General features: G+C 63.5%; 47 protein-coding genes (2 of these 47 cut by a window edge). 27 read left to right on the top strand and 20 right to left on the bottom strand.

Annotation, left to right across the window (positions count from 1 at the left end; translation table 11 throughout):
- Window positions 1-949 carry the 3' portion of a long-chain fatty acid--CoA ligase gene (locus I4X03_RS12535; RefSeq protein WP_223468555.1) on the top strand. 731 nt of this gene lie to the left of the window's left edge, so only the last 949 of its 1,680 coding nucleotides appear in the window; its start codon lies beyond the left edge, outside the window; it ends in the stop codon at window positions 947-949.
- A gap of 241 nt (window positions 950-1,190) precedes the next feature.
- On the opposite strand, the gene I4X03_RS12530 is transcribed toward I4X03_RS12535, so the two are convergent.
- The gene (locus tag I4X03_RS12530; protein WP_223468554.1) at window positions 1,191-3,575 is read right to left on the bottom strand and encodes a glycoside hydrolase family 31 protein; all 2,385 of its coding nucleotides are present in this window, start codon (window positions 3,573-3,575) and stop codon (window positions 1,191-1,193) included.
- A gap of 140 nt (window positions 3,576-3,715) precedes the next feature.
- Here I4X03_RS12530 and I4X03_RS12525 point away from each other — a divergent pair, with 140 nt between their 5' ends.
- On the top strand, window positions 3,716-4,810 hold the full coding sequence (locus tag I4X03_RS12525) for a calcium:cation antiporter (RefSeq protein ID WP_223468553.1): 1,095 nt from the start codon (window positions 3,716-3,718) through the stop codon (window positions 4,808-4,810).
- Window positions 4,811-4,813: 3 nt separating this feature from the next.
- Here the strand turns inward: I4X03_RS12525 and I4X03_RS12520 are convergent, their stop codons facing one another.
- The 3 genes from I4X03_RS12520 to I4X03_RS12510 form a co-directional block, all read right to left on the bottom strand.
- A complete protein-coding gene (locus tag I4X03_RS12520) occupies window positions 4,814-5,515 on the bottom strand; it encodes a PEP-CTERM sorting domain-containing protein (protein WP_223468552.1) in 702 nt (233 codons plus the stop codon).
- Window positions 5,516-5,608: 93 nt separating this feature from the next.
- Window positions 5,609-7,186, bottom strand: coding sequence for an alkaline phosphatase D family protein (locus tag I4X03_RS12515; protein WP_223468551.1), 1,578 nt, complete (start codon window positions 7,184-7,186; stop codon window positions 5,609-5,611).
- 10 nt (window positions 7,187-7,196) lie between these two features.
- Window positions 7,197-7,637: an acyl-CoA thioesterase gene (locus tag I4X03_RS12510; RefSeq protein ID WP_223468550.1), complete on the bottom strand. Its 441-nt coding sequence runs from the start codon at window positions 7,635-7,637 to the stop codon at window positions 7,197-7,199.
- Window positions 7,638-7,699: 62 nt separating this feature from the next.
- Here I4X03_RS12510 and I4X03_RS12505 point away from each other — a divergent pair, with 62 nt between their 5' ends.
- Entirely contained in the window at window positions 7,700-9,550 is a 1,851-nt protein-coding gene (locus I4X03_RS12505; RefSeq protein WP_223468549.1) for an ABCB family ABC transporter ATP-binding protein/permease, read from the top strand.
- A 141-nt stretch (window positions 9,551-9,691) separates the two neighbouring features.
- Here the strand turns inward: I4X03_RS12505 and I4X03_RS12500 are convergent, their stop codons facing one another.
- The 3 genes from I4X03_RS12500 to I4X03_RS12490 all read right to left on the bottom strand — a co-directional run bounded on the left by I4X03_RS12500 (window position 9,692) and on the right by I4X03_RS12490 (window position 13,476).
- Complete coding sequence (locus I4X03_RS12500; RefSeq protein WP_223468548.1) at window positions 9,692-10,768, bottom strand: type II asparaginase; 1,077 nt, start codon at window positions 10,766-10,768, stop codon at window positions 9,692-9,694.
- A 17-nt stretch (window positions 10,769-10,785) separates the two neighbouring features.
- Entirely contained in the window at window positions 10,786-12,072 is a 1,287-nt protein-coding gene (locus I4X03_RS12495; RefSeq protein ID WP_223468547.1) for a metal-dependent hydrolase family protein, read from the bottom strand.
- Window positions 12,073-12,216: 144 nt separating this feature from the next.
- Window positions 12,217-13,476, bottom strand: a complete 1,260-nt coding sequence (locus tag I4X03_RS12490) for a dicarboxylate/amino acid:cation symporter (RefSeq protein WP_223468546.1) — start codon at window positions 13,474-13,476, stop codon at window positions 12,217-12,219.
- 225 nt (window positions 13,477-13,701) lie between these two features.
- Here I4X03_RS12490 and I4X03_RS12485 point away from each other — a divergent pair, with 225 nt between their 5' ends.
- From I4X03_RS12485 to I4X03_RS12465, 5 genes are all read left to right on the top strand, one after another.
- Window positions 13,702-14,427, top strand: coding sequence for an amino acid ABC transporter ATP-binding protein (locus I4X03_RS12485; protein ID WP_223468545.1), 726 nt, complete (start codon window positions 13,702-13,704; stop codon window positions 14,425-14,427).
- A 233-nt stretch (window positions 14,428-14,660) separates the two neighbouring features.
- Window positions 14,661-15,710, top strand: coding sequence for a dihydroorotase (pyrC, locus tag I4X03_RS12480; RefSeq protein ID WP_223468544.1), 1,050 nt, complete (start codon window positions 14,661-14,663; stop codon window positions 15,708-15,710).
- 5 nt (window positions 15,711-15,715) lie between these two features.
- On the top strand, window positions 15,716-16,516 hold the full coding sequence (locus I4X03_RS12475) for a DUF3025 domain-containing protein (RefSeq protein WP_223468543.1): 801 nt from the start codon (window positions 15,716-15,718) through the stop codon (window positions 16,514-16,516).
- Window positions 16,517-16,593: 77 nt separating this feature from the next.
- Entirely contained in the window at window positions 16,594-16,929 is a 336-nt protein-coding gene (locus I4X03_RS12470; protein ID WP_223468542.1) for a hypothetical protein, read from the top strand.
- Window positions 16,930-16,938: 9 nt separating this feature from the next.
- Window positions 16,939-17,958 (top strand): Gfo/Idh/MocA family protein, encoded by a 1,020-nt coding sequence (locus tag I4X03_RS12465; RefSeq protein ID WP_223468541.1) that lies wholly within the window; start codon window positions 16,939-16,941, stop codon window positions 17,956-17,958.
- A 102-nt stretch (window positions 17,959-18,060) separates the two neighbouring features.
- On the opposite strand, the gene recG is transcribed toward I4X03_RS12465, so the two are convergent.
- Window positions 18,061-20,112, bottom strand: coding sequence for an ATP-dependent DNA helicase RecG (gene recG / locus I4X03_RS12460; protein WP_223468540.1), 2,052 nt, complete (start codon window positions 20,110-20,112; stop codon window positions 18,061-18,063).
- An 82-nt stretch (window positions 20,113-20,194) separates the two neighbouring features.
- On the opposite strand from recG, the gene queA reads away from it, so the two are divergent.
- The 5 genes from queA to secF all read left to right on the top strand — a co-directional run bounded on the left by queA (window position 20,195) and on the right by secF (window position 25,873).
- Entirely contained in the window at window positions 20,195-21,217 is a 1,023-nt protein-coding gene (gene queA / locus I4X03_RS12455; RefSeq protein WP_223468539.1) for a tRNA preQ1(34) S-adenosylmethionine ribosyltransferase-isomerase QueA, read from the top strand.
- Window positions 21,218-21,223: 6 nt separating this feature from the next.
- A complete protein-coding gene (gene tgt / locus I4X03_RS12450; protein ID WP_223468538.1) occupies window positions 21,224-22,363 on the top strand; it encodes a tRNA guanosine(34) transglycosylase Tgt in 1,140 nt (379 codons plus the stop codon).
- Between the two features lie 195 nt (window positions 22,364-22,558).
- Window positions 22,559-22,897: a preprotein translocase subunit YajC gene (gene yajC / locus I4X03_RS12445; RefSeq protein ID WP_223468537.1), complete on the top strand. Its 339-nt coding sequence runs from the start codon at window positions 22,559-22,561 to the stop codon at window positions 22,895-22,897.
- Window positions 22,898-22,953: 56 nt separating this feature from the next.
- Window positions 22,954-24,825, top strand: a complete 1,872-nt coding sequence (gene secD, locus I4X03_RS12440) for a protein translocase subunit SecD (RefSeq protein ID WP_223468536.1) — start codon at window positions 22,954-22,956, stop codon at window positions 24,823-24,825.
- Between the two features lie 25 nt (window positions 24,826-24,850).
- Window positions 24,851-25,873, top strand: a complete 1,023-nt coding sequence (gene secF / locus I4X03_RS12435; protein WP_223468535.1) for a protein translocase subunit SecF — start codon at window positions 24,851-24,853, stop codon at window positions 25,871-25,873.
- A gap of 246 nt (window positions 25,874-26,119) precedes the next feature.
- Here secF and I4X03_RS12430 read toward each other — a convergent pair whose 3' ends face one another.
- The 3 genes from I4X03_RS12430 to I4X03_RS12420 all read right to left on the bottom strand — a co-directional run bounded on the left by I4X03_RS12430 (window position 26,120) and on the right by I4X03_RS12420 (window position 27,783).
- On the bottom strand, window positions 26,120-26,953 hold the full coding sequence (locus tag I4X03_RS12430) for an HDOD domain-containing protein (protein ID WP_223468534.1): 834 nt from the start codon (window positions 26,951-26,953) through the stop codon (window positions 26,120-26,122).
- A 77-nt stretch (window positions 26,954-27,030) separates the two neighbouring features.
- Window positions 27,031-27,315 (bottom strand): hypothetical protein, encoded by a 285-nt coding sequence (locus I4X03_RS12425; RefSeq protein ID WP_223468533.1) that lies wholly within the window; start codon window positions 27,313-27,315, stop codon window positions 27,031-27,033.
- A gap of 15 nt (window positions 27,316-27,330) precedes the next feature.
- The gene (locus tag I4X03_RS12420; RefSeq protein WP_223468588.1) at window positions 27,331-27,783 is read right to left on the bottom strand and encodes a MarR family winged helix-turn-helix transcriptional regulator; all 453 of its coding nucleotides are present in this window, start codon (window positions 27,781-27,783) and stop codon (window positions 27,331-27,333) included.
- A 176-nt stretch (window positions 27,784-27,959) separates the two neighbouring features.
- On the opposite strand from I4X03_RS12420, the gene I4X03_RS12415 reads away from it, so the two are divergent.
- The 10 genes from I4X03_RS12415 to I4X03_RS12370 all read left to right on the top strand — a co-directional run bounded on the left by I4X03_RS12415 (window position 27,960) and on the right by I4X03_RS12370 (window position 43,811).
- Window positions 27,960-28,907 (top strand): GlxA family transcriptional regulator, encoded by a 948-nt coding sequence (locus I4X03_RS12415; RefSeq protein WP_223468532.1) that lies wholly within the window; start codon window positions 27,960-27,962, stop codon window positions 28,905-28,907.
- 273 nt (window positions 28,908-29,180) lie between these two features.
- Complete coding sequence (astC, locus tag I4X03_RS12410; RefSeq protein WP_223468531.1) at window positions 29,181-30,431, top strand: acetylornithine/succinylornithine family transaminase; 1,251 nt, start codon at window positions 29,181-29,183, stop codon at window positions 30,429-30,431.
- A 64-nt stretch (window positions 30,432-30,495) separates the two neighbouring features.
- Window positions 30,496-31,527, top strand: a complete 1,032-nt coding sequence (locus I4X03_RS12405) for an arginine N-succinyltransferase (protein ID WP_223468530.1) — start codon at window positions 30,496-30,498, stop codon at window positions 31,525-31,527.
- A gap of 15 nt (window positions 31,528-31,542) precedes the next feature.
- Entirely contained in the window at window positions 31,543-32,577 is a 1,035-nt protein-coding gene (astA, locus tag I4X03_RS12400) for an arginine N-succinyltransferase (protein WP_223468529.1), read from the top strand.
- Entirely contained in the window at window positions 32,570-34,036 is a 1,467-nt protein-coding gene (gene astD / locus I4X03_RS12395; RefSeq protein ID WP_223468528.1) for a succinylglutamate-semialdehyde dehydrogenase, read from the top strand. The genes astA and astD overlap by 8 nt, the downstream gene beginning before the upstream one ends.
- Window positions 34,037-34,044: 8 nt before the next feature.
- On the top strand, window positions 34,045-35,388 hold the full coding sequence (gene astB, locus I4X03_RS12390; RefSeq protein WP_223468527.1) for an N-succinylarginine dihydrolase: 1,344 nt from the start codon (window positions 34,045-34,047) through the stop codon (window positions 35,386-35,388).
- Window positions 35,389-35,514: 126 nt separating this feature from the next.
- Complete coding sequence (locus tag I4X03_RS12385) at window positions 35,515-40,218, top strand: NAD-glutamate dehydrogenase domain-containing protein (protein WP_223468526.1); 4,704 nt, start codon at window positions 35,515-35,517, stop codon at window positions 40,216-40,218.
- A gap of 5 nt (window positions 40,219-40,223) precedes the next feature.
- Window positions 40,224-41,201: a succinylglutamate desuccinylase gene (locus I4X03_RS12380; protein WP_223468525.1), complete on the top strand. Its 978-nt coding sequence runs from the start codon at window positions 40,224-40,226 to the stop codon at window positions 41,199-41,201.
- 187 nt (window positions 41,202-41,388) lie between these two features.
- A complete protein-coding gene (locus I4X03_RS12375) occupies window positions 41,389-42,246 on the top strand; it encodes a GIN domain-containing protein (RefSeq protein WP_223468524.1) in 858 nt (285 codons plus the stop codon).
- Between the two features lie 110 nt (window positions 42,247-42,356).
- Complete coding sequence (locus I4X03_RS12370) at window positions 42,357-43,811, top strand: APC family permease (protein WP_223468523.1); 1,455 nt, start codon at window positions 42,357-42,359, stop codon at window positions 43,809-43,811.
- Between the two features lie 88 nt (window positions 43,812-43,899).
- Here I4X03_RS12370 and I4X03_RS12365 read toward each other — a convergent pair whose 3' ends face one another.
- From I4X03_RS12365 to I4X03_RS12350, 4 genes are all read right to left on the bottom strand, one after another.
- Complete coding sequence (locus I4X03_RS12365) at window positions 43,900-44,649, bottom strand: CPBP family intramembrane glutamic endopeptidase (protein WP_223468522.1); 750 nt, start codon at window positions 44,647-44,649, stop codon at window positions 43,900-43,902.
- Window positions 44,650-45,021: 372 nt separating this feature from the next.
- Window positions 45,022-47,178, bottom strand: a complete 2,157-nt coding sequence (locus I4X03_RS12360) for a S46 family peptidase (protein WP_223468521.1) — start codon at window positions 47,176-47,178, stop codon at window positions 45,022-45,024.
- A gap of 153 nt (window positions 47,179-47,331) precedes the next feature.
- Window positions 47,332-48,609: a phospholipase D-like domain-containing protein gene (locus I4X03_RS12355; protein WP_223468520.1), complete on the bottom strand. Its 1,278-nt coding sequence runs from the start codon at window positions 48,607-48,609 to the stop codon at window positions 47,332-47,334.
- A gap of 63 nt (window positions 48,610-48,672) precedes the next feature.
- Window positions 48,673-48,942, bottom strand: a complete 270-nt coding sequence (locus I4X03_RS12350; protein WP_223468519.1) for a GlsB/YeaQ/YmgE family stress response membrane protein — start codon at window positions 48,940-48,942, stop codon at window positions 48,673-48,675.
- Window positions 48,943-49,219: 277 nt separating this feature from the next.
- Between I4X03_RS12350 and I4X03_RS12345 the strand changes: the two genes are divergently transcribed.
- A complete protein-coding gene (locus I4X03_RS12345; protein ID WP_223468518.1) occupies window positions 49,220-50,359 on the top strand; it encodes a hypothetical protein in 1,140 nt (379 codons plus the stop codon).
- Window positions 50,360-50,451: 92 nt separating this feature from the next.
- Here the strand turns inward: I4X03_RS12345 and I4X03_RS12340 are convergent, their stop codons facing one another.
- The 3 genes from I4X03_RS12340 to I4X03_RS12330 are packed head-to-tail and all read right to left on the bottom strand — an operon-like array spanning window position 50,452 to window position 52,176.
- Window positions 50,452-51,024, bottom strand: a complete 573-nt coding sequence (locus I4X03_RS12340) for a YceI family protein (protein ID WP_223468517.1) — start codon at window positions 51,022-51,024, stop codon at window positions 50,452-50,454.
- Between the two features lie 25 nt (window positions 51,025-51,049).
- Entirely contained in the window at window positions 51,050-51,604 is a 555-nt protein-coding gene (locus I4X03_RS12335) for a YceI family protein (protein WP_223468516.1), read from the bottom strand.
- Window positions 51,604-52,176: a cytochrome b gene (locus I4X03_RS12330; RefSeq protein ID WP_223468515.1), complete on the bottom strand. Its 573-nt coding sequence runs from the start codon at window positions 52,174-52,176 to the stop codon at window positions 51,604-51,606. Before I4X03_RS12330 ends, I4X03_RS12335 begins: the two co-directional genes overlap by 1 nt.
- Window positions 52,177-52,432: 256 nt before the next feature.
- Here I4X03_RS12330 and I4X03_RS12325 point away from each other — a divergent pair, with 256 nt between their 5' ends.
- Window positions 52,433-54,346 carry a TOL_0244 family TonB-dependent receptor gene (locus I4X03_RS12325; RefSeq protein WP_223468514.1) on the top strand — a complete coding sequence of 638 codons (1,914 nt, stop codon included), beginning with the start codon at window positions 52,433-52,435 and terminating at the stop codon, window positions 54,344-54,346.
- A gap of 49 nt (window positions 54,347-54,395) precedes the next feature.
- On the opposite strand, the gene purB is transcribed toward I4X03_RS12325, so the two are convergent.
- Window positions 54,396-55,775: an adenylosuccinate lyase gene (gene purB, locus I4X03_RS12320; RefSeq protein ID WP_223468513.1), complete on the bottom strand. Its 1,380-nt coding sequence runs from the start codon at window positions 55,773-55,775 to the stop codon at window positions 54,396-54,398.
- A gap of 124 nt (window positions 55,776-55,899) precedes the next feature.
- Here purB and I4X03_RS12315 point away from each other — a divergent pair, with 124 nt between their 5' ends.
- Complete coding sequence (locus I4X03_RS12315) at window positions 55,900-56,511, top strand: glutathione S-transferase N-terminal domain-containing protein (protein WP_223468512.1); 612 nt, start codon at window positions 55,900-55,902, stop codon at window positions 56,509-56,511.
- Window positions 56,512-56,526: 15 nt separating this feature from the next.
- Window positions 56,527-57,450: a PfkB family carbohydrate kinase gene (locus tag I4X03_RS12310; protein WP_223468511.1), complete on the top strand. Its 924-nt coding sequence runs from the start codon at window positions 56,527-56,529 to the stop codon at window positions 57,448-57,450.
- 13 nt (window positions 57,451-57,463) lie between these two features.
- Here the strand turns inward: I4X03_RS12310 and bfr are convergent, their stop codons facing one another.
- A protein-coding gene (gene bfr, locus I4X03_RS12305) for a bacterioferritin (protein WP_223468510.1) crosses the window boundary here: on the bottom strand, window positions 57,464-57,671 show its end. 263 nt of this gene lie beyond the right edge of the window; the window shows 208 of its 471 coding nt (coding positions 264-471); its start codon lies off the right edge, out of view; it ends in the stop codon at window positions 57,464-57,466.

Raw genomic sequence — 57,671 nt, 5'->3', positions numbered from 1 at the left:
CCTGAAGACCCTGCCCGAGGGGACCGAACCGCAGTTTGCATGCGCGCTGCCGCTGTATCACATCTATTCGCTGACTGTCTGCGCGCTGATGGGCATGCGGCTGGGCGGCATGAATGTGCTGATCCCGAACCCGCGCGACATTCCGGGTTTTGTAAAGGAACTGGGCAAGTACAAGATCAACATCTTCCCGGCCGTGAACACCTTGTACAACGCGCTGCTGAACAACGCCGAATTCGCCAAGCTCGACTTCTCGAGCTACAAGGTCTGCAACGGCGGCGGCATGGCCGTGCAGCGCCCGGTCGCCGACAAATGGCTGGCGCTGACCGGCACCGCGATCGTCGAAGGCTACGGCCTGTCGGAGACCTCGCCGGTGGTGACCGCCAACCGCTGCGACATCAAGGAATTCACCGGCACCATCGGCCTGCCGTATCCAAACACGGAAATCGTCATCCTCGACGACGACGGCAACCCGGTACCGCTTGGCACCGCGGGTGAAATCGCGGTGCGCGGCCCGCAGGTGATGGCCGGCTACTGGAAGCGCGACGACGAAACCGCCAGGGCGATGACCGCCGACGGCTTCTTCAAGACCGGCGACGTCGGCATCATGGACGAACGCGGATACACGCGCATCGTCGACCGCAAGAAGGACATGATTTTGGTGTCGGGCTTTAACGTGTATCCGAATGAAGTCGAAGAAGTCGTGGCGGGCCACCCAGGCGTGCTGGAAGTGGCCTGCATCGGCGTGCCAGACGCCTCGTCGGGCGAGGCAGTGAAGCTGTTCGTGGTCCGCAAGGACCCGAACCTGACCGCCGAGCAGATCAAGGACTACTGCAAGGAGCAGCTAACCGGGTACAAGAAGCCAAAGTACATCGAGTTCCGCACCGAGCTGCCGAAGACGAACGTCGGCAAGATCCTGCGCCGCGAGCTGCGCGACAGCAAAGCCAGCTAGTGTCGTTTTAGAAGCTACAGCCACAAGGAAATCGGCAATGCAGGCCAACGTCGCCCCTGCGCAGGCAGGGGCCCATACGAATCGTGCCGAGTATGGACCCCTGCCTTCGCAGGGGCGACGTTAAGTCTTGCATTCCAAGTCTCAATGTCGCGATTTCTGTGAGCGCCCCGAACCCGATTGATGCAACGGCACTGTCAACAAGATTATTCCGGACAGCAGTGCGCGTGCGCGGGAACGACGGCTATTTGATTGCAATGGTCCGGCGTGCCGCGTCGCTGGCAGGCGCCAGGAACGTCAGCGCCTTGCTGGCGGCCTGGTAGTCGTACTGCACCGCGCGGCCATCCACCTCGACCCGCTCAGGCCTGGCGCCGACATTGTGAACCACCATCGACAGCGCACGCTCGACGCGGCGCTGGTTTGCGCCGGTCTCGGTGGCGACGCTGATCTCAAGTAGCTTGCCGCTCGCGCGGCTGGCGAACTGCAGCAGTTCATACCTGCCTTTCTCGAAAGCCTCCGGCGTTTCGCCATCGTCCTCATACATCTTGCCGCTGCCCGCCGCGACCGAACTGTCATGGTAGTAGTGCAGCTCGATGGCCTTCCCCGTGTAGTCGCGCGTGCTCTGCATGGCAGGCGCCATCGGGATGAACGCGCCGGCGCGCACGAACACGGGAATACGGTCCGCCGACAGGGCTACTACCGCCGTGCTGCCGGCTTCATGGCGCTGGCCCGTGTAGAAGTCGAACCACGCCGCCGTGGCCGGGAAGTAGACCTCCTGCGCGGCCTTCTTCGCTTCCAGCACCGGGCTGACCAACATGTCGTTCCCCCACAGGTAAGTCGACGACAGCTCGCGCACCTTGGCGTTGTGCGGCTCCTCGAACATCAGTGGCCGCATCAGCGGCAAGCCCGCCTGGTTGTTGTCGAACGCCGCCGTGTAGTTGTACGGCAGCAGGCGGTAGCGCAGGCGGATCGCCTCGCGCGCCAGCGCCAGTGCAGCGGGCGAGCGGAATACCGGTTCGGATGCCACGTCTTCCTGCGCGTGCGGGCGGTAGATTGGCTGGAACACGCCGTACTGCAGCCAGCGCACGTAAAGCTCGTCGTCGAGGGTCGCACCGGCGAAGCCGCCGAGGTCCGAATGCATGTACGCCGCCCCCTGCATCCCCATCTGCAGCGAGATCTCCGGCTGCGGCTTGAGTCCATCCCAGCTGCGGCTGACATCGCCCGACCACGGGATCAGCCCGAAGCGCTGAGAGCCCGAATAACCGGAGCGCATCAGGATGAAGGGCCGCTGGTTCGGGAAGTCCTTGCGGTAGCCCTCGTAGACCAGACGTGCCCATTCGTGGCCGTAGATGTTGTGCACCTGCGCCGCGCTGCCGCCGACATGGCGGGTCGCATCCGGGTGCACTTCCGGCTCGCCCAGGTCGCCCCACCATCCTGCCACGCCCAGCGGCGTCAACTCTTTGTAGATATCCCAGAACCAGCTGCGCGCGAGCGGGCTGGTGATGTCGATCAGGCCGGTATTGCCGAAGTAGAAGTCATAGCGGAACGGCGCGCCCTTGTCGTCCGTCGCGAGAACCTTGCGGTCGACTGCTTCCTGCCAGCGGGTCGACGCGGTCAGCACGAAGGGCTCGGTGATCAGGATGGTCTTGACGCCCTTGGCGGAAAAGTCGGCCATCATCTCGCGCGGCTTCGGAAACTGCGCTTTGTTGAAGCTGAAGTTACCCATTGAGCCGCGCATGTCCGGACCAAACCAATACAGGTCGAACACGATGGCGTCGAGCGGCACCTTTTCGGCGATGAATTTGTCGACCGTGGCGCGCGCTTGCGCTTCGGAGCGATAGCCGAAGCGGCTGGCGAAGTTACCGAAGGCCCAGCGCGGCGGCAGCGGCTGGCGCCCGGTCAGGCTGGTGTATTCGTAGGTGAGCTGTTCCCAGCTGTCGCCGGCGATCACCTGGTATGCCTTGCGTCCGCTGGACGGCTCGAACGACAGCACATTGGCTTTCTTTGCGTCGAGGTCGAGGAAGCCGGTGGTCGGATTGTCGAAGTGGACCATGTACATCTTCGAGGACAGCACCAGCGGCATCCCGTAGCTCATTTGCTCGGACTTCTGGCCGTATCCGTAGTGCGCCTTGTTATACAGCGGCAGGCGGTGGCCGCGGCGGTTCATGCCAAGGGCGCGCGCGCCGCCGCCATACAGGGCTTCGTCGGGCGTCAGCGCGAAATCGATCGATTCGCTCTTGCCCTGGCGCGTGTAGCCGTTCTTCTCGGCGACCAGCGGCCGGCCCTTGTACGCATAGCTGATGCCGAACGGCGCGCGCGTGATTGTGGCGCTGATGCCGGCGGTAGCGAATTCTGCGGCGCTACCCGACGTAGTCAGACTACCTTTTGCCATCGGCGCCATCACCACCGCATGCGAGCGCGGATCGTGCTGCTCGCCTCTCGGCACGAACACGGTTTCCATGATCCGGTCGGAGTAGGGCGTGATCAGATACACCCCGTCGTTGGTGACTACCTCCAGCCGGTTCCCTTTCTGTTCAATGCGTTCTACTGTACGGCTGCTGTTTTGTGCGAAGGCAAGCGAGGGAAGCACCAGCAGCAAGGCTGCCGTGCTTAGCGTGGATCTGATCATGGGAAGTCGGGCCGGATTTAAGAGAATGTAGTAAATGTACAGCAAACGCGCCGTTTTTGTCATGGCAAGCTTCAGCGTTGTCAGCGTCGGAAGCTTGCTTTTTGCGCTACACTGCCTCTGCTTCCAATGTCTGATCCCCGATGAAAATTTCACACACACTTCCACGCTGGTCCATCGCCGCGCCGATTATCTGCTGGATATTACTGGCTGGATTGGCCGCTGGTGCCGGAGACGCTTTCGGCATCTACTACATGGCTGTCCTGGTGGCAGGCCTTTTTGGCGGCGTGCTGGCTGCTGTGTTCCACGCCGAGGTTGTCGCGCACAAGGTGGGCGAACCGTATGGCACGCTGGTCTTGGCGCTTGCGGTGACGGCGATCGAGGTGGCGCTGATCGTGTCGCTGATGATTGCAGGCGGTGAAGCGACGTCTGGCCTCGCGCGCGATACCGTGTTTGCCGCCGTCATGATCATCTTGAACGGCATGGTCGGCCTGTGCATCCTGGCCGGCGCGGGCCGGCACGGCGAACAGACGTTCGGCCTGTACGGCGTGTCCGCCGCGCTCGCGACGCTGGCGGCGATCTCGGTACTCACGATGGTGCTGCCGAATTACACCACCACCACGGTCGGCCCGTCATACAGCGCCAGCCAGCTGGCTTTTATCGCGGTCATTTCGCTCGTACTCTATGGAACGTTTGTGCTCGTGCAAACCGTGCGCCACCGCGATTACTTCCTGCCTGAAGCCGCTCCCGGCGACGAAGATGTGCATGCGCCGCCACCGCCAGCGAAGTTGGCGTGGATCAGCGCCGCCTTGCTGCTGACCTGCCTGGCAGGCGTTGTCTTGCTGGCGAAGGCACTGTCGCCAACACTGGAGGCGGCGGTCATCGCCGCCGGTGCGCCCAAGGCCCTGGTCGGCATCATCATTGCCGCCGTGGTTCTCTTACCAGAAGGGATTGCCGCGTATCAGGCGGCCCGCGCCAATCGCCTGCAGACCAGCCTGAACCTGGCGCTCGGATCGGCCCTTGCCAGTATCGGCCTGACGATTCCCGCGGTGGCGATCGTCTCGCTGGCGACCGGCTGGACGCTGTCCCTCGGCATCGATGTCAAGTCGACCGTGCTGCTGGGCTTGTCGATCATTGTCGCCACGCTGTCGCTCGGCACCGGCCGGACCACTGTCATGCAAGGTACCGTGCACTTGGTGATTTTCGTGGTCTACCTGTTCACGACCATCGTTCCGTAAGCACTACCTGATGACGTGCGTCATTAACGGATGATTTCTCTGCGGTCGACGGCGAAGTTGAAATACCAAGCCCACGAGCGCCAAGCCAACCAGTGGCAAGGTAGCCGGCTCGGGTATGTTGACTTCCTTGAAGAAACCACTGCCACCGGCGCAATGCATGTAGCAACCCGGCCAGTCGCTGCTGAGCGTGATTATGTTGCCATTTTCCATGAGCATATTCGTATCCCAGTTCCAAAGGTAAAGGCTGAGATCTGTAATGCGGCGACCTGTGATGGAAAAGCTTATCTCAAACGTTGTATCAGCCCAGGTTTCCATCAGACCATGGCCGGCAATGGGATCAATATACAGGCCGTATGGCCGCTCATTGGCCCCGAACTCGAACCGTAGGATCGGGCTGGAGGGGTCGGAAAAGCTGCAGGGATCTTGATTGCAACTGGTTCTCACGGAATAGCTCGCTCCTCCGTCGCGGAACGCTGCATCCGTAATTAACAGCGATCCCCACGACCGGTGAATGGTCGCGGACGGCTTGGTCATCTGCCAGGTGTAAAGCACGCTGGCTGATGCCTGGACGGATACCATGAGGAGGAAGCACACAAGCAGACGTGACACGAATCGCATTTTATTTGCCGGGTAATTGATCTGAATCAATAACCGCAAGTAGCGTGCCAACGTAATTTCGGCCTGAAAAAACAATGGCTTAGTCAAAATTATGTCGGGAATTCTTGTAGAGTGTAAAGACTGTCGACGCTTCTTATGCTAGCCGAATATCGGTAGAACCCCCGACGAAGACGCAAAAGTTCAGCTACGGACAGCGCCAGGCCGGCCATTTTCGACGCGGAACTGGGCCAGGGTAGACGCGCCTGAATCTGCCAGCCTGACGTCGTCCAGGCCCACGAAAATCGCCTTGGTCGCGGCCGGACTCACCTCCATCAGCATGAAGCCGCGCTTGTCGCTACGTCCGTATTTCACGTGCGGGTTCATGTCGACAAACTGCAGCGTGCGCGACTGCGGCCGCGAGCTTGATGTCACGGACGTGCCGCAAAACTCGGTCGCCAGTACCGGATTCTGTGGTGACGGCGGACGGTTGAAGTCGAGTTTCAGGTCGGTCGCATAAAAAGTGTGCACATCGCCTGCCAGCACAATCGGATTGGCTGCGCCCGTGCCCTGCAGCGCTTTGAACAGCCGGTCGCGCGCAGCCGGATAACCATCCCAGCCGTCATTCCAGAACCGGCCGTCATCGGGCCGGATGATCGGCACCTGGCTCGATTGCGCCATCGGCGTTTGCTGGACGAGGAAGTTCCAGCGCGCTGCCGAGGTCTTCAAACCGTTCTGCAGCCATGCTTCCTGGTCGGCTCCCAGCATGCTGCGCGACTGGTCGCGCAGCCCGTTGCAGTTCGTGCGCAGTACCGACGTCGATCCCCCGCGGCCCTTCGGCTGGCAGGCGTGCGTGGCGCGGTACTGGCGGTCATCGAGCACATGCAGGCGCGCCAGCCGCCCCCAGTCGAAGCGGTCGTAGATGCGCAGCTTGCCGAAGTCGCTGCGGCCCGCAGGCGCGACCCGCAGCGGCATGTGTTCGTAAAATGCCTGGTACGCGGCCGCGCGGCGCTGGGAAAACAGGGGGCTGAGGCGCTCGTCTCGGTCGCCCGCGTAGTCGTTTGCCACTTCATGGTCGTCCCAGGTCACGATCCACGGCGCGGCGCGGTGCGCGGACTGCAGGTCAGGGTCGCTCTTGTACTGCGCATAGCGCGCCCGGTACTCGGCCAGTGAAAAGCTTTCATCGACGCGCAGTGCGCGCGACGGATGCTTCAGATGATATGGACCCCACTCGTAGATGTAATCGCCGAGGAAAGCGACCAGGTCGGGCGCCGCATTGGCGATGTGGCGGTGCGCGGCAAAGCTGCCGAACTCCCAGTGCTGGCACGAGGCGACCGCCATTTTCAGCATCGCCGGCATCGAATCGGCGGCCGGCGCGGTGCGGGTGCGGCCAACCGGGCTCACCGCGTCGCCCAGCATGAACCGGTACCAGTACCAGCGGCCCGGTTCGAGTCCGGTCGCGTCCACATGCACGCTGTGGCCCAGCGCCGGAACCGCGCTGGCGCTGCCCTTCGCCGCGATGCGGGAAAATGCCTCGTCGTGCGCGACTTCCCAGCGCACCGGGAACGCGACCTGCGGCGTGGCCGCGGCCTGCAAGGGATCGGCCAGGATGCGGGTCCAGAGAATGACAGAATGGGGCAGCGGCGAGCCGGATGCGACGCCCAGGCTGAACGGGTAGGCGCCGCCCAACGCCGCCTGCGCAGCGGGGGGCCGCGGCGCGCACGCGGCGAGCACGGCCATTTGGCCGGCGCCAGCCAGGAAAATTCGTCGCTGCTGGTCCATTAGCGCCCCGTTACCGGCCCATCAAGGATTCGAGCGGCGGCAGCTGGCGCGGTTTGCGGTCCTCGCCGGTAGCGACATAGGTGAGGGTTGCTTCGGTGACCTTGACGGTATCCGCCTGTAGCCGGTTACGCTCGGCGTAAACTTCGACATACACGGTGATCGACGTGTTCCCGACTTTGACGATATCGGCATAAAAAGACAGCAGGTCGCCGACGAACACGGGGTTTTTGAAGACAAAGGAATTGACGGCGATGGTCGCGACGCGGCCATTCGCGCGGCGGGTGGCGGGCAGCGACCCGGCGATGTCGACCTGTGCCATGATCCATCCGCCAAACACGTCGCCGTATACATTGGCATCGGAAGGCGCCGGCATCACGCGCAGCTGAGGCATCTTGCCTACTGGGAGCAACATGTTTTCAGGGCAGGGAGCGGCGTTCTCGGGCTTGGTCATCTTGAATTCTCGTGAAAGGCTACAATCGAACCCGATTGAACCATAAAACACTGAGCTCTGCCATGCGCCGCCATTCCACCAGTTCCACCGCCCCCGTGCCCCCTGCCGATCCGAACGCCCCGAAACCCAACGACTGGGCGACACTGAAAACGCTGCTGCCTTACCTGTGGGTCTACAAATGGCGCGTGGTCGCCGCGATGGCATGCCTGATCGGCGCCAAGATCGCCAACGTCGGCGTGCCGCTGATTCTCAAGCAGCTGATCGACCACCTGACCATCAGCCCCACGGACCCCAAAGCGCTGCTCGTGCTGCCGCTCGGGATCCTGGTCGCCTACGGCGCGCTGCGGCTATCGACCACCATCTTCACCGAGCTGCGCGAGTTCCTGTTTGCGCGCGTGACGCAGCGCGCCGTGCGCACCATCGCTCTGCGCGTGTTCCGCCACCTGCACGCGCTGTCGCTGCGCTTCCACCTGAATCGCCAGACCGGCGGCATGACGCGCGATATCGAGCGCGGCACGCGCGGCGTCAGTTCGCTGATCTCGTTTACGCTGTTTAACATCCTGCCAACGCTGGTCGAAATCTCGCTGGTGCTGGGTTACCTGATCATCAACTACGACATCTGGTTCACCGTGATCACGGTGGTGGCGCTGGCCAGCTACATCACCTTCACGATCCTGGTGACCGACTGGCGCACCCACTTCCGCCGCACGATGAACGACCTCGATTCGAAGGCCAACACCAAGGCGATCGACTCGCTGATCAACTACGAAACCGTCAAGTACTTCGGCAACGAAGACTACGAAGCGAGGCGCTACGACGAAGGGCTCAAGAGCTTCGAAAATGCGGCAGTGAAGTCGCAGTCGTCGCTGTCGGTGCTCAATACCGGGCAGTCGCTGATCATTGCCACCGCCGTCACGCTGATCCTGTGGCGCGCGACCGAAGGCGTCATCGCCGGCACCATGACACTGGGCGACCTCGTGCTGGTCAACACCTTCATGATCCAGCTGTACATTCCGCTCAACTTCCTCGGCGTGATCTACCGCGAGATCAAGCAAAGCCTGGCCGATATGGAGAAGCTGTTCAGCCTGCTGGAGCAGAACCGCGAGGTGGCCGATGCCGCCGATGCCAAGCCGCTGCAGACCCAGGGCGCACGCGTCACGTTCTCGAATGTCGCCTTCAGCTACGACCCGAAACGCCAGATCCTGTTCGACATCGACTTTACGGTTGCGGCGGGCACGACGACGGCGGTGGTGGGGCACAGCGGGTCGGGCAAATCGACCCTGTCGCGATTGCTGTTCCGCTTCTATGACGTCAACAGCGGCAGCATCACCATCGATGGCCACGACCTGCGCGACGTCACGCAGGAGTCGCTGCGCCACGCGATCGGCATCGTGCCGCAGGATACGGTGCTGTTCAACGACAGCATCGAGTACAACATCGCCTACGGCAAGCCGGGAGCGACCAAGGACGAGATCATCGCCGCGGCACGGGCGGCGTCTATCCACGACTTCATCGAAAGCCTGCCGGACGGCTATGCAACCACGGTCGGCGAGCGCGGCCTGAAGCTGTCGGGCGGCGAGAAGCAACGCGTGGCGATTGCGCGCACCTTGCTGAAAAACCCGGCGATCCTGATATTTGACGAAGCCACGTCGGCGCTCGATTCAAAAGCCGAGCAGGCGATCCAGGCGGAATTGAAGGAAATTGCGAAGAGCCGCACCACGCTGGTGATCGCGCACAGGCTGTCGACGGTGGCCGACGCGCAGCAGATCCTGGTGCTGGATCATGGACGGATCGTCGAGCGTGGAACGCATCAGCAGCTGCTGGCGGCGAATGGCTTGTATGCGCAGATGTGGGAGAGGCAGCAGGCGAGGAAGGATGAGGAGCTCAAGTCGCCCGTTGAGGAGCTGGAGTGACGTAGGGCGGACAAGCCCGAAGGGCGCCTCCGCCGAATTGGCCCGAATAGTGGCGGAGGTCTTCTGGCCAATTCGGCGGAGGCGCGCTATCGCGCTTGTCCGCCCTACGGTTCCGAGTTATGCGAGTAACCCGGGGCAAATTTAGTAGGTATAGAACATCCGCTGAATCTCTTTGGTGTCGTTCGTCTTGGTCAGCGCCAGCATCAGCAGGATGCGCGCCTTCTGCGCGCTGAGCGTGTCAGCCACGACAAAGTCGAGCTCATCGTCATTGGCTTCGCCGTTACGCGCCAGGATGCCCTGGCCGACGCGGCTGGCGCGCACCACCACCACGCCCTTGGCGCGCGCCGCCGACAGCGCCGGACGCACCTTCGCAGGCAGGCTGCCGTTACCGACGCCCGCATGCACCAGTCCCTTGACGCCAGCGTTCACAAACGCATCGATCGCCGTTGGCCCAACGTTCGCATACGCGTATGCCACGTCCACCGGCGGCAGCACGTTGAGAGAGCTGATATCGAACTCGGTCTCGGTCGTGTGCTTGCGCGTTACCTGGCGATAGAAGAACGGCTTGCCACCCTGGAAGTAGCCCAGCATGCCCAGTTCCGGCGTGCGGAAAGTATCCACCATCGTGGTGTTCGACTTGGACACATCGCGGCCCGCGTGAATCTGGTCGTTCATCGCCACCAGCACGCCGCGGCCAGCCGCATCAGGCGTGGCAGCCAGCGCCACCGCGTTGTACAGGTTGACCGGGCCGTCGGCCGAAATCGCCGAGGACGGGCGCATCGAACCGACCAGCACCACCGGCTTTTTGCTCTTGACGACCAGGTTCAGGAAGAATGCGGTTTCTTCCAGCGTGTCGGTACCGTGGGTGATGACGATGCCATGCACGTCCTTCTGCGCCAGCAGCGTGTTGACGCGCTTGGCCAGGGTCAGCCAGTGCTCGTTGCTCATGTTTTCGCTGGCGATCTGGAACACCTGCTCGCCGCTGACATTGGCGATCCTGGTCATCTCGGGCACTGCCTGGATGAGTGTCTGGATGCCGACGGTCGCCGCGGTGTAGCCGACAGTGGTAGTGCTGGTCGCCCCGGTGCCGGCGATGGTGCCGCCGGTTGCCAGGATGGTGACATTCGCCAGTTTTGGATCGGCGGCCTGCGCCGAGGCGACGGCAACCAGGAACCCCAGCAGCGCAATCATTGACTGCGCGGATTTTTGAAACAACATACGGTCTCCCTTAAAAATTATGGCTTCTTGTAGACGACGCCTTCTTTCATCACGAACTGAACCTGCTGCAAAATCGCCACGTCGCGCAGCGGGTCGCCAGTGACGGCGATGATGTCGGCGGCATAGCCAGGTTCGATCGAGCCGAGGCGCTTTTCCTGGTCGAGCAGGGCGGCCGCGCCGAGTGTCGCCGAGCGGATCGCTTCCAGCGGCGGCATGCCCGCTTCGACCATGTAGACGAATTCCTTGGCGTTTTCGCCGTGCGGGAACACGCCCGCATCGGTGCCGAATGCGATCTTCACGCCGGCCTTGTAGGCGCGGCCGAAAGTAGCCTGGATCTGCGGGCCGATGGCAGCCGCTTTCGGACGCACCAACGGCGAGTAGTAATCGGCTTCCTTGGCTTTGTCGGCCACATAGCGGCCAGCCGAGATGGTCGGCACGTACCAGGTGCCGTTCTTCTTGGCCAGGGCAATGGTCTCGTCATCCATCATGGTGCCGTGTTCGATCGAGTCGATGCCGGCGCGGATGGCGCGCTTCATGCCTTCGGCGCCGTGGGCGTGGGCCGCCACGCGGAAGCCGTAGTCGCGCGCGGTGCTGATGATGGCGCGCAGTTCCTCTTCGGTGTACTGCGAGTTATGGCCGCTGCGGGCCTGGCTCAACACGCCGCCGGTGGCCGTCACCTTGATCAGGTCCGCGCCTTCCTTGTAGCGTGCGCGCACGGCCTGGCGAGCCTCTTCAGGGCTGTTGACGACGCCCTCGTTCGGGCCTGGGGTGCCGAGTGCCTTGTTCAGGCGCTGCGAGATGTTGTTGGTCGGGTCGGCGTGGCCGCCGGTGGTGGCGATCGATTTACCGGCTGTGAACATGCGCGGGCCGGCCACGGCGCCACTGGCGATCGCGCGCTTGAGCGCGACGTTGAGGCCATCGGACGCGCCGAGGTCGCGCACCGTGGTGAAGCCGGCCTTCAGGGTACGGTCCGCGTAGGCCACCGAGCGGTACGCCAGGTCTGCCGGATCGGAGCTGATCATCTCGCGCAGCGCGTCGACCTGCTTTTGCGTCTCGCCGCTCAGGTGCACGTGCATGTCGATAAAGCCCGGCATGCAGGAATGCTTGGACAGGTCGATGTGGTCATCCCCCTGCGTCATTGGGCCGATCGATTTGATCGAGCCATTTTCAACCACCACGCTCACACGCTCAAGCCACTTGCCGGCCTTGACGTCCAGTAGACGACCGCAGTCCACCGTTTGGGTGGCGGCTTGCGCCAGGCCGGTGGTCGCAAGAAGAAGACTCAGCGCGGAAAGCTTCAGCATGTCGGGTGCTCCTGGGAGGGGGATAATGGCAAAAGAGCATACACGATTCAAAACGGAAAGTTTATAAAATCGTTCACCAAAAGACACGGGGCGGGAGGCGTTAAACGCATCCCGCCCCGTGGCGTTGTTACGGCGCTGAAGTATTTACGGCAGCGGCGCGACCGTGATGTCTTTGGTTGGCGGATCGGTCAGTTCGTTTTCCCACTTGGCCACGACCGCGGTAGCGATACCGTTGCCGATGACATTGGTAGCCGAGCGTGCCATGTCGAGGAAGTGGTCGATGCCCAGCAGGAGCAGCAGGCCCGCTTCGGGGATGTTGAACTGGGTCAGGGTGGCGGCGATCACCACCAGCGACGCGCGCGGCACGCCGGCCATGCCTTTGGAGGTCAGCATCAGCACCAGCATCATCACGATCTGGGTCGACAGGTCCATTTCGATGCCGTAAGCCTGCGCGATGAACACGACCGCGAAGGTGCAGTACATCATCGAGCCATCCAGGTTGAACGAGTAGCCGACCGGCAGCACGAACGCCGCGATACGGTTGCGCACACCGAAGCGCTCCAGGCCTTCCAGGGTTTTCGGGAATGCCGCTTCCGACGACGCGGTCGAGAAAGCCAGCAGGGTAGGTTCACGCAGTTCACGCAGCAGGGCGAACACGCGCGGACCCAGGAACATGAAGCCGGCGATGGTGAGCACGACCCACAGCAGCGCGATACCGAAGTAGAACTCGGCCATGAAGATGCCGAAGGTGCCCAGCACGCCCAGGCCTTTGCTGGCGATGGTGCCCGACACGGCGGCGAAGACGGCGATCGGCGCCAGGTTCATCACGTAGCCGGTCACCTTCAGCATCACGTGCGCGACGCCGTCGATGGCCTCGATCATCGCGTTGGCGCGCGGGCCGACTGCGGCTGCCGCGGTGCCGAAGAACAGCGAGAACACGACGATCTGCAGGATCTCGTTTTTGGCCATGCCATCGACGATCGACGACGGTACCAGGTGGGTAATGAACTCTTTAAGCGTCAGGCCGGTGGTGGCGATACCCGATGCTGCGTCAGCGGCAGGCACCAGCGCGGTCAGGGCGTCGCCTGGGCGGAACAGGTTCACCAGGATCAGGCCGAGCGACAGCGAAATGACCGACGCGATGACGAACCAGCCCATCGCCTTCAGGCCGATACGGCCAACTTCCTTGGCATCGCCCATCTTGGCGATACCGACGACCAGGGTCGAGAACACCAGCGGCGCGATGATCATCTTGATCATGCGCAGGAACAGGGTCGAGATCAGCGACATGTAATCCGCGAACGTCCCCGGCGTCGCCATGCCAACGTTGGCCAGATAGCCGACGATGACACCGGCGACAAGGCCGATGAGGATATAAATAGTCAGGCGATTTCGATTATTCATGTGCTGCGCGCTTTCTGTAAGGGTGTCGATTCGTGTCTTGGAAAGAAAGGACTGCCTGCCCCGGGACGTTCTCGGGCAAAATAGCAACATTTTGCAGGCGAGCGGACCAGATGCTTTTGATCATTTTGCAAGTCCGGGCAGTATCCTAGGGGTAGCTGGTACTGTCAAGCTCGCCAATTAGGCGCTGTGGTGGGGCGTCAACGACCCGGGTTAATGAACAAAAATATGATCGAATTAAAGAATGTCAGTAAGTGGTACGGCAAGTTCCAGGTGCTGTCCGACTGCACCACCCAGGTCGCCAAGGGCGACGTCGTCGTCATTTGCGGGCCGTCGGGATCGGGCAAGTCGACCTTGATCAAGACCGTCAACGGGCTGGAGCCCTTCCAGGAAGGGCATGTCACGGTTGATGGGGTGGAGGTTGGCGATCCGAAGACCAACCTGTCCAAGCTGCGCGCGCGCATTGGCATGGTGTTCCAGAACTTCGAGCTGTTTCCGCACCTGTCGGTCCGCGACAATCTGACGCTGGCGCAGATCAAGGTGCTCGGCCGCAGCCGCGAGGAAGCTACTGAAAAGGGGCTCAAGTATCTTGACCGGGTCGGCCTGCTGGCGCAGCAGGACAAATTCCCGAGCCAGCTGTCGGGCGGCCAGCAGCAGCGCGTGGCGATTGCGCGCGCGCTGGCGATGGACCCGATCGCGATGCTGTTCGACGAGCCGACCTCGGCGCTGGACCCGGAAATGATCAACGAGGTGCTCGACGTGATGGTCGGGCTGGCGCAGGAAGGCATGACGATGATGGTGGTCACCCACGAAATGGGCTTTGCGCGCAAGGTGGCGGACCGGATCATCTTCATGGACCATGGCCGCATTGTCGAGGATAGCCCGACCGAGGAGTTCTTTACGCTGCCGAAGGCGGAGCGGGCCAGGGAGTTCCTGGCAAAGATCATCCACTAAGAACTTGGGCGATGCGATCGTTTGGACCAAGACGTAGCCGCAGCCCGCAAACGAGCCGGGAACGACATGTAGGGCGGACAAGGACGCGAGTCCGCCTCCGCCGAATTGACTTTCCGGGTGTGCTGCGCGGAGGCGGGCTTCGCCCTTGTCCGCCCTACCTATCGTGGTTTGCTGCGTCTACCCCCCGTCACTGGAGAGGGTAAAATAACGGCACCTGTTCCTCGAAAGCCGCCATGTCCCTGCCCGACACCCCACAAAGCCTGACCATCGCCCGTCCCGACGACTGGCACCTGCACCTGCGCGACGGCGCTACCATGGCCAGCGTGCTGCCGCACAGCGCGCGCCAGTTTGCCCGCGCGATCGTCATGCCGAACCTGCGCCCGCCCGTCACCACCACCGCGATGGCGCAAGCCTACCGCGAGCGCATCCTGGCCGCGCTCCCGGCAGGCATGAAGTTCGAGCCGCTGATGACGCTTTACCTGACCGACAATACCGACCCGGACGAAATCCGCCGCGCCAAGGACAGTGGTTTCGTCCACGCGGTCAAGCTGTACCCGGCCGGCGCCACCACCAATTCCGACGCTGGCGTCACCGACCTGGCGCGCTGCCACAAGACGCTGGAAGTGATGCAGGAACTGGACATGCCGTTCCTGGTGCACGGCGAAGTCACCGACCACGACATCGACCTGTTCGACCGCGAGGCCGTCTTCATCGAGCGCGTGATGCGCCCGCTGCGCCGCAACTTCCCCGAGCTGAAGATCGTCTTCGAGCACATCACCACCAAGGACGCGGCCCAGTACGTGGCCGAAGCCGAAGGTCCGATCGCCGCGACCATCACCGCGCACCACCTGCTGTACAACCGCAACGAGATCTTCAAGGGCGGCATCCGCCCGCATTACTACTGCCTGCCAGTGCTCAAGCGCGAGGAACACCGCCTGGCGCTGGTGACCGCAGCTACCAGCGGCGACGAGCGCTTCTTCCTCGGTACCGACTCGGCGCCGCATGCCATCGGCGCCAAGGAAACCAGCTGCGGCTGCGCTGGCTGCTACACCGCGCTGCACGCGATGGAGCTGTATGCCGAGGCATTCGAACGCGCCGGCGCGCTCGACAAGCTCGAAGGATTCTCCAGCTCTTACGGGCCGGACTTCTACGAATTGCCGCGCAATACCGACACGGTCACGCTCAAGCGCGAAACCTGGACCCTGCCTGAAACGGTCCCGCTGGCCGATTCGCAGCTGGTTCCACTCAACAGCGGCGAGTCGATCAACTGGAAGATGCTCTGACCGGGATGCTGGAACAGATTGACTGGACGCGCCGCTGGTACGACTCGGTGCGTCCGGCCTTCGACCGCATTGGGAACGACTTCGGCAGTGTCAGCGAAGCGCTCAATGCTGGCGCTGCCGGACTCGGCCTGCAAAATGCGTCCGGACAGCCGCTGCGCTTTGTGCCGCAGTCCGACCTGCCGGAAGGGCAGGCGTACGAACAGTTCATCGGCGCCACCGGTTGCGTTCCCACGCGCGACAACCTGCACGACTTCTTCAACGGCCTTGTGTGGCTGACCTTCCCCCGAATTAAACAGCGCCTTAACGCGCTGCAGGCGGCGCAGATCGCGCTCGCCGGCGTAGGCAAGTCGCGCGGGCCGGCGCGCGATGCCGCGACCATCTTCGATGAAAACGCGGCACTGCTGGTGGTGCGCGACAGCGAACCGGCGCGTGAACTGGTCGATGCGCTGCGCGGCCACCGCTGGACCGAGGCGCTGTTCGACAGGCGCGCGCAGTTCGGCACGGACATCCAACCATGGCTGTTCGGTCACGCATTGATGGAAAAGCTGGTTGCGCCGCGCAAGGCGATCACGGCGCATACGCGCGTGCTCGTTGCGCCGGACGCCTACTTCGTGCTCGACTGGAGCGCGCAGCGCCGCTGGATCGACGAAGCAGTGGCCGCCGAGCTGGCGGCCGGCGACCTCACGACAGCGGCCTTCACCCCGCTGCAGGTCCTTGGCATCCCAGGCTGGCACGAAGGGCAGGATGCCGCGTTTTACGCCGACACGACCGTGTTCCGGCCCAAGCGGGTGAATGCCGCCTCCTGACAGGTTTGACAGTGACGCTGCTTGCGAGGATATTGGAGAATACGGTTTCACTATCCCGTCACCCGCGAAAGAATCTCATGTTGATCCGCTCAATCCTGCTCGCCAGCGCGCTCCTCCTGCCCCAAGTCTGCTTCGCCGATCCGGTCCCCAAGGACAAGCTCCACTATGTCGGCGAGTGGACCGGAAAGCAGATGCGACTGCAAATCGCAAAAGATGGGAAGATTCAGTATGAGCGGATCCGGGAAGGCAAGAACGTTGACCTGAACATCGAGCTCAAGGGCTTCAATGGCGATAATTTCGACGCGGGCGTGAGCCTGATCCGGTCGACTTTCGTCGTCAGCAAGCCGCCTTACCGCTCCGGCAGCGCCATGAAAATGGTGGTCGATGGCGTTGAATTAACCAAGGTTGAATAAGGACGAGAAATGGCAGACGAAATTCGTTGGGGAATAATCGGTACCGGGAAAATTGCGCGCGCGTTTGCGACTGCGCTGAAAGACACCCCGGGAGCAGTGCTGACAGCGGTGGGGTCGCGCCGGATGGACAGCGCGCTCGCCTTCGGCGCCGATTTCGCCCTGCCGGACCGCGCCTGCCATGGCTCGTACGAGGACGTCGCCAACTCGGCCGACGTCGACATCGTCTACATCGGAACGCCGCATCCCATGCACGCCGAGAACGCGATCATGGCGCTTAACGGCGGCAAGGCGGTGCTGTGCGAGAAGCCATTCACCATGAACCGCCGCGAAGCCGAGCAGGTCGTGGCGCTGGCGCGCTCGAAGAAGCTGTTCTTGATGGAGGCGATGTGGACGCGCTATCTGCCGGCCATTGAAGAGGTCAAGCGTATTATCGCGACCGGCGAAATCGGCAAACCGCGGCAGGTCAGCGCGGACTTCGGTTTTACTGCCGCAGTCGATAACGAACACCGTCTGCTTAATCCTGAGCTGGGCGGCGGCGCGCTGCTCGACCTGGGCATCTACCCGCTGTCGATTGCGGCGTACCTGCTGGGACCTGTGGCGTCAGTGCAGGCGCAGGCCGAGATGGGCGCTACCGGCGTCGATGTGCAGACCGGCTTTGTGATGAAGCATGAAGGTGGCGGCATGTCGGTGTGCAGCTGCTCTATCCAGGCGCGCACGCCGGCGGAGCTGACTGTGTCGGGTGAGCTGGGGCATATTCGGATGAATACCATGTTCCATCGGGCGCCGTCGATCAGCGTGTCGCTGGCTGATGGCACCTCGCGGACGGTGCCGACGCCGTTCACCGGCAATGGCTACGCCTATGAGGCGGTGGAGGCGGGGCGCTGCCTGCAGGAGGGACTGCTGGAGAGCCCCCGCATGCCACTGGACGAAACGCTGGCGCTGATGGGCGTGCTCGATACGATCCGCGATCAGATCGGGCTGCGCTACGCGGCCGATGCGGCGCGCTGGCCTGAGGGCGCGGATATATAGAATGCCAATTCGGCGGATGCGGCCTTCGGCCTTATCCGCCCTACGAAAAACGATGACACGTAGGGCGGGTAAGCAAAGCGCACCCGCCGAATCGACCTGGCGCTAGACTTTCAGGAATTCTTCGCGGCCGCCCAGCCACCTCGCCAGGTGCGCTTCGACCGTGTCGTCATCGGCTTCATGCAGCAGCGAGTGCGCCACGTCGCGCGCTTGCTCGACCAGCCACTGGTCGGTCTCCAGGTCCGCAAAGCGCAACATCGCCTGCCCCGACTGGCGCGCGCCGAGGAATTCGCCCGGCCCGCGTATCTCCAGGTCGCGCCGCGCGATTTCAAAACCGTCGGTCGTTTCGCGCATCGTCATCAGGCGCTGCTTCGCCACGCCGCCCAGCGGGCTTTGATACAGCAGCAGGCAGACACTGGCCGCCGATCCGCGTCCGACCCGCCCGCGCAGCTGGTGCAGCTGCGATAAGCCGAACCGCTCGGCGTGCTCGATCACCATCAGCGATGCATTCGGCACGTCGACGCCAACTTCGATCACGGTAGTCGCTACCAGCACATGCACGTCGCCGGCCGAAAATGCATCCATCACTTCCTGCTTTTCCGCGGCCTTCAAGCGGCCGTGCACCAGGCCCACCTGCAGGTCAGGCAGCGCTTCGGCCAGCATCGCATGCGTGTCGGTGGCCGTCTGCAGCTGCAGCGCTTCGGATTCCTCGATCAGCGGACAGACCCAGTAGACCTGGCGGCCTTCCTGCGCTGCCGCGTGCACACGCTCGATCACTTCGTCGCGCCGGTTCTGGTCGATCGCGCGCGTGACGATCGGGCTGCGGCCCGGCGGCAGCTCGTCGATGACCGATACTTCCAGGTCGGCGTAGTAGGTCATCGCCAGCGTACGGGGAATCGGCGTGGCCGACATCATCAGCTGGTGCGGCGTGCGGCCCTGCGCGCCCTTGTTGCGCAAGGTAAGGCGCTGGCCGACGCCGAAGCGGTGCTGTTCATCCACGATCACCAGCCCAAGCTTCGCAAACTGCACGGTGTCCTGGATCAGCGCGTGCGTGCCGATCACCAGCTGCGCCTCGCCCGACTCCACCAGCGCGGTCGCGGCCAGCTTGTCTTTTTTCTTCAGGCTGCCCGTCAGCCATGCGACCTTGACGCCAAGCGGTTCGAGCCACGCGGCGATTTTGCGGAAGTGCTGGTCCGCCAAGATCTCGGTCGGCGCCATCAGCGCGGCCTGGTAGCCGCTGTCGATGGCCTGCGCCGCTGCCAGCGCCGCAACGATGGTCTTGCCGCTGCCGACGTCGCCCTGCAGCAGCCGCTGCATCGGGAAGGGCTGCGTCAGGTCGGCGCGAATCTCTTCCAGCACGCGCTGCTGTGCGCCGGTCAGCTTGAAGGGCAGGATGCGTAGAAACGCCTCGGACAGCGCGCCGATCGCGTTGAGCACCGGCGCGCCCTTGCTGCGCCGTGCCACCTGCGCGCGTTTAAGCGACAGCTGCTGCGCCAGCAGTTCGTCGAACTTCATCCGCACCCACGCCGGGTGCGAGCGGTCGACCAGCGCGTTCGGGTCGACTTCCTGCGGCGGGTAATGCAACAGCTTGACCGAGGGTTCGAAGTCGCTGAGCTGCATGCGCGCACGCAGCTGCGGCGGCAGCGTGTCGCGCCAGTCGACGCGTTTCATCGCGTCGGAAATCGCGCGCCGCAAAATCGCCTGCGACAGCCCTTCGCCGGATGGGTAGACTGGCGTAAGTGCGGTCGGCAGCGGCGCGCCTTCGTTGATGACCTTGTACCCCGGGTGGACCATCTCGGCGCCGAAGAAACCATGCTTGAGCTCTCCGCGGGCGCGCACGCGCGTGCCTTCGGCCAGCTGCTTGGTCTGGCTGCCGTAGAAGTTCATGAAGCGCAGCAGCACGTCGCCGGTCTCGTCGGCGATCGTCACCAGCAGCTGGCGCCGTGGCCGGAAGCTGATTTCATTCTTGGTCACGACGCCTTCAACCTGCGATACATGGCCGCCGCGCAGGCACGCCTCGCGGATCGAGACCACCTGGGTTTCGTCCTCGTAGCGCATCGGCAGGTGCAGCACCAGGTCCATATCGCTGCGCAGGCCCAGCCTGGCGAGCTTGCTTTCGTTGGTTTTTGGCGCCGTTTTCGGTTTAGTTGAGGGCATATCGCGGTAAAATAGAGGGTTGCCCTTTGTGCGTAAGCGCTATTGTAAGGCCCTCGTTATTCATTTTTCCAGAATTAGCAGAATGTACTCGCTCTCCGATTTCGATTTTAACCTGCCGCCCGAGCGTATCGCCCAGCTTCCGCTGCCCGATCGCAGCGCCTCGCGCCTGCTCCACCTCGATGGTGCGCAGATCATCGACCGCCGTTTCGCCGACATCGTCGACCAGCTCCAGCCGGGCGACCTGATGGTGATGAACGACACACGCGTGCTGAAGGCGCGCTTCTTCGGCGTCAAGGAAACCGGCGGCAACGTCGAGGTGCTGGTCGAGCGCGTGCTGGACAGCCGCACCGTGCTGGCCCAGGTGCGCGCGTCGAAGTCGCCCAAGCCGGGCACCAAGATGCGCCTGGCCGATGCCTTTGACGTGACGGCGGGCGAGCGCGCCGGCGAATTCTTCACCCTGACGTTCGAGGGTGATGTGTTCGACCTGATCGAGGCGCACGGCCGCCTGCCGCTGCCGCCTTACATCGAGCACGACGCCGACGAATTCGACGAGAGCCGCTACCAGACCGTGTATTCGAAGGAGCCGGGCGCCGTCGCCGCGCCGACCGCCGGCCTGCACTTCGACGAAGCGCTGCTGGCCAAACTGAAGGACAAGGGCGTCAACTTCGCCTTCGTCACGCTGCACGTCGGCGCCGGCACCTTCCAGCCGGTGCGGGTCGAGGCGCTGGCCGAGCACAAGATGCACACCGAGTGGTACACCGTGCCGCAGGCGACCGTTGACGCCGTGCGCGCCGCAAAGGCGGCCGGGCGCGACGTGGTCGCCGTCGGCACCACCAGCCTGCGCGCGCTGGAGTCGGCGTCGCAGTCGGGCGAACTGGTTGCGGGCAGCGCCGATACGGCCCTGTTCATCACGCCCGGCTACACCTTCAAGACCGTCTCGCGCCTGGTCACCAACTTCCACCTGCCGAAATCGACCTTGCTGATGCTGGTGTCGGCCTTTGCAGGCTTTGACGAGATCCGCGCGGCGTACGCCCACGCGATCGCCAATGAATACCGTTTTTTCAGCTATGGCGATGCCATGCTGCTCACCACCCGGAACAAGTAGGACACCATGCTCGAATTTATACTCCTGAAAAAGGACACCAGCGGCCTGTCGCACGCGCGCCGCGGCCGCCTGAAGGTCAACCACGGCACCATCGAAACGCCGATTTTCATGCCAGTCGGGACTTATGGTTCGGTCAAGGCCATGTCGCCGCTCGAACTCAAGGAAATCAAGTCGCAGATCATCCTCGGCAATACCTTCCACCTGTGGCTGCGCCCGGGTACCCAGGTGCTCGATAAATTCGGCGGCCTGCACGGCTTCATGGGCTGGAATGGCCCGATCCTGACCGATTCCGGCGGTTTCCAGGTGTTTTCGCTGGGCGCGATGCGCAAGATTACCGAAGAGGGCGTCAAGTTCGCTTCGCCGATCGACGGCAGCAAGCTGTTCCTGTCGCCGGAAATCTCGATGCAGATCCAGAAGTCGCTCAATTCGGACATCGTGATGCAGTTCGACGAGTGCACGCCGTACGAGATCGACGGCCGTCCGGCCACCACCGAAGAGGCGGCCAAGTCGATGCGCATGTCGCTGCGCTGGGCCCAGCGCTCGATGAACGAATTCAAGGCGGGCGAGAACCCGAACGCGCTGTTCGGCATCGTCCAGGGCGGCATGTACGAAAAGCTGCGCGACGAGTCGCTCGAAGGGCTGGAGAACATCAACTTCCCTGGCCTGGCGATCGGCGGCCTGTCGGTCGGCGAGCCGAAGGAAGACATGATGCGCATCATGGCGCACATCGGCCCGAAACTGCCCGAAAACAAGCCGCATTACCTGATGGGCGTCGGCACGCCGGAAGACCTGGTCGATGGCGTGGCCAACGGCGTCGACATGTTCGACTGCGTGATGCCGACCCGGAACGCCCGCAATGGCTGGCTGTTCACGCGCTTTGGCGACATCAAGATCAAGAATGCGCGTTACAAAGAAGACAACACGCCGCTGGATGAAACATGCGGCTGCTACTGCTGCCAGAATTTCACCCGCGCTTACCTGCACCACCTGCACCGCTCGAAGGAAATTCTGGGGGCGCGCTTAAATACCATTCACAACCTGCATTACTACTTGCAGCTGATGCAGGACATGCGCGACGCGATCGATGAAGACCGCTTCCATGCTTTCCGCCTGCAGTTCAACGCCGAGCGGGCGCGGGGAATCTAACACGTCGTCCCCGCGAAAGCGGGGATCCATGCAGCGCGCGCTCGGTATGGGTTCCCGCCTGCGCGGGAACGACAATTGTCGACACTTGCAATAAGAATTACTGCCTCAACATGCCGGAATGACTTGCATCACCCCAGCCGGTGCTAGAATACAGCGCTACTTTTTTTACCAGACCAACTAACAAACGGAGTCACCGTGTTTATTTCCAACGCTTATGCGCAAGCCGCAGCCGCCCCAGCAGCAGATCCTGGCCTGATGGGCAGCCTGTCGACCTTCCTGCCACTGATCCTGATGTTCGTGGTCATGTATTTCCTCATGATCCGCCCACAGCAGAAGCGCGCGAAAGAGCAAAAGGCCATGATGGACGCGCTCGCCAAGGGCGACGAAGTCATCACCGCCGGCGGCATCCTGGGCAAGGTCAGCAAAGTCAACGACACCTATGTAACCGTTGAAGTGTCGCCGAACACCGAGATCGTCGTGCAGAAGCACTCGATCACCACGCTGCTGCCTAAAGGCACGATCAAGTCCCTGTAAGCCTCGCGGGCGGCTTTGCAGTCGCCCGGCTGCTCAACATCGAACGCTGGAACACTATGAATCGCTATCCCGTCTGGAAATATATCGTGATCGTCGTCGCGCTGCTGTTGGCGGCGCTGTACACGGCACCTAACTACTTCGTGGAATCGCCGGCCCTGCAGGTTACTACTGGCAAGGCAACGGTCAAGATCAGCGACGACACCGCCGCCCAGGTCGAGTCGGCGCTGAAGTCCGAAGGCATCGCCACCGATGGCATCAGCCGGGACGGGACAGGCAGCAGTAGCTACGTGCGCGCGCTGTTCGGCACCACCGATGAGCAGTTGAAGGCCAAGCTGGCGCTGGAACGCGCGCTCAACCGCGACCCGGACGATCCGGATTACATCGTCACCGTTAACCTGGTGAAGAATGTGCCGGGCTGGATGCAGTCGCTGGGCGCCTCGCCGATGAACCTCGGCCTCGATTTGCGCGGCGGCGTGCACTTCCTGCTCCAGGTCGATGCAGCGGCAACGCTCGAGACGCGCGTCAAGGGTATCCAGTCGACCGTCCGCAGCCTGCTGCGAGAAAAGAATGTCCGCCACGCGGGCATCGAGCGCGTCGGCAATGCGATCGAAGTCAATTTCCGTGATGCCGCAACCCGCACCGCGGCGCGCGAAGCGCTGGCGGCCCAGTCGGCCGACCTGGCGTTCGCCGACGGCGGCGAAGGCGAGAACCTGAAGCTGGTCGTCACCATGAAGCCCGATGCGCTCAAGCGCACGGTGGAAGAGGGCGTCAAGCAAAACATCGCGACCCTGTCCAAGCGTATTAACGAACTTGGCGTGTCCGAGCCGATCATCGCCCAGCAAGGCCTCGAGCGCATCGTGGTCCAGCTGCCAGGCGTGCAGGACGTGGCGCATGCCAAGGACATCATCGGCCGCACCGCGACGCTGGAACTGCGCATGGTCGACAAGTCGGTAGTGCCTGGCACCGAATCGGCTGCCGCCATTCCACTGAACTCGGAACTGTTCGGCCCTGAGCAGGGCGGTCCGCTGGTGGTGTCGAAAGACGTGATCCTCACCGGCGAGTACATTTCGAGCGCGGTAGCGAGCTTTGACCAGAACCAGCAGCCTGCCGTATCGCTTGACCTGAACGGCGACGGCGGCCGCAAGATTCGCCTGGCAACCCGCGACAACATCGGCCAGCGCATGGCGATCTTGCTGAAAGAAAAAGGCAAATACACCATCCTGTCGGCGCCGACCATCCAGAGTGAACTGGGCAGCAGCTTCCAGATCACCAACATGGGCAGCGCCGAAAAGTCGACCGAACTGGCACTGCTGCTGCGCTCGGGCGCGCTGTCGGCGCCAATGGAAATTATCGAAGAGCGCGTCGTCGGCCCGCAGCTGGGCGCCGAGAACATCGCCAAGGGCCTGTATTCGACCCTGTACGGCTTTGCCGCGATTGCCGTCTTCATGGTGCTCTACTACCATCTGTTCGGTATCTTCAGCTCGGTGGCACTGGCGGCGAACGTGCTGTTCCTGCTGGCGCTGCTGTCCTTCATGGGCGTCACGCTGACCCTGCCGGGTATTGCGGCAATCGCGCTGGCGCTGGGTATGGCGATCGACTCGAACGTGCTGATCAATGAGCGTATTCGCGAGGAACTGCGTGCCGGTAACAGCCCGCAGGCGTCGATCGCGGCCGGCTTCGACCGTGCATGGGCAACCATTCTCGACTCCAACATCACGACCCTCATCGTCGGTATCGCACTGCTGGTGTTCGGCTCCGGACCGGTCCGCGGCTTTGCGATCGTGCACTGCCTGGGCATCATGACCTCGATGTTCTCGGCGGTCTTCGTGTCGCGCGGCGTCGTCAATCTCTGGTACGGCCGCAAGAAGAAGCTGACCCGGGTGTCGATCGGTACCGTCTGGACTCCTGGCCTGTCGGTCGAGAAATAATTAGCACTTACTACTAGGATTCGAGATGGAATTTTTCCGCATCAAGAAAGATATTCCCTTCATGCGCCATGCGTTGATTTTCAACGTGATTTCGGCGCTGACCTTCGTGGCGGCCGTGTTCTTCATTGCGACCAAAGGCTTGCACTTCTCGGTGGAGTTCAAGGGCGGCACCGTGATGGAGCTGAAGTACCCTGGCGCGGCCAATCCGGAGAAGATCCGTGGCGAGCTGATCAAGCTGGGCTACGAGCAACCGGAAGTGACCAGCTTCGGTACCGCGCAAGATGTCATGCTGCGCTTGCCGATCATTGAATCGGTGTCCGGCGCGACCGGCTCGCAAATCGTCTTCAACGGGCTGTGCAAGGCCGAAGGCGGCGCCACGCGCCAGGTCAATTCGATGACGCCAAAGGGCGAAAACGTGGCCAAGACGGGTTGCTTCGATAGCGCCGGCAAAGAGGTGGTGAGCCTGCAAAAAGTCGAATTCGTCGGCCCGCAGGTGGGCGACGAACTGGCTCAGAATGGCCTGAACGCGCTGATCATGGTGATCATCGGCGTGATGATCTACCTGGCCATTCGCTTCGAATGGAAGTACGCAGTGGCGGCGATTCTCGCCAACCTGCACGACGTGGTCATCATCCTGGGCTTCTTCGCGTTCTTCCAGTGGGAATTCTCGCTGACCGTGCTGGCCGCGGTGCTGGCGGTGCTGGGCTACTCGGTGAACGAATCGGTGGTTATTTTCGACCGGATCCGCGAGACCTTCCGCAAGCAGCGCAAGTCAACCGTGCCCGAAGTGATCGACAGCGCCATTACCGGCACCATTTCCCGGACGATCATCACGCACGGCTCGACCCAGATGATGGTCCTGTCGATGCTGATTTTCGGCGGCCCGTCGCTGCATTACTTCGCGATGGCGCTGACCATCGGCATCTGCTTCGGTATCTACTCGTCGGTGTTCGTTGCCGCGGCGATCGCCATGTGGCTGGGCATCAAGCGTGAAGACCTGATCAAGCCGGTCGTCCAGAAAGACGAAACGGACGGCGCGGTAGTGTAACAATTGGCCGGCCCTGCGGGGCCGGCGGCTTGCGCGCCATCAAAGAGGGAAACGCCCGTTTCCCTCTGGCGAGCAGGCGTCCCGGCGCGATCCGCGCAAACTCCCCGGAAACTTTATTGCAGTTTGTGTGTGTTCACGCACAGAGCCCATATTGGGGTGCGGTTAAAGTGGAACTGTCTCTTTCAGGACATCCCTAGTTTTGGACTTGGCCCGCTCTCGCAGCGGGCGTTTTTTTGCCCGAAAGGTTTACAGCAGGGCAGAAGTCAGGCTGCGCACGTCCTCGGCGGACTCGTCGAGGATGCTTTGCAGGCTGCCTTCGCCAATGACGAAGTCGATGGTCGCGGCGGACTGCTCGGAGGTGGCGCCAGCGCGCACGTGCAGCGGGGATGGTACTGGCGACAGGTCGTTGGCCAACAGTAGCGTGTCGCCCAGCGATTCCGGCGGCAAGGCGCGCAGACCATGCCACATCGCCTCAATCGCTTCCATCACGGGGGCGGGCACCCCAAGCTTGGCCAGCACGCCACGGCCGATGGCCGTTTCGGCGAATTCAAGCCATTCCTCCGGCTCGCCGTCGAGCAGGCCGGGATACTCCTCGGCGCGCGACAAAATGTAGAAACTGCCCACCTCGTGGACGATGCCGGCAAACAGCGCGGTCTCCGGATCGGTATGGGTGACCCGGCGCGCGATGACCTGGGCCAGCGCGGCGACGTGGGTCGAATGGCGCCATAGCTGGTCGGCCATGGCGCGCAGGTTCGGTTCGGTGATCTTGCTGTCGAGCTGGCGCACGATGACCGCGGCGACCAGCGCATTGAGGGTACGGAAACCGACGCGCTGGATGGCTGCGCGCACGTTGGTGACTTCGCTGCCGGCGCGTTTATAGGCGGCCGAGTTGGCGATGGCCACGGCGCGCGCGGCAAGCAGCGGTTCGGCCTGGACCAGGCGCGCGGCGGTATCGGTGTCGCAATCCGGATCGTCCAGCGCGCGCTGCAGCTTGAGCGTGGCGTCTAGATTGGTCGGAAACGTCAGTTCGCCGCGGCTTGCCTCAGCTGCAAGGCTTTTGAATGCTTCAAGTCTGTCCATTTGGAAATTCTACTCCAGTAAACAAACTGTCCGCGTAAAAAGATGCCGTGCGGCACTTTTTTACGACAGCGGGACGATTACGCTTCGCCGAAGATGGCGTCGCAGCCTTCGCGGGTTTCTTCCACATCAGCCAGTTCGTCGACCAGCTCCATGTCTTCGAGCTCTTCGACGGCGTTGACGTAGCTGTTCATCTTGGTCGCGCCGATCAGGCGATAGATATCGCCATCGCCATTGCGCACGCCGATGATCATCTTCTCGGCGCGTACTTCGTCCGGGGATACGGATTCAAGCAGCAGGTTGCCGGTGATTTGCTTGTCGAATGTTGCCGGCGTCACGCCGTCGAGCAGGGTAGTTTTTAGCATATTGTTATCGTCAATTTATGAATGAGGGGAATCAGGGCCCGCGCCGGTGGCGATGAGCTGCCTCAGCTTGAGCAAGGATGCATCCAGGGCTGCGAAGTCCGCGTCCGAATACTGCTCGAACAACTTTTTTCCCTGTGCCACCACGGCTGGAAAAGCCTGGCTGAACGACTCCTCGCCCTTGGGCGTCAGGCGGACAAAAAAGGAGCGCTTGTCCTCGTTGCTGCGTTCGCGTGCAACCAGGCCTTTTTGCTCCAGCCGCTCGATCACACCGGTCAGGGTGCCCTTGGTAATCAGGGTGCGTTCGCCCAGCTCCTTGTACGTCATGCCCTGGGTGTTGCCGAGCGTGGCGATGATATCGAACTGGGCATGGGTCAGCCCGCAAGCGCGCACCGATTCGCCGGAGAAGCGCTCGAAGCCCTGCAAGCACTCTGCCAGCAGCCGCACACTCTTTAGATATCGTTCGCCCATGGGGAGCAATTATAGCCGCCTGCGCCCGATAGCAGTGGCGGCAAGCCTGCGCCGGGCCAAAAACGGGGGGCGGACAAGACCGCGGGTGTTGATCTCCGGTATGATACGACCCAAGCAATCCCGAGCCGCCATATGGGCTCCCGCCACCGCCGACATGACACGCCGCCCGCAGACTGATGCCAATCGCTGACCTCGCCCGCCTCGCGCAGGAGAGGCCGCTGCGCGTCCTGCTGATCCACGCCGGCGAACCCGACTCGCTCAGCTGGGCAGGCCTGTACCAGCCGCTGAAGCTGGCCGCCAAGCTGCTCGGGCCGGAGCGACTGCACGTCGACGTCCGCAGCCCTGACAAATTCCTCACCGACACCCAGCGCCACTGGCATTTGGTGCTGCTGGTCGCCGACGAAGCGCAGGCCGCGCTCAAGCCCGGCAACATCCGCGTCGTCATCGAGCGCTGCCGCTCAGCCCCGTTCTGGGGCGGGGTAGGGGCGGGCGTGCTATGGCTGGCCGATGCAGGGGTGTTGTCGGGCGTGCGCACCGCGCTGCCGTGGTCGCTCTATCCGGACGCCGATTCGGTCGACGAACACACCATGTTCACGCCGAACCTGTTTGAAATCGACGGGCCCCACCTGACCTGCTGCGGCGGCGCCGCCAGCATCGACTTCGCGCTGAGCTTGGTCGAAGTGATCTTCGGCGCCGGCATCCAGGCCCAGATCAAGGAACAGCTCTGCATCGACCGGGTGCGCGGCAAGGACGAGCGCCAACGGGTCGCGCTGCAAGCGCGCTTTGGCGCCTTGCAGCCGAAGCTGACGGAAGCGGTATCGCTGATGGAAGCGAACATCGAAGAGCCGCTCTCGACGGACGACATTGCCAACCTGGTCGGGATTTCGCGGCGCCAGCTCGAGCGGCTGTTCAAGCAATACCTCGGCAGCCTGCCCTCGCGCTACTACCTTGAGCTGAGGCTGCAGCGCGCGCGCCAGCTACTACAAAGCACTAACAACTCGATCGTCCAGGTTGGGCTGATGTGCGGCTTCTCGAGCGGCTCGCACTTCTCCACGGCGTTCGGCGCCCTGTTCGGCAACACCCCCCGCGAAGAGCGCCAGCGCAAGCTCAGCGGCACCACCTGATCCCCATCAAAGCGAAAACCCTCCAAAATCGGGGGGCAGGCCAAAACATTCCAAAATCGGGGACAGACCACCATTTTGGAAGATTCCAAAATGGTGGTCTGTCCCCGATTTTGGAATCTTCGATTTTGGAATCTTTCATGGGCAATTTTGTATGAGTAAAAGTGAAAATGGCTGTCGCTTGTTGAAAAGAGTTTTATTGCCGCGTTTCCTATAATGGCCGGGAGGCGCCTCGCTGTTGGCCGGGCGCGACCCTTAACTTCGACGAGGAATGCCATGAACGCAATTGATGCCGGTCTTACTACCCGCACTGTAACCCGGGAAACTTTCGACGAGGTGCTGGTACCGACCTATGCGCCAGCGGCCATGGTGCCAGTGCGCGCTTCCGGCCTCGATCTGTGGGACCAGTCAGGCAAGCATTACCTCGATTTCACCTCCGGCATCGCCGTCACCAGCCTCGGTCATTGCAATCCGGCCCTGGTCGATGCGCTGACCCAGCAAATGCACAAGGTCTGGCACCTGGGTAACGGCTATACCAACGAGCAGGTGCTGCGCCTGGCGCTGGCGCTGACCGAAGCGACCTTCGCCGACCGCGCATTCTTCTGCAACTCGGGCGCCGAGGCGAACGAGGGCGCCCTGAAGCTGGCGCGCAAGTATGCGCACACCAAATTCGGCCCGCACAAGTCGCGCATCGTGTCCTGCCTGTCGTCGTTCCACGGCCGTACCCTGTTTACCGTGTCGGTCGGCGGCCAGCCGAAGTACACCGAGGGCTTCGAGCCACTGCCGCAGCAGCTTGACCACATCCCGTACAACGATATCGAAGCGGCCCGCGCTGCCATCGGCGACGACGTGTGCGCGGTGATCGTCGAGCCGATCCAGGGCGAGGGCGGCGTCATCCCGGGCAATCCCGACTACCTGAAGGCCCTGCGCGAGCTCTGCGACAAGACCGGCGCGCTGCTGATCTTCGATGAGGTGCAGTCGGGCGTGGGCCGTACCGGCGAACTGTATGCCTACATGGGCATGGGCGTGACCCCGGACATCCTGACCAGCGCCAAGGCACTGGGCAACGGCTATCCGATCGGCGCCATGCTGACCACCGACGCGATCGCGCAGCACTTCGGCGTCGGCTCGCACGGCACCACCTACGGCGGCAACCCGCTGGCCGCGACCGTCGCGCTGAACGTCATCGAGACCATCAACCAGCCGCACTTCCTGGCGCGCGTGAAGGAGGCCTCGGCCAAGATCTTCGCCAACCTCGACAAGCTGAGCGCCGACTTCCCGCAGGTGTTCGGCAAGGTGCGCGGCAGCGGCCTGCTGATCGGCCTGCCGCTGGCCGACGGTTTCAAGGGCCGCGCCAAGGACTTCACCAAGGCCTGCGAAGCGCTCGGCCTGATGCTGCTGATCGCCGGTCCCGACGTGGTCCGCCTGGCGCCCGCGCTGATCGTCTCGGACGACCAGATCGCCCACGCCGACCGCATCATGCGCGACGCGCTGGCGCAGATGCTCAACCCGGCACCGGCCAAGTAATCAGGTCCACCTGCCGGCGCCGCGTCCGCGCGTGCGCCGGCCTGCAAGCACTTTAGGAGTTCACATGTTTGTTGTCCGTCCGGTGGAGCTGTCGGATATCGCCAGCCTCGAAGAGCTGGCCACGGTGACCATGCCAGGTGTGCACACCCTGCCGCGCACCCATGGCGAAATCGCCGCCTCGGTTGAACGTTCGATCGCGTCCTTCGCGGCCCACGTCGATATCCCGAGTGAAGAGTCGTACATGTTCGTGCTCGAAGAGACGGCCACCGGCAGCATCGTCGGCACCGCCGCGATCCATGCGTCGGCCGGTTCGAACGGTACCTACTTCTCGTTCCGTAACGACGTGATCCAGCAGGTCTCGCGCGACCTGAACATCAGTCACAGCGTGCATGCGCTGACCCTGTGCTCCGAGCTGACGGCGTATTCGCAGCTGTCGGGCTACTACATCAACGACCGCGCCAACGCCGGCATCGAAGCGGCATTGCTGTCGCGCGCGCGCCTGCTGTTCGCCGTGCTGGCGCCGCACCGCTTCGGCGACCGCTTCTTCGTGCCGCTCGCGGGCATCACCGACAACCGCGGCCAGTCGCCGTTCTGGGATGCGCTGGGGCGCAAGTTCTTCAAGATGGACTTCCTCGACGCCGAGCGCGTCATCGGCGGCGCGCGCAACCGCACCCTGATCGTCGAGCTGATGCCGCACTACCCAGTCTACGTGCCGCTGCTGCCGGGCGACGCGCAGGCGGCGATGGGCCAGATCCATCCGGATGGCGAGCTGGCTTTCAGCCTGCTGACCGAAGAGGGCTTCGAGGCCGACGACTACATCGATATCTTCGATGGCGGTCCAATCCTCCAGGCCCATAAAAACTCGCTGCGTACCTTTGGCGCGTCGATGGTGCGCCGGGTCGCCGTGGCCGAAGACGGCGCGGCCAGCGAAGCGATGGCCACCTACGCGATCGCCGCCAGCAGCGAACAGAACTTCCGTGCCATCACCGTGGCTTGTCCGGCTGCCGAATCGGATGACATCGTGCAGCTGCCGGCGTCCGCGCTGGACGAGCTGATGGTGGCTCCTGGCGATAACGTCATTTGCGTCAGAATCTAAGTGAGCGATCAACCTATGCTAGTAGTACGCGCAATCACCGCCGGCGACCTCGAAGCGCTGCTCGACATGGCGACCCAGGTAGGCAGCGGCATGACGACCCTCAAGCCGGACCGCAAGATGCTGGGCGACCGCGTCAGCGTGGCCGTGCAGTCGTTCGCCCAGACCATCGCGCCGGAAAAGCGCGACTACATGTTCGTCATGGAGGACACCAGCAACGGCCGCATGGCCGGCATCTGCGCGATCAAGGGCGCGGTCGGACTGGACGAGCCTTTCTATAACTACCGTATCGGCACGCTGGTGCACTCAAGCCGCGAGCTCGATGTGTTCACCCGCATGGAGACCTTGTACCTGTCGAACGACCTGACCGGCTCCACCGAACTGTGCTCGCTGTTCCTGCATCCGGACTACCGCACCGGCAACAACGGCAAGTGGCTGTCGAAGAGCCGCTTCCTGTTCATCGCCCAGTTCCCGCACCTGTTCACCGAAAAGCTGATCGCCGAAATGCGCGGCTTCCAGGAAGAGGACGGGCGATCGCCGTTCTACGAAGGCCTTGGCCGCCACTTCTTCAAGATGGATTTCAACCACGTCGACAACCTGACGGCGCTTGGCAAGAAGTCGTTCATCGCCGAACTGATGCCGCGCCAGCCGCTGTATGTCGACTACCTGCCGGACGATGCGCGCGAGGTGATCGGCAAGGTGCATGTGTCGACCGCGCCGGCGCGCCGCTTGCTGGAGCAGGAAGGCATGCACTATGAGGGCTACGTCGATATCTTCGATGCCGGCCCGGTGCTGCAGGCGCGCGTGTCCGAACTGCGCGCACTGCGCGACAGCACGGTGGTCAGCGCCGAAGTGGCGGCCCTGCCGATGCCCGGCGAGCCGACGCTGGTATCGAACACCACGCTGCACGATTTCCGAATGATCGTGGCATCCGCTGCACCGGCGCAGGGCAGTATCGCCCTGTCGGCCGACGAGCTGGCGCTGCTGCACTGCCAAGCCGGCGACCAGCTTCGCACGCTGTCACTCAACGTAAGGAAGAACGCACATGTCTAACCTGAGCAACTACATCAACGGCGAGTGGTCCGCCGGCAGCGGCGCGGAACTCGCGACCATCGACCCGGCCAGCGGCCGCCAGACCTGGACCAGCAAGGAATCGACGCCTGACGACGTGGCGCGCGCAGTCGACGCCGCACGCGGCGCCTTCGACGGCTGGGCCATGGCGTCGCTCGACGAGCGTATCGCTGTCTGCACCCGCTTCCGCGACCTGTTGAAGGAAAACGCCGAAGACCTGGCCAAAACCATCGCCGAAGAAGTCGGCAAGCCGATGTGGGAAGCGCGTACCGAAGTAACGACGATGGCCAACAAGGTCGATATCTCGGTGCAGGCCTACGGCGCGCGCACCGGCGAGGCCGCCTCCAAGGTCGCCGATGGCAATGCCGTGCTGCGCCACCGCCCGCACGGCGTGTTCGGCGTGTTCGGTCCTTATAACTTCCCGGGTCACCTGCCGAACGGGCATATCGTCCCTGCGCTCATCGCCGGCAACACGGTGGTGTTCAAGCCGAGCGAGTACGCGCCGCGCACCGCCGTCAAGACCGTGCAGTTGTGGGAAAAGGCCGGCCTGCCGAAGGGCGTGATCAACCTGGTCAACGGCGGACGCAATACCGGCGTGGCGCTCGGCCAGGCCGACGTCGACGGCGTGCTGTTCACCGGCAGCTGCCAGACCGGCGTCGCGCTGCACAAGCAGTTCGGCGGTCAGCCCGGCAAGATGCTGGCGCTGGAAATGGGCGGTAACAATCCGCTGGTGGTATGGGATGTGAAGGACGTTGACGCGGCCGTGCACCACGCCGTGATGTCGGCATTTATCTCGGCCGGCCAGCGCTGCACCTGCGCGCGCCGCCTGGTGGTGCAGGATTCGCCGGCAGGCGAGGCCTTCGTCAAACGCCTGGTTGAAGTAGCGGCCACCTTGACCGTCGGCGCGCCGGATGCCGAGCCGCAGCCATTCATGGGTCCTGTGGTGTCGAGCGCCGTCGCTGGCCGCCTGGTGCAGGCGCAGGCCGACATGGCCGCCAAGGGCGGCACCGTGCTGCTGCAGATGAAGCAGCCCGATCCGAACGCCGGCTTTGTCACCGCGGGTATCGTCGACGTCACCAACGCCCACGGCATCCCCGACGAAGAGTGGTTCGGCCCGTTGCTGCAGATCGTACGGGTCAAGGACTTCGACAGCGCGATCAAGACCGCCAACGCCACCGAATTCGGACTGGCCGCGGCGCTGCTGTCGAACGACGAGGCATTGTGGAAGCAGTTCTCGGCCAGGGCGCGCGCCGGTATCGTCAACTGGAACCGTCCAACCACTGGCGCCGCGAGCAGCGCGCCGTTCGGCGGCGTCGGCAAGTCCGGCAACCACCGTCCGAGCGCTTACTACGCCGCCGATTACTGCGCTTACCCGGTCGCCTCGATCGAAACCGATGAACTGGCGTTGCCTGCCAAGCTGTCGCCTGGCCTGGCCTTCTAGGATCCTGTATGCAAACAGCACGCGAATTTAACTTCGACGGCCTGGTCGGCCCGTCGCACAACTACGCCGGCCTCTCGTTCGGCAACGTCGCTTCGTTCAGCAACGTCAAGAGCGCGTCGAACCCGAAGGAGGCTGCGCTGCAGGGCCTGGCCAAGATGCGCGCGCTGGCTGCGCGCGGCTTCGCGCAGGCAGTGATGCCGCCGCAGGCGCGGCCTAACTTCCGACTGCTGCGTTCCATCGGCTTCACCGGCACCGACGCCGATGTGCTGGCGCGCGCCTACCGCGAGTCGCCGGTCATCCTCGCGTGCGCGTACTCGGCATCGCCAATGTGGACCGCGAACGCGGGCACCGTCAGCCCGTCGGCCGACACCATCGACGGCCGCGTGCACTTCACCGCCGCGAACCTGAACAACAAGCTGCACCGCGCGATGGAGCACGAGCAGGCGTCGCGTACCCTGCGTGCGATCTTCGCCGATGCGGCGCACTTCGCCGTGCACGATGCGCTGCCGTCGACGCCGGCCTTCGGCGACGAAGGGGCCGCAAACCACACCCGCTTCAGCGCCACCCATGGCGACCGCGGCGTCGAATTGTTCGTCTACGGCCGCGTCGAATTCGACCCGGCGGCGCCGAGCCCGAAAAAGTACCCAGCGCGCCAGACACTGGAAGCCTCGCAGGCCATCGCGCGCCTGCATGGCCTGCATCCGGAGCGCACCGTGTTCGCATCGCAGAACCCGGACGTGATCGACCAGGGCGTGTTCCACAACGACGTGATCGCGGTCGGCAACGGCAATGTGCTGTTCTATCACGAGCAGGCCTTCGCCGATGAAGCCACCGTGCTGTCGCAGCTGCGCGCCGCGATGGGCGCCGTCGGCGCAGAATTGCACGCTGTGCGCGTCGATACCGGGCTGGTAGCGGTCGCAGATGCCGTCTCCAGCTACCTGTTCAATAGCCAGCTGTTGTCGAAACCCGACGGTTCGATGGCGCTGGTGGTGCCGCACGAATGCGCCGAAAACGAGGCGGTGTCGCGCTACCTGCAAGGCCTGGCCGCCAGCGGCGGCCCGGTCAATGAGCTGATCGATTTCGACCTGCGCCAGAGTATGCGCAACGGCGGCGGGCCTGCGTGCCTGCGCCTGCGCGTGGCGCTGACCGGCGCGGAAGCTGCGGCGATGCACCAGGGCGTGGTAATGACCGAGGCGCTGTACGCGACCCTGGTCGCGTGGGTCGGGAAGCACTACCGCGACCACCTCGAACCAAAAGACCTGGCCGACCCGCAGCTGGCCATTGAATGCAGGACCGCGCTGCAGGATCTTGAACGCATCCTGGGCCTGCCCGGCCTGTACGACCTGGCGTAGAATGTCGGGTTGCCGTGAAGAACTAATTTTTGGATGGGCCAACCCCGTCTTTCTATCGATCGCGCTAGCACGGCCACAAGCAAGTGCGACCGCGAGGCACTACACAACAAGCATTGGAGAAGCAAGATGAAAGTTATGCCCCAAACCCTGCGTATGCAAACGCTGGCACTGGTCAACGCAAGCAAGCCGGCTGCCGACAGCAGCCAGGTCGAGGCCCTGATCGGCGCCTGGCTGGCGTCGCTCGACGACGAAGACCTCGCAGGCACGTCGCCCGACAGCCTTGCGCCAGTGCTGTGGGACGGCTTTTTCCAGGCCGCGCGCCGCACCTCGCAGGGCTGCCAGATTGCGCAGCTGCGCTACGCGGATGGCCGCGGCGGCATGGCCAGCGCCTTGCTTGTCCTGAACGACGACATGCCTTACCTGGTCGACTCGATCGTCATGGCCCTGCGCAAGCAGAAGGTCCAGGCGACCGGCGTGATGAACGCCGTGCTCGCGGTGCGCCGCGACGCCAACGGCCAGGCGGTATCGGTCGGCGAAGCCGGCGCGCCGCTTGAATCGTATGTGCTTTGCCTGCTGGCTGAAGACCTCGCCGCGGATGAACTGAGCACACTGGTCGAGCGTTTGCAGATGGTGGCGCGCGACGCCGCGGTCGTGCGCCGCGATGCGGTTGCGATGGCCGACCGCCTGACCACCGTCGCCGCGCAGGCTTCCCAGCAGGGCGCCGCCGGCCAGGAAGTGGCTGCATTCCTCGAGTGGGCCAAGAACGAAGGCTTCGAGCCGTTCGGCTACGCTTACTACGTCGTCAAGCCAGGCGTGCGCGAGCTGGAGCGCGACATCCCGAGCCGCATGGGCGTGCTGCAGGATACCTCGCACCCGGTCTACGGCACCTGCCTGGCCAACATCCCGGGCGACTTCGAGACCCTGTCGAAGCGCGCCGACGCGCTGTCGATCGTCAAGGCCGACGTCGAAGGCACGCTGCACCGCGACCAGCCGCTCGACTTCATCGGCGTGCGCCATACCGACGCCCAGGGCGCGATCCTCGGCGAGCACTGCTTCGTCGGCCTGTTCACCCGCGCCGCCACCTCGACCCCGCTGGCACGCCTGCCGTTCGCGCGTGGCCGCGTCGCCAAGGTGCTGTCGCTGGCCGGCGTTCGCCAGGAAGGCTTCCGCGCCGAGAAGTTCCTCGAAATCATGGAATCGCTGCCGCGCACCGAGGCGCTGGAAGCCGATCCTGAATGGCTGGCGCAGGTTTGCAGCTCGGTGGTCTCGCTGTACAAGCAGCCACGCGCCAAGATCTTCGCCCGCCGCGACGTCTACGCACGCCACCTGAACGTCCTGGTCTACCTGCCGCGCGAGCGCTACAGCGCCGCCATCGTGCAGAGCCTGGCGGCCGCACTGAAAGAAAGCTCGGGCGCGACCGACGTCCGTCCACAAGCGCTGGTGGCCGACGGCCCGCTGGCGCGCGTCTACCTGATCGCCCACGCCGCTCGCAATCCGCTCGACCTGGAAAGCGACATCCAGCAGCCGCTGATGTCGATCCTCGAAGGCTGGCACGACAAGTTCGCCGCGCTGACCGACGGCGTCGCCGATGTCGCCGCGCGCACCACCTTGCGCAAGATGTGCTCGACCCTGCCGGTCAATTACGTGACCGCCACCGCGCCGGACGTCGCCTTCCGCGACCTTGAAGCGATCCTGGCCAACGGCAGCGAAGGCATCGAGGTACGCATCGACGCCGAAGACGCCGATTCGGCCACCGTGCGCCTGTACTCGATCGAAAACGTGCCGTCGCTGTCGCGCATCCTGCCGGCACTGCAGAACGCCGGCGTATCGATCGACCGCGAGCAGACCTATTCGATCGCCTCGATCGACGGTGCGCGCCGCTTTGTCACCAGCCTGTCGGTTGACGCCGAAAGCGCGGCCAAGCTGGCGCGCCCGAACATCGTTCCCGTCGCTGAAGAATTGTTCACCGCGCTGTTCAACGACGACGCCGAAGATGGCCGCCTGAACGGCCTGGTCATCGAGGGCGGCCTGTCGACCCGCGAAGTCCAGCTGGTGCGCGCCTACATCAGCTACTGGCGCCAGACCGGCAGCAAGTTCACCGTCCGCTACATGGCCGACACCTTGCGCCGCCAGCCGGACATGGTCAAGGAACTGGTCGACGGCTTCCTGCAGCGCTTCAACCCGGCGCTGAGCGAAGCGGAACGCGGAGCCGGCACCGAGAAGGTCATGTCGATCAAGTCGCGCCTGGCGACCGTCAACCACGCCGATACCGAGGAAATCCTCGCAGCGCTGGTCGACCTGGTGCTGCATACGGTCCGCACCAGCTACTTCCAGAACGACCAGAAGGGCGACAAGATCATCTTCAAGTTCGACACCAGCAACCTGGCGCTGGCGCCGGAGCCGCGCCCGTACCGCGAGATCTTCGTGTTCTCGCGCCGCTTCGAAGGCGTGCACCTGCGCGGCGGCCCGGTCGCCCGCGGCGGCCTGCGCTGGTCGGACCGCATGGAAGACTACCGCACCGAAGTCCTCGGCCTGGTCAAGGCGCAGATGGTCAAGAACGCGGTCATCGTGCCGGCCGGCTCGAAGGGCGGCTTCGTCTGCAAGCTGATGCCGAAGGACGCAGTGCGCGAGACCATCGCCGCTGAAGGCGAAGCGGTGTATCGCCTGTTCATCTCCAGCCTGCTGGAAGTGACCGACAACCGCGTGCGCGGCGTCATCGTGCCGCCAGGCGACACCGTGCGCTACGACCAGGACGATCCTTACCTGGTGGTTGCCGCCGACAAGGGCACCGCGACATTCTCCGACATCGCCAACAGCATCGCGGTCCAGCGCGGCTTCTGGCTGGGCGACGCGTTTGCGTCGGGCGGCTCGAACGGCTACGACCACAAGAAGATGGGCATTACCGCCAAGGGTGCGTTCGAAGCGGTCAAGCGCCACTTCTACGAAATGGACCACGACATGGAAACCACCCCGATCACCATGGTCGGCGTGGGCGACATGTCGGGCGACGTGTTCGGCAACGGCGTGCTGCTGTCGCGCCAGCTGAAGGTGCTCGCGGCGTTCGACCACCGCCACATCTTCCTCGACCCGGCGCCAAGTGTGGTGACCTCGTTCGCCGAGCGCGCCCGCATGTTCGCGCTGCCGCGTTCGTCGTGGGAAGACTACAACAAGGACCTGATCTCGGAAGGCGGCGGCGTGTTCCCGCGCACCGCACGTTCGATCGAGCTGTCGCCGCAGGTACGCGCAGCGCTCGACATCGCCGAAACTTCGCTGTCGCCTGAAGAACTGATGCACCGTATCCTGCTGGCGCCGGTGGACCTGTTCTACAACGGCGGTATCGGTACCTACATCAAGTCGTCGACCGAAACACACGCCCAGGTCAAGGACCGCGCCAACGACAACATCCGTGTCGATGGCAGCCAGCTGCGCTGCAAGGTGGTGGCCGAAGGCGGCAACCTGGGCGCGACCCAGGCCGGCCGCATCGAATTCGCGCTGTCGGGCGGCCGCATCTTCACCGATGCGATCGACAACTCGGCTGGCGTGGATTGCTCCGACCACGAAGTCAACGTCAAGATCTGGCTCGACACCGAAGTCAATGCAGGCGAGCTGCCGGAAGCGGACCGTAACCGCATCCTGAACGAGATGACCGGCGAGATCGAGCGCCTGGTCCTGCGTGACAACTCCCAGCAGACCCACCTGCTGACCCGCGAAGGCCAGGCGCAAGCCGATGCCAACGTGGTCGATGGCTACGCATCGCTGATCACCAGCCTGGAAAAAGAGGGAGCGCTGTCGCGCGAACTCGAGCAGCTGCCGACCGACGCCGAACTGCAGCGCCGCAAAGCCAGCGGCCATGGACTGACCGCGCCTGAACTGGCGGTGGTCATCGCCAACGTCAAGAACCGCTTCAAGCGCACCTTGCTGGCGCTGCCGCTGACCGACGAGCCATGGGCGGCCACCGTGCTCAAGCCGTACTTCCCGGCGCAGCTGGTAGCGACCCGCGATCCGCTGGCTCACCCGCTGGCGAACGCGATCCTGGCAACCGTGCTGGCCAACGAAGCGGTCAACCGCTGCGGCCCGCTGATGCTGCGTGACCTCGCCGCGGAACACGGCGTCGACGAAACCGAAGTCGTCAAGGCATGGGGCCAGGCATGGACGGCGCTCCAGCTGGCGCCTGTGTTCAACGCACTCGACGCCGACGCCTTGACGGTGCCGCGCGCCGTATCGGTCAAGGTCGATGCGCGTACCCGCGTGCTGTTCAAGGCACTGCTGGAAGGCGTGCTGTCGGTGAACGGCGGCGATCACGAAAGCGGCATGGCCGAACTGGCGCAGCTGTTCGCACAGCCGGACACCGTCAAGAGCCTGGCGCCGGCGCAGACCGACGCGGACAATTACCCGACCCTGCCGGCATCGTTCGCACAGGCCTGGAAGGCAGTCGACGCGATCGAATCCGTGTCGAGCTTCCTGTTCGCGGCAGTGGCAGTACAGCGTCCCGCGGGCATGTCGCTTGCGCAGTTCCTGCAGGTCGGCATGGCACTGCGTGCCCGCGCCGGCATCGACATGCTGGAGCGTGGCCTGAAGCTGGCCGCCACCAGCAAGTCGCAGGAGCAGCTGCGTAACTACGCGACGCAGGCCCTGCGCCGCACCCAGCAGCGTCTGCTGGAGCAGGTACTGGCGCGCGCCAGCAGCGGCGTTCCGGTGCATGATGCGGTTGAAGCGGTCGCCAGCCAGCTGGCACTGACCGGCTACGCCCAGCCTGCGGATCTCGAATCGGCCATGCTTGACGTCTGGTCGCTGTCGGAATCGACCAACCCGACCGCCAAGGCAGCGTAAGCGGCATGACGCTACCTGACGCTGTCCGCGCCCTCGCCGAAGCTGATCTCGGCGCTGTGGCGCAGCGCTTCCTGGACGCCGGCTTTGCGGTAACGCTGCCGGCGCGCGGCATCATGACGATCAAGTCGGCCATGGCGGCGCGCGCTAGCGTGGTGCTGTCGGTCGGCGTGCATGGCGACGAGACCGGGCCGATTGAAGTGGTGGCCCATGTGCTTGACGCCTTGTCGCACGCGCCTTCCGAACTGGCGGTCGACCTGATGGTCTGCGTCGGCAACGTGGACGCGATCGCGGCGGGCAAGCGGTTTATCGACGCTGACCTGAACCGCATGTTCAGGCCAGTGCGCGGTTCGCTCGCCGACGCGGCGGAGGCGCCGCGGGCCGATGCCATGATCAAGGCCACCGAAGACTTCTTCGCCGGCGCCGGCCCGGTGCGCTGGCACCTCGACCTGCACACGGCGATTCGTCCTTCGGTGTACCCGACCTTCGCCATCGTGCCCGACCTGATTGCCGACCAGGGCAAGGCGGCGCTGGTGGGCTGGCTGGGGCAGGCCGCGATCGGCGCGATCATCATGAACCCGAGTTCGGCCGGCACCTACAGCTACTACTCGGCCGAGCATCACGGAGCGGCGGCAAGCACCGTGGAACTCGGGCGTGTCGGCGTGCTGGGACAGAACGACCTGTCGCAGTTCGCCGATGTGCAGCTGGCGCTGGAAGGGCTGCTGCGCGGCGCTGCGGCCACGGCTGCGAAGGCCGAGCCGCATGTGTTCAAGGTGGCGCAGGAAGTGATCAAGCTGTCGGACGGCTTCCAGATGGCGTTCGACCGCAGCACGCAGAACTTCACCGCGCTGCGCCAGGGCGACGTGATCGCCACCGATGGCGAGACTGTTTATACGGTGAAGCACGCCGAGGAGCTGGTCGTATTCCCCAATCCCGACGTTCGCGTGGGATTGCGTGCGGGCTTGATGGTCGTTCGCGCCAGCTAACGTGTCGTTCCCGCGAAGGCGGGAACCCATACGCCGCCGATACATATGCACGTATTGCCGCCGACGCGGGATCGACGGCTTTTTGCTGGCTGTTCCCCGGATTCTGCAGTTCATCGCACGCCCCGGCTCCCCCCAGGACGCTTTTGTTAAGGTTGAATCCTCAACCAAACAACAAAAAGGTCCGACAATGCGTACTCTCCTGTCCCTCGCCTGCGTGGCCGCCCTGGCTGGCTGCGCCATCATCGTCACTCCAGACCACGACGTCCAGATGCATTCCGTCTTCAGCGGCGACGGCGTGGCGGGCGACGGCCGCGTCGCCAGCGAGCAGCGCCCGGTATCCAGCCTGTCCAGCCTCGACATCACCGGCCCGATGCAGGTCGACGTGCGCGTCGGCGGCCAGCCTGGCTTGAAGATCGAGGCCGACGGCAACCTGCTGCCGATGATCCGTTCGGAAGTGGCGGGCGACACCATGCGGATCTGGGTCGACGGGCAGATCAAGCCCACCCAGCCCATCCGCATCAGCTACAGCGCGCCGCGCCTGAGCCACCTGCGCAGCACCGGTTCGGGCCGCCTTGATATCAGCGGCCTGAACGGCGCACCGCTCACCTTCGTCAAGACCGGCTCCGGCAAGACCCAGCTGTCGGGCAATGTCAGCAGCTTCGATGTCCGCAGCACCGGCTCCGGCACCGTCGACGCGCTTGGCCTGCGCAGCCGCAGCGCGCATGCCAGCCTGGCCGGTTCGGGACGCATCATGCTCGGCCACGTCGATGGCGACCAGCTCACCGCGCACGTACGCGGCTCGGGCGACATCGAAGCCAGCGGCGCCGTGCAGACGCTCAACGCCAGCGTGCACGGTTCGGGCGACGTCCATGTCTCGCGCGTGACGGCGCAGCGCGCCGACCTGTCGACCAACGGTTCGGGCGATATCTCGGCGATGGTCAAGCAGTCGCTGGTCGCCAACGGCAACGGTTCCGGCCGGATCACCGTGCACGGCAACCCAAACCAGCGCAATGTCAGCGGCAAGCACGTCAACGTGTTGAACTAAGGATCGCATTTGTTAGAGTGGCAACTCTGGCTCCAATGAAAGATGTGTATTGGTAAATTCGATATGCCCCTATAATCGCTAGAATTTTTTCGAGCACACAAGGGACAGACGTGAATCAATCATTGGGCCAGAAGCTGTTGCGAACCAAGCTGGTAGACCGGACGGCCGATGGCGCCGGCGGACTGGCGCAGACGATGGGCTTGTTCCCGTTGACCATGATTGGCGTCGGCGCCACCATCGGCACCGGCATTTTCTTCACGATGGTCGAAGCGGTTCCCAAGGCGGGGCCTTCGGTCATCCTGTCGTTCCTGATCGCCGCCATCACGGCCGGCCTGACCGCGCTGTGCTACGCCGAGCTGGCGTTCCGCATCCCGGCGTCAGGCTCGTCCTATTCGTTCGCCTACGCGTCGGTCGGCGAGTTCGCCGCCTTCATCATGGCGGCCTGCCTCCTGCTCGAATACGGGCTGGCGGCCAGCGCCACCGCCATCGGCTGGTCTTCCTACCTGAACAACTTCCTCGACAATGCCTTCGGGTGGCAGATACCCGAGATGCTGCGAACGCCGATGATCGTCTCCGGGCCCAACGGCGTCGAGTTCAATGTTGGCCACATCAACCTGCCGCCGATCCTGCTGGTGATCATGTGCGGCTTCATGCTGGTGCGCGGCACCCGCGAATCGGCCACCACCAACGCGGTGATGGTGCTGATCAAGCTGGCGATCCTGGTGTTCTTCGTGGTGATCGCGTTCTCCGGCTTCGACGCCGCCAACTTCACGCCGTTCTTCAATACCGACAACAGCAAGGGCTTTGCCGGCATGGCGGGCGTGACCGCGGCTGCCGGCACGGTGTTCTTCTCGTTCATCGGCCTCGATACGGTGGCCACCGCGGGTGAAGAGGTCAAGGATCCGAGCCGCACGGTACCGCTGGGTATCCTGATGGCGCTGGCGATCGTCACCGTGTTCTACCTGATGGTCGCGTTGGCGGCCGTGGGCGCCCAGCCCGCGCATATGTTTGCGCACCAGGAAGCCGGCCTGTCGGTGATCCTGCAGAACGTGACCGGCCAGAGCTGGCCTGCGCTGGTGCTGTCGGCTGGCGCGGTGATTTCGGTGTTCAGCGTGACCCTGGTGACCATTTATGGCCAGACCCGCATCCTGTACGCGATCAGCCGCGACGGCCTGATCCCGAAGACCTTCCAGAAGCTCAATGCGCGCACCGCGGCGCCGGTCAGCAATACGATCATCGTCTGCATCGTGGTCAGCCTGGTGGCGGGCCTCGTCGATTCGACCTTCCTGTGGGATATGGTCAGCATGGGCACGCTGACGGCGTTCATGGTGGTGTCGATGGCGGTGCCGGTCATGCGCCGGCGCGGCGGCGAGCCGGCCGGCAAGGGCTTCCGCGTGCCGTTCGGGCCTTACCTGATCCCGGGCTTGTCGATTTTTGCCTGCCTGTACATCATGAAGGACTTGTCGAAAACCACCTTCACGACGTTCGCGATCTGGATGACGGTGGCGGTGCTGGCGTACTTTGCCTACGGCATTCGTCACTCGAAACTGAACAGCCAAACCTGAACGATGTCGTTCCCGCGTCAGCGGGAACCCATAGCAGGCATAAGCTGCGGCGGTATGGGTTCCCGCCTGCGCGGGAATGACGGGGTCTTCAGGGCCATAGCGCCCAGAAAATTGCCGCGTTCATCGTCAGGTTGAACGCGGCGTGCGCGGCCATCGCAGGGTAGAGCGATCCGCTGCGCTTCCTGATCGCGGCGAACAGCAGCGCGGTGCCGAACATCAGCAGCATCCACAACGACCCCGACAGCGGCATCCAGCCCAGCCCGGCGGCTTCCAGCAGCAATCCATGGTGGCACAGGTGCACCGCACCGAAGGCCGCGCTTTCGATCAGCGTGGCGCTGCGCCCCGACACGTGTTGCTCAAGGGCGCGCTGCAGTATTCCGCGGAAGAAGATTTCTTCGGCGACCGGGCTGAACATCAGGGCAGGCAAGGTAAAGACCAGGTGCAGCGTCAACAGCGACATGCCAGTCGTGTCCATCACGCCGCGGTAATTATTGGCGATGCTGACGAACCAGTTTTCCGCGCCGCGCCCGAACAGCGCCATGCCGATCGCAAAGCACGCCAGTGACGCCGCCGCGCCAAGCGCGATGGCGGGAAGCCAGGCGCCGGCGCAATCGGGCCGCCTGAGCCCGATCTGACGCCTTCCTTCGGCATTCATCAGCAGCCATGGCATCGCTGCCATCAGCGTGAAGCCGGCCGGCAGCAGCCAGCGCAGCGCGGGCGGCCCCAGCACGCCGCCGGCGCGCATCGCGGCGAAGGCGGTGGCCAGCATCAGCACCGCCGCCAATGCCGCCACAGGATTGGCGCCCATCCGCCAGATCGTCGCATCTCCTGCATTCATACTGTCTCTCGGCATATAAAAACGCTATGTCACCGGTACATGTGGAAACCGGCGTGGCCACCGCCACGTCGTGCCCGCGCAGGACGGAGTGAATTCCACACTTGACGGTGACATCGCGTATTAAATCGCTATGTCACTGTTACATCTGGAAACCGGAGTGGCCACCGCCACGTCGTGCCCGCGCAGGCGGGCACCCATCCCAGCGACGCTGTAGCCGCGAGACCCCGATCCGCTACCCGGCGTCAGTATGGATTCCCGCCTGCGCGGGAAGGACGGAGTGGATTCCACACTTAACGTTGATCGCCTATAAAAAAGCCACGCGGCCTTGCGGCGGCGTGGCTTTCGTTCAGCATCGCGCGATGCCGTCGTCAGTTACTCGACGTTCATTTCTTTCAGCAAGTTGTCGGCTTTGTCGACATGCTTCATGTTCCACAGCATGTAACGCACGTCGACCTGGATCGAGCGGGTGTTGGCGTTGTTGAAGTCCCAGTCCGAGATGATCGAATCGAGGGTGCCGTCGAAGGCCAGGCCGATGAACTCGCCCTTGGCGTTCAGCGCTGCCGAACCCGAGTTGCCGCCGGTGATGTCGAGCGTCGCCAGGTAGTTCACAGGCACGGTCTTGAGCTTAGGGTCGACATATTTGCCGAAGTCCTTGGCCTTGATCGATGCCAGCTGCGCTGCCGGTGCGTTGAACTCGCCTTCGCCGGTGGCCTTCGCTACCACGCCCTTGACGGTGGTGAACGGGGTCCATGCGCCGGTGCCGTCGGCGCCGAACGCGCGGCCGGCGATCTTGCCGAAGGTGACGCGCAGGGTGCTGTTAGCGTCCGGATACACAGCCTGGCCCTTGCTGGTCATGTAGGCGATCTTTGCCTTCATGTAGTTGGCGTAGGCTTGCTGGATCTTGCCGGCCAGTTCTTCTTCCTCGGCTTCGCTCTTCAGGCCCTGCTCGTACATGGCGACCGCTGCCTTGATGAAGCTGTCATTGCTGGCCTTGAAGTCTTCCGGCTTCTTGCCCAGCCATGCGGTACGCGCCGCCTTGTCGGCCAGCTGCGAACCTGCGTACATCTTGTCCAGCGCAGCTTTCAGCTGGGCTTCGGTCATGCCGTCGGTGATGCCCAGGGCTGCGTCGAAGTTGGCGCTGCGCTGTGCTTTTGGCTGCGCGGCGTACTTGACCAGACTGTTCAGCGCCAGTGCCTTGTCGACTTTCTCGGTGTAGGTACGGTCTACCGCGGCCACGCCGGCCTGGAAGCGCGGCAGGTCGCGCTGCTGGTAGCCGGCCTTGCGTTCGGCGTCGGGCTTGGTGCTTTCGTTCGCCAGGCGGTACAGTTCGCGTGCGACGGTCAGCAGGCGCGGCGAAGACGAGCTGAGGAAGAAGTCGCGCTTGATGTCGGCGTCGCGCTGGGCGATCAGTGCTTCGACCTTCTCGATGTCGCCGCCAAACTCGTTCTTGCGTGCGGCATTCGAATGGATCCAGGCCTTGAGGTCCGCGTGTTCCTTGGTCTTGCGCGCCAGGATATCGCTGTTCTCGTAGCTGGTCAGCATGCCCTTGCGGTTCTTGTAGTAGTTGTTCACGCCCGCGACCCGGCCAGCGTACTTGAGCTTGGCGTCAGGATCGTTCTTGGTTTCGCGGTCGATGATCGCCAGGGTTTCTTGCGAAGCCTGGACAAATGCCGGGTAGTTCCAGTCGAACGTGTACGCCACTTCCGACGGCAGGCGGTGGCGGTTGGTGCGGCCCGGATAGCCCAGTACCATGACGAAGTCGCCTTCCTTGACGCCTTCTTTTGCAATCTTCAGGTGGTGCTTCGGTACGTAAGGGATGTTGTCCTTCGAGAAGTCGGCAGCCTTGCCGTCCTTGCTCACGTAGCCGCGGTAGAAACCGTAGTCACCGGTGTGGCGCGGCCACATCCAGTTGTCCTGGTCGCCGCCGAATTTGCCCACGCCGGAGGCCGGCGCGTGCACAAGGCGAACGTCGCGGATTTCCAGTTGCTTGATCAGGTAGAACTCGAGGCCGCCGTAGTAGCTGGCCACGTTGCAGCGGTGGCCGGCGTCTTTTTCGCATTCGGCGACCATCGACTTCATGTTCTTTTCCATCGCGTCCACGCGCGCCTTGCCGGACAGCGCGGCGACGTCGGGGGTGATGATCTTGTTGCTGACGTTGGTCACTTCCTTGGTCACGAAGATGCGGCTGCCTGGCGCTGCCGGCAGTTCTTCTGCGAAGGTCTTGGCCAGGAAGCCGTTGGCCAGCAGGTCGCGTTCAGGGGTCGAGTTGACGGCGATGCTGTTGTAGACGCAGTGGTGGTTGGTGGCAACCAGGCCCTGCGGCGAAACGAACGAGGCGGAGCAGCCGCCCAGGCTCACAATCGCGCCCATCGGAAACTCGGTCAGTTTGGTCAGGGCGGCAGGATCGAGCTTGAGGCCGGCTGCCTTGAGTTGCTTGGCTACTTGTGGCAGCTGCTGCGGCATCCACATGCCTTCGTCGGCGTGTGCGAACGTGGACAGCAGGGCGAGCGGGAGGAGGAGTTTTTTCATTCGCGTTTCGTCTCTTATGGTAATCGGAACTGAACAGGGCGCTACATGAGCGCCCTAGAGTATCCGTATCGACCTCCACTTAGTCAACCACATTTTATCGTGTACATATGGGGTTTTGTACAGTTTTGCCGGGAGGTAACGAGCTGATCGTCGTTACAGCTGCGCGCCGATCAGCGACGCAATCTCGCCGTGCAACTTGTCGGTCCACGGCCGATTCTCCCACGCCTGCAGGGTGATCGGCTTCGACTTGGCCCAGTCGGCGTCGAAGATCGCGGCCTGCTGCGTGGCAAATTCACGGTCCATCACGTTCAGGTTGGCTTCGTCATTGATGCTGAACGAACGGTTGTCGAAGTTGGTCGAGCCGACCGACACCATCATCGTATCGACGATCAGCGCTTTGACGTGGTACATGGTGGGCTGGTATTCGGCGATCTTGACGCCGGCCTTGAGCAGGTCGCCCCAGCGTTCGCGCGAGGCGGCGCGCACGATGTCGGAATCGATGTCCGGTCCCGGCGTGATGATGCGCACCGCGACGCCGCGCTTCCTGGCCGCGACCAGCGCCTTGATGGCCAGCTCGTCGGGTACGAAGTAGGACGCCGACAGGTTGATCGAGTTTCGCGCCGCGTTGATCGCGATCAGGTACATCAGGTGCATGCTGCCGCTGCCGCCGGTGGGCGAGCTGCTGAACATCTGGGCGTCGTGGGCGCCGGCTTTTTCCAGTGCCGGGAAATAGTGCGGGCCGTCGAGGACCTGGCCGGTGGCCTTGGTCCAGTTATCGTTGAACACCGCCTGCATCTGCCCGACCACCGGGCCCTGGACGCGGAAATGGGTGTCGCGCCAGTGCTTGTCATCCTCGGCGTTGCCGCGCCACTGGTCGGCGATGCCGACGCCGCCGGTGAATCCGGTCTTGCCGTCGACGATCAACAGTTTGCGGTGGGTGCGGTTGTTCAGCCGGGTGAACTTCCACCACACCGGCTTGTGATAGCGCTGGACGTGCACGCCGGCCGCCTTCATCGCGTCAATGGCGGCCAGGTCCATCTTGATGCTGCCCATGAAGTCGAGCATGACGTGCACCTTGACGCCGGCGCGCGCGCGTTCGATCAGCGCGTCGCTGAATTCCTTGCCGATGGTTTCGGACCAGTAGATATAGGTCTCCAGCGTGATGGTGTGCTGCGCGCCGCGGATCGCATCGAGCATCGCCGGGAATATCTGGGCGCCATTGAGCAGCACTTCAACTTTATTTCCTTCAATAATCGCTGGGCCCAGCAGGACGCCCATCGAGCGGCGAAACTGCGGATCGGACGTATCGTACTTCTGCAGCAGCTGTTTTTCGATTTGCTTTTCGCTCGGCAGCAGGTTGAATACCAAAAACACCGCGACCAACGTGGCGGTAATGCTGAGCAAAGCAATCTTGACCGTATTCCTGTTCATGCGCTTATTCCAGACGAAAAAAAACCAACGCGGTGAGGCGTTGGTTAGTAGAGCGTGCCGCGATTAACGTACCTTGCCGCGACGCAGCAGGTTGACGATTGCGAGCAGGATGACAGCGCCAAGGAACGATACCAGCAGCGAGCTGATGCTGAAGTCGTCCGAGTTGATGGTGCCGGTACCGAACAGCGGAGAAAGCAACCAGCCGCCCAGGAAGGCGCCGATGATGCCGACGACGATGTTCAGGATCATGCCCTGTTCTGCGTCCGTTTTCATGACCATGCTAGCCAGCCAACCCAAGATACCGCCGACAATGATCCAGATGATGAATAACATGTTGATTCCTCCTATTAGATTAGAAACGTACCCCTTTGGCCATCCCTAAAAGTGCTGACCGTGGAAAAAGAATAGTCTTTCGATAACCCTTGGTCGGTGCGGCAACGAACGTAACGGCGATATCGCTCCGCGGCCTTTTCATGCCATTTGGAAAGTCTGAAATTGGGTGCGTCAGCGTACAGAGTGCAATCTTGTCGCGGCATATTGTTAAAGAACTGGCAACGAATTCCAGGTTTTATTTAAAGCCCCGCAGATTGATAATTTTAGGAGATTGATAATGAGCAACTACGACACCAACAACCAGAAAAATTCGCGCATGGTAACCGGGCTGTTCCGCGACCGTGACAGCGCCGAACGCGCTTACAACTCGCTCTCCGACCGCGGCTACTCGAAAGACGACGTCACCTTGATGATGTCGGACGACGCCCGCAAGCGCCACTTTGCCGACACCGACACTGAGCTGGGCAGCAAGGCTGCCGAAGGCGCCGGCGTTGGCGCCGGCATTGGCGGAACCATCGGCGCGGTCCTGGCCGGCGTGGCTGCCGTCGGCACCACCCTGGTCCTGCCAGGCATCGGCCTGGTTGTGGCCGGCCCAATCGCAGCTGCACTGGCTGGCGCTGGCGCCGGCGGCATCGCAGGCGGCCTGGTTGGCGCACTGATCGGCGCAGGCATTCCGGAAGAGCGCGTCAAGCACTACGAAGAAGGCATCAAGAGTGGCGGCATCCTGATGGGCGTGAATCCGCGCACGGATGAAGATGCGGCGCACATCGAGCGCACCTGGACTGACAACAAGGGTGAGCACATCATCGGTACCGGCCTGGGCGCTGGCGCAGGTGCACTGACTGGCGCCGGCATCGGCGCTGCGGCTGGCCCGGTCGGCATCGCCGCCGGTGCGGCCATCGGCGGCATCGCTGGCGGCCTGGCAGGCAAGGGCGCGGCAGAAGTCGTCAATCCAGAACCGGGCGACGAACTGCATGAGCACCACTTCGCCAAGGGCGTCGGCGCAGGTAGCGGCGCGGCAATGGGCGCGGCGGCAGGCGCTGTCGGCGGCCCGGTCGGCGCGGCAGCAGGCGCAGTCGTCGGCGCGTTTGCCGGCGGCATGGCAGGCAAGGCAGCTGGCCGCATGGTCAATCCGGAAGAAGAGTCGGCTTACTGGCGCAGCGCTTACCAGACCGCTCCGTACTACACCCCGGGCTACACCTATGACGACTACGGTCCTGCATACGAACTGGGCTACAACAGCCGCAGCAAGTATTCGGGCGAATTCGACGCCTACGAGCAAGACATGTCGGGCGACTGGGATCGCGTCAAGGGCAATTCGCGCCTGTCGTGGGACCAGGCCAAGTCGGCAACCCGTGCCGCATGGCACCGTGTTGAGCGCGCCATTCCAGGCGACGCCGACGGCGACGGACGTTAATCGACGCTGGCAGTCATAACGCCAGGCAGTAAAAAACCCCCGGTGCCTGCGAAGGCACCGGGGGTTTTTCTTTGTTGCGGCAGCGCCAGGACTTAGTTGTCCTTGAGCGCTTCGACTTCGATCTGCAGCTTCACTTCCGGCGCAAAGCGCGGGGTGGCGTAATTGATGCCGAAGTCGGTGCGCTTGAATTCGGCCGACGCATCGGCGCCGCATTTTTCACGCTTTGTCATGCCGTCGGTGATGCATTTGAACTTGTTGATGGTCAGGGTGACCGGCTTGGTGACGCCGTGCAGGGTCAGCTCGCCTTCGACCGAGACCGGGGTGTCGCCGTTAAACTTGATCGACTTGCCGATGTAGCGCGCTTCAGGGAATTTCTCGACGTCGAACATGTCGGCGTTCTTCGCGTGCGCATTGAGCTTGTCGTGACCGAAATCGATGCTCGAGGCGTCGATGATGATCTCCATCGAACCGGTCTTCTTCTGGCGGTCGAGGGTGATCGTGCCCTTGGTGGTGTTGAACTTTCCGCGCAGTACGGAGATGCCCATGTGGTCGGCTTCGAAACTCGGGTAGGTGTGGCCCGGATCGATGGTGTACGTGTCGGCGGCGAACGCCACGCTGGCGACGCCGGCGGTGGCCAGTGCAACGACCAAGTGCTTGAATTTCATAGGGTTTTCCTTTTGATGGAGAAAATTACTGGCCGGCCAGAACACGGAACCGGATGACGACCTCGTCGGCGACCATGCTGGTGTCTTTCCACTCGCCGTCGCCGATATTGTAAGCAAGCCGCCTGATTGGCAGCGCACCTTCGAACAATTGTTTTCCGCCTTCGGCGCGCACCGTCGCCGGGAAGGTGACGGTGGCCGACTTTCCCTTGATCGTCAGCTTGCCGGTCACGTTCAGCTTGCCGGCGCCGGCCGCCTTGATCTCGGACGACACAAAGGTCGCCTTCGGGAACTGGGCCGAATTGAACCAGTCCTTCTTTGCCACTTCCTTGTTCATGTCCGGATCGCCCAGGTCGAGGCTGGCGGTGTCGATCTCGATGGCGGCGCTGGCCGCCGCCGGCCTGGCCGGGTCATAGTCGAGCTTGGCGCTGAAGGTGCGGAATGTCGCCGCGACCGGCACGTTCATCTGCTTGAAGTTGGCGGTGATGGCGCTTTTTGCGGTATCGGTTTTCAGTGGGGCGGCGCTGGCGGCCAGTGTTACGGCCAGAAGCGCGGCCAGCAATGGGCCACGGGTCAGGATCATCAGGATCTCCTAGAAAATGACGGCAGCATGCGGCCCAGCACGCCGTCGCGGTCGATAAACTGGTGCTTCAGCGCGGCGGCCACATGCACGCCGACGGCGCCGCACAGCAGCATGTTAAGCCAGTAATGGATGCTCTTGAGCACCGGCTTGAGTTCGGGGTCGGCTGCGATCAGCACCGGCAGCTCGAACACGCCGAGGTACACCACCGGCACGCCGGACGCGAGGCTGTAGAAATAGCCCGACAGCGGCACGGCGAAGATCAGCACGTACAGCAGCATGTGCAGGCCGTTCGCGGCGCTTTTCTGCCAGCGCGGCATCGACGCCGGATACGCGGGCGCCTGGTGGAACAGCCGCCACAGCACGCGCAGCACTGCCAGCAGCAGCACGGTCACGCCCAGCCATTTGTGCCAGGAGAAATAGCGCAGCTTGGTTGGCGTCAGGCCCGGGATGTCGGTCATCACCAATCCCAGCGTGAAGGCGCTCACCACCAGCAGGGCAATTACCCAGTGAAACAGCATGGCGGTGTAGGTATAGCGTGCGGACATCGAACGGTTCAGATTAGTCGTACTCATTAGAACAAATATAGCAGACAAACAGCATTGACGTTGAAGGATCAACTTTTCGATGTCATGACGCTATCGCGCAGGCATGGATTCATACGGAACAGTCCGCCTCGAAATGTAAAATAACGGCAACAGTTACGATTATGGTCAATAATGGTTCAAAGCAACTTTAGCCACCGTTGTCGTAGCCGGCGCATCAGGGGAGTTTATGCAGTCAATCTACCAACCGCACGCCGCCGCTGTTATCCGGAGGTGTCGCCGTGCCATGCTGGCCCCGCTCGCATCCGTCCTGCTGGCGCTGCCAGCGCATGCAACATTCGTCGACCCCCGCGACATGGCGGACCTGTCGATCGAAGAGCTGGCCAACATCCAGATCACCTCGGTATCGAAACAGCCGGAGCGGCTCGGCGCCGCCGCCGCCTCGGTGTTCGTGATTACGACGGACGATATCCGCCGCTCGGGCGCCGGCAGCATTCCCGAAGCGCTGCGCCTCGCGCCCAACCTGCACGTCGCCCAATCGGCGTCGGCCGCCTACGCGATCAGCGCGCGCGGCCTGAACGGCAGCAATAACAGTGCGCCCAACAAACTGCTGGTGCTGATCGACGGCCGCTCGGTCTACTCGCCGTTCTTCTCCGGCGTGTTCTGGGATGCCCAGGACCTGATGCTGGACGATATCGAGCGCATCGAAGTGGTCAGCGGTCCCGGCGGCACCTTGTGGGGCGTCAATGCCGTCAACGGCGTCATCAGCATCATCACCCGTTCGGCCGCCGATACCATCGGCAGCCTGGCAACCATCCAGGGCGGAACGCGGGGCGCGCAAGCCGCCTTCCGGCACGGCTGGTCGACGCCGCGCGGGGCCTGGCGCGTCTATGGCAAACACCTCGATGCCGGTCACACGGCGCTGGGCGATGGCGCGCGCGTCAACGATGCGCGCCATCAATCTCAGGTGGGCTTCCGGGCCGACTGGCGCTTTGACGCCGGCCAGGCCAGCCTGAACGGCAGCGCCTACCGCGGCGCCAGCCAGCAGCCGGCCCCAGGCCTGATTTCCGTCGACGGCAGCAATCTGCAACTCGGCACGGTCGACACCACCGGCGCCAACCTCGCGGCCAGCTGGACCCGGCGCCTGGCCGATGGCAGCGAGCTGAGCCTGCAGGGCTACCTGGATCACACCCAGCGCTCGGTGCCGCCGACCTTCTCCGAACGGCTCAACATTGCCGATATCCAGTTCCAGCACGCGCTGCGCGCGCTCGGCAGCCACCGCATCGTGTGGGGCGCCAACTACCGCCGTTCATGGGACGAGGTCACCAACAGCGATACCATTGCCTTCCTCCCGGCCAGGGTCGGGCAGAGCTGGTCGAGCCTGTTCGCGCAGGACGAGATCGCGCTGCGCGACAGGCTGCGCCTGACCGCCGGCGCCCGCATCGAGCGCAACGACTACACTGGCAATGAGTTCTTGCCGACGCTGCGCCTGTCGTGGCAGGCGGCGCCGTCGCATTCGGTCTGGGCCGGCGCCTCGCGCACGGTGCGCGCGCCGTCGCGGCTCGATGCCGACGCTTATGTTCCGGGCAAACCGCCTTATCTTCTGCGCGGCGGGCTGCGGGTGCGCTCGGAAGTGGCCAGCGTGCTCGAACTTGGCTACCGCGGCCAGCCGCTGCCCGGCCTGTCCTACTCGGCAACGCTGTTCCATAACGACTATGACCACCTGCGCACGCAGGAAATTGACCCGACCCGCACCTTCATCGTGTTCGACAGCCTGATGGAAGGCCGGGCAAACGGCATCGAGATGTGGGGCAGCTACCAGGCCACGCCAGCGTGGCGCCTGAGCGCGGGTTTCACGGCGCTGCACCAGAACATGCAGCTGAAGCCCGGCAGCAACGACCTGGCAGGGCCGGGGATCGTGGGCAAGGACCCGTCGCATACCATGCAGCTGCGCTCGGCGTACAGCCTGGCGCGCGGCAAGGATATCGAGATCGCGGTGCGCAAGGTGGCCGCGCTGGCGCAGCAAGCGGTGCCGGGCTATACGGCGGTCGACGCGCGCTTCGGCTGGCAGGTGACTCCGGATCTGGAAGTGTCGGTGACGGCGCAGAACGTCAATGGCGGCCACCCCGAGTACGGGCCGGCGGCGACGCGGGCGGAAATTCCGCGCTCGGTGGCGTTGAAGCTGGTGTGGGGGATGTAGAAGAAAGCAATCCGGCGGATGCTGCCGAGGCCGCATCCGCCGTTGGTCGTTAAATGTCGCGCGCCAGTGTTGCCGCGATACCGATGTAATTGGCCGGCGTCATGGCCAGCAGCAGGTCCTTGGCTTCCTGCGGCATCGCCAGCGTCAGGATGAACTCGCGCAGCGCGTCTTTCGAAATGCCCTTGCCGCGCGTGAGTTCCTTCAGCTGCTCGTACGGGTTCTCGATGCCGTAGCGGCGCATCACCGTCTGCACTGGCTCGGCCAGCACTTCCCAGTTCGCGTCCAGGTCCTGCTCGAGGCGCGCGCGGTTCACTTCCAGCTTGTTCAGGCCGCGCAGGCAGCTGTCGTAGGCCAGCAGCGTGTAGCCGAAGCCGACGCCGATATTGCGCAGCACGGTCGAATCGGTCAGGTCGCGCTGCATGCGCGATACCGGCAGCTTCTCGGCCATGTGTCGCAACAGCGCATTGGCCAGTCCCAGGTTGCCTTCGGAGTTCTCGAAGTCGATCGGGTTGACCTTGTGGGGCATGGTGGAGGAGCCGATTTCGCCGGCCTTGGTCGACTGCTTGAAGTAACCCAGCGAGATGTAGGTCCAGATGTCGCGGTTCAGGTCGAGCAGGATGGTGTTGGCGCGGGCGATCGCGTCGAACAGTTCGGCCATGTAGTCGTGCGGCTCGATCTGGATGGTGTACGGGTTGAAGGTCAGGCCAAGGCGCTGTTCGATGACGCCCTTCGAGAAGGCCGCCCAGTCGAAGCCCGGATAGGCCGCCAGGTGGGCGTTGTAGTTGCCGACCGCGCCGTTCATCTTGGCCAGCACTTCGACGTCGGCGATGCGCTTGGCGGCGCGCTGCAGGCGCGCGACGACGTTGGCCATCTCCTTGCCGAGCGTGGTCGGGCTGGCGGTCTGGCCGTGGGTGCGCGACAGCATCGGCACGTCGGCATTGTCGTGCGCGATCTGGGTCAGCTTGGCGACCAGCTTGTTCAGGGTTGGCAGCATCACGGTGTCGCGCGCAGCCTTGAGCATCATGCCGTGCGAGGTGTTGTTGATGTCTTCGGAGGTGCAGGCGAAGTGGATGAACTCGGTCGCCGCGACCAGTTCAGGGACATCCTTCACTTGTTCCTTCAGCCAGTACTCGACCGCTTTCACGTCGTGGTTGGTGACCGCTTCGATTTCCTTGATGCGCGCCGCGTCGGCTTCGCTGAAATCGGCGGCCATCTTGTCCAGGTGCGCGATGGCGCTGCTGGAAAACGGCTTGATCTCGGCAAAGCCGGCCTGCGACAGCGCTTGCAGCCACGCGATTTCGACCTTGACGCGGTGGTGCATGAAGCCGGCTTCCGACAGGATCGGGCGCAGGAGATCGGTCTTGGCGGCGTAGCGGCCGTCCAGCGGCGACAGGGCCGACAGCGTGGAGTAAGGTGCAGTAGAGGTCATGGGAGAGGGCGTTGATTGAAATTGAGGTGCGATACGACAGGACATGGATTTTACCACCGGCGGGCCGCCAGCCGGTACAAGCCGCGATGCTATACTGCTGATCATTCATCCACTAGAAAATCCTATGAAACTGATCGGTTCGCTAGCCAGCCCCTTCGTGCGCAAGGTGCGTGTGGTCCTCGCCGAAAAAAAGCTCGATTACGACTACGAGCTGGAAAACGTCTGGGCGCCGGACACCAGGATCAACGACGCTAACCCGCTGGGCAAGGTGCCGTGCCTGATGATGGACGACGGCAGCCCGATGTACGACTCGCGCGTCATCGCCGAATATCTCGATACCCTCACGCCGGTGTGCAAGCTGCTGCCGCCGAACAGCCGCGACCGCGCCAACGTCAAGGTGTGGGAAGCGCTGGCCGACGGCGTGCTCGACGCCGCCATCCTGGTGCGCCTCGAAAAAATCCTGCGTCCGCCCGAGCAGCAGAGCCAGGCCTGGATCGACCGCCAGATGGCCAAGGTCAGCGCCGGCCTTGCCGTGATGTCGACAGACCTCGGCGAACAGAATTTTTGCATGGGTACCCATTACACGCTGGCCGATGTGGCGGTCGGCTGCACGCTCGGCTGGCTGGCTTTCCGTTTCCCCGAGATCGACTGGCGCGGCGATTATCCGAACCTGGCGCGGCTGTTCGACAAGGTCTCCGAGCGTGCGTCGTTCCGCGACACCGTCCCGCAGAATTAACGGCGGGCCGGCACCATGACGACAGTGGTATTTGGCGAAGCGCTGGTCGATGACTTCGGCGGCGACCAGGTGGTCGGCGGGGCGCCCTTCAACGTGGCGCGCCATCTGGCTGCGTTCATGGAGCCGCAGCTGATGGTCACGCGGGTCGGGTCCGACCGCAACGGCAACCTGGTGCAGGCGGAGTTCGAACGCTTCGCGATGTCCGCGCGCGGCCTTCAGATCGATCCGATCGAAGAAACCGGCCGCGTGATCGTCGAGCGCGGCGCCGACGGCCACCGGTTCATCATCCTGCCCGACCAGGCCTACGACTTCATCGAGGCCGGCGCGGCGCTTGCAGCGGCGCGCGAAGTCGAGCCGGCGGCGTTCTACTTCGGCACCCTGGCGCAGCGCGCCGACCCCTCGCGCGAGGCGCTGTTCGCGCTGCTCGGCGCGGCCACCGCCACCCGCTTCCTCGACCTGAACCTGCGTACCGGCCAGTGCGGCGGCGACTGTATCGAGCGCTCGCTGTCGGCCGCCGACATCGTCAAGGTCAATGAAGAAGAGCTGCAGGTGCTGTTCGCCCAGTGCCTGGGTATCGCCGATACCGCCGAGGCGATGGCAATGGAAGCCGTGCACGCGGCGTGCGCGGCGCTGGTGCGCAAGTTCAGGCTGGAGGCCTTGCTGGTGACCCTGGGCCATCGCGGCTCGGTGTATTTCGGCGCCGATGGCGACGTCATCGCCAACCGCGACACGCCGGCGCCGCCGTTTGTGATCGACACGGTAGGTGCCGGGGACGCGTTCTCGGCGATTTTCCTGCTTGGCCGCGCGCGCGGCTGGCCGCTGGCGCAAACCCTCGCGCGGGCCAACGAGTTCGCCGGCGCGGTGTGCGCGATACCGGGTGCGATACCGCGCGACATGGACTTCTACGACCGCTGGGTGGCACGCTGGCGCGCCGCCTGACGCATCGGCCAAATTACTCAGCCATCTGGCTTTGCAGGTAGTTCTGGATGCCGATCTTGACGATCAGGTCCACCTGCGTTTCGAGCCATTCGATGTGCTCTTCGGTGTCTTCGAGAATCTGCAGGAACAGGTCGCGCGACACGTAGTCGGCGGCCTTTTCGCTTTCGGCGATGCCTTCCTTGACGGTGACCTGCGCCGCTTTTTCCAGCTGCAGGTCGGCT

Origin of the sequence: Massilia soli (assembly GCF_016809835.1) — a bacterium.
GTDB classification, from domain to species: Bacteria; Pseudomonadota; Gammaproteobacteria; order Burkholderiales; family Burkholderiaceae_D; genus Telluria_A; species Telluria_A soli.
This window is presented reverse-complemented; position numbering and strand designations above follow the sequence as displayed.

Bases quoted from the DNA above. Each gene is read 5' to 3' on its own strand.
- I4X03_RS12530 (WP_223468554.1), bottom strand. From the start codon at position 3,575: ATGATCAGATCCACGCTAAGCACGGCAGCCTTGCTGCTGGTGCTTCCC.
- I4X03_RS12525 (WP_223468553.1), top strand. From the start codon at position 3,716: ATGAAAATTTCACACACACTTCCACGCTGGTCCATCGCCGCGCCGATT.
- I4X03_RS12515 (WP_223468551.1), bottom strand. From the start codon at position 7,186: ATGGACCAGCAGCGACGAATTTTCCTGGCTGGCGCCGGCCAAATGGCC.
- I4X03_RS12510 (WP_223468550.1), bottom strand. From the start codon at position 7,637: ATGACCAAGCCCGAGAACGCCGCTCCCTGCCCTGAAAACATGTTGCTC.
- I4X03_RS12505 (WP_223468549.1), top strand. From the start codon at position 7,700: ATGCGCCGCCATTCCACCAGTTCCACCGCCCCCGTGCCCCCTGCCGAT.
- I4X03_RS12500 (WP_223468548.1), bottom strand. From the start codon at position 10,768: ATGTTGTTTCAAAAATCCGCGCAGTCAATGATTGCGCTGCTGGGGTTC.
- I4X03_RS12495 (WP_223468547.1), bottom strand. From the start codon at position 12,072: ATGCTGAAGCTTTCCGCGCTGAGTCTTCTTCTTGCGACCACCGGCCTG.
- I4X03_RS12490 (WP_223468546.1), bottom strand. From the start codon at position 13,476: ATGAATAATCGAAATCGCCTGACTATTTATATCCTCATCGGCCTTGTC.
- I4X03_RS12485 (WP_223468545.1), top strand. From the start codon at position 13,702: ATGATCGAATTAAAGAATGTCAGTAAGTGGTACGGCAAGTTCCAGGTG.
- pyrC (WP_223468544.1), top strand. From the start codon at position 14,661: ATGTCCCTGCCCGACACCCCACAAAGCCTGACCATCGCCCGTCCCGAC.
- I4X03_RS12475 (WP_223468543.1), top strand. From the start codon at position 15,716: ATGCTGGAACAGATTGACTGGACGCGCCGCTGGTACGACTCGGTGCGT.
- I4X03_RS12470 (WP_223468542.1), top strand. From the start codon at position 16,594: ATGTTGATCCGCTCAATCCTGCTCGCCAGCGCGCTCCTCCTGCCCCAA.
- I4X03_RS12465 (WP_223468541.1), top strand. From the start codon at position 16,939: ATGGCAGACGAAATTCGTTGGGGAATAATCGGTACCGGGAAAATTGCG.
- recG (WP_223468540.1), bottom strand. From the start codon at position 20,112: ATGCCCTCAACTAAACCGAAAACGGCGCCAAAAACCAACGAAAGCAAG.
- queA (WP_223468539.1), top strand. From the start codon at position 20,195: ATGTACTCGCTCTCCGATTTCGATTTTAACCTGCCGCCCGAGCGTATC.
- tgt (WP_223468538.1), top strand. From the start codon at position 21,224: ATGCTCGAATTTATACTCCTGAAAAAGGACACCAGCGGCCTGTCGCAC.
- secD (WP_223468536.1), top strand. From the start codon at position 22,954: ATGAATCGCTATCCCGTCTGGAAATATATCGTGATCGTCGTCGCGCTG.
- secF (WP_223468535.1), top strand. From the start codon at position 24,851: ATGGAATTTTTCCGCATCAAGAAAGATATTCCCTTCATGCGCCATGCG.
- I4X03_RS12430 (WP_223468534.1), bottom strand. From the start codon at position 26,953: ATGGACAGACTTGAAGCATTCAAAAGCCTTGCAGCTGAGGCAAGCCGC.
- I4X03_RS12425 (WP_223468533.1), bottom strand. From the start codon at position 27,315: ATGCTAAAAACTACCCTGCTCGACGGCGTGACGCCGGCAACATTCGAC.
- I4X03_RS12420 (WP_223468588.1), bottom strand. From the start codon at position 27,783: ATGGGCGAACGATATCTAAAGAGTGTGCGGCTGCTGGCAGAGTGCTTG.
- I4X03_RS12415 (WP_223468532.1), top strand. From the start codon at position 27,960: ATGCCAATCGCTGACCTCGCCCGCCTCGCGCAGGAGAGGCCGCTGCGC.
- astC (WP_223468531.1), top strand. From the start codon at position 29,181: ATGAACGCAATTGATGCCGGTCTTACTACCCGCACTGTAACCCGGGAA.
- I4X03_RS12405 (WP_223468530.1), top strand. From the start codon at position 30,496: ATGTTTGTTGTCCGTCCGGTGGAGCTGTCGGATATCGCCAGCCTCGAA.
- astA (WP_223468529.1), top strand. From the start codon at position 31,543: ATGCTAGTAGTACGCGCAATCACCGCCGGCGACCTCGAAGCGCTGCTC.
- astD (WP_223468528.1), top strand. From the start codon at position 32,570: ATGTCTAACCTGAGCAACTACATCAACGGCGAGTGGTCCGCCGGCAGC.
- astB (WP_223468527.1), top strand. From the start codon at position 34,045: ATGCAAACAGCACGCGAATTTAACTTCGACGGCCTGGTCGGCCCGTCG.
- I4X03_RS12385 (WP_223468526.1), top strand. From the start codon at position 35,515: ATGAAAGTTATGCCCCAAACCCTGCGTATGCAAACGCTGGCACTGGTC.
- I4X03_RS12380 (WP_223468525.1), top strand. From the start codon at position 40,224: ATGACGCTACCTGACGCTGTCCGCGCCCTCGCCGAAGCTGATCTCGGC.
- I4X03_RS12375 (WP_223468524.1), top strand. From the start codon at position 41,389: ATGCGTACTCTCCTGTCCCTCGCCTGCGTGGCCGCCCTGGCTGGCTGC.
- I4X03_RS12365 (WP_223468522.1), bottom strand. From the start codon at position 44,649: ATGAATGCAGGAGATGCGACGATCTGGCGGATGGGCGCCAATCCTGTG.
- I4X03_RS12360 (WP_223468521.1), bottom strand. From the start codon at position 47,178: ATGAAAAAACTCCTCCTCCCGCTCGCCCTGCTGTCCACGTTCGCACAC.
- I4X03_RS12355 (WP_223468520.1), bottom strand. From the start codon at position 48,609: ATGAACAGGAATACGGTCAAGATTGCTTTGCTCAGCATTACCGCCACG.
- I4X03_RS12350 (WP_223468519.1), bottom strand. From the start codon at position 48,942: ATGTTATTCATCATCTGGATCATTGTCGGCGGTATCTTGGGTTGGCTG.
- I4X03_RS12345 (WP_223468518.1), top strand. From the start codon at position 49,220: ATGAGCAACTACGACACCAACAACCAGAAAAATTCGCGCATGGTAACC.
- I4X03_RS12340 (WP_223468517.1), bottom strand. From the start codon at position 51,024: ATGAAATTCAAGCACTTGGTCGTTGCACTGGCCACCGCCGGCGTCGCC.
- I4X03_RS12335 (WP_223468516.1), bottom strand. From the start codon at position 51,604: ATGATCCTGACCCGTGGCCCATTGCTGGCCGCGCTTCTGGCCGTAACA.
- I4X03_RS12330 (WP_223468515.1), bottom strand. From the start codon at position 52,176: ATGAGTACGACTAATCTGAACCGTTCGATGTCCGCACGCTATACCTAC.
- I4X03_RS12325 (WP_223468514.1), top strand. From the start codon at position 52,433: ATGCTGGCCCCGCTCGCATCCGTCCTGCTGGCGCTGCCAGCGCATGCA.
- purB (WP_223468513.1), bottom strand. From the start codon at position 55,775: ATGACCTCTACTGCACCTTACTCCACGCTGTCGGCCCTGTCGCCGCTG.
- I4X03_RS12315 (WP_223468512.1), top strand. From the start codon at position 55,900: ATGAAACTGATCGGTTCGCTAGCCAGCCCCTTCGTGCGCAAGGTGCGT.
- I4X03_RS12310 (WP_223468511.1), top strand. From the start codon at position 56,527: ATGACGACAGTGGTATTTGGCGAAGCGCTGGTCGATGACTTCGGCGGC.